Origin of the sequence: Cupriavidus necator (assembly GCF_013141915.1) — a bacterium.
Lineage (GTDB): Bacteria > Pseudomonadota > Gammaproteobacteria > Burkholderiales > Burkholderiaceae > Cupriavidus > Cupriavidus necator_B.
The window spans coordinates 114,484-172,154 of the sequence record NZ_SROX01000005.1 but is presented as its reverse complement, the minus strand read 5'-3'; the positions used below and the strand labels follow the sequence as shown (position 1 = coordinate 172,154).

At 66.4% G+C, this 57,671-nt stretch carries 47 protein-coding genes, 1 pseudogene and 2 riboswitches (1 of these 50 running past the window's edge); of the genes and pseudogenes, 29 read left to right on the top strand and 19 right to left on the bottom strand.

Going from position 1 to position 57,671, the window contains the following annotated elements:
• Positions 1-314 precede the first annotated feature (314 nt).
• Entirely contained in the window at positions 315-1,283 is a 969-nt protein-coding gene (locus E5S69_RS12400; protein WP_171514940.1) for an aliphatic sulfonate ABC transporter substrate-binding protein, read from the bottom strand.
• 155 nt (positions 1,284-1,438) lie between these two features.
• Here E5S69_RS12400 and E5S69_RS12395 point away from each other — a divergent pair, with 155 nt between their 5' ends.
• Positions 1,439-1,804 (top strand): glyoxalase superfamily protein, encoded by a 366-nt coding sequence (locus tag E5S69_RS12395; RefSeq protein WP_171514939.1) that lies wholly within the window; start codon positions 1,439-1,441, stop codon positions 1,802-1,804.
• 46 nt (positions 1,805-1,850) lie between these two features.
• Here E5S69_RS12395 and E5S69_RS12390 read toward each other — a convergent pair whose 3' ends face one another.
• From E5S69_RS12390 to E5S69_RS12380, 3 genes are all read right to left on the bottom strand, one after another.
• Positions 1,851-2,897, bottom strand: a complete 1,047-nt coding sequence (locus E5S69_RS12390) for a DUF1254 domain-containing protein (protein ID WP_171514938.1) — start codon at positions 2,895-2,897, stop codon at positions 1,851-1,853.
• A 39-nt stretch (positions 2,898-2,936) separates the two neighbouring features.
• A complete protein-coding gene (locus tag E5S69_RS12385) occupies positions 2,937-4,292 on the bottom strand; it encodes a DUF1214 domain-containing protein (RefSeq protein WP_171514937.1) in 1,356 nt (451 codons plus the stop codon).
• A 115-nt stretch (positions 4,293-4,407) separates the two neighbouring features.
• Complete coding sequence (locus E5S69_RS12380; protein WP_171514936.1) at positions 4,408-4,767, bottom strand: hypothetical protein; 360 nt, start codon at positions 4,765-4,767, stop codon at positions 4,408-4,410.
• Here E5S69_RS12380 and E5S69_RS12375 point away from each other — a divergent pair.
• From E5S69_RS12375 to E5S69_RS12330, 10 genes are all read left to right on the top strand, one after another.
• On the top strand, positions 4,727-5,824 hold the full coding sequence (locus E5S69_RS12375; RefSeq protein WP_216621320.1) for a substrate-binding domain-containing protein: 1,098 nt from the start codon (positions 4,727-4,729) through the stop codon (positions 5,822-5,824). The genes E5S69_RS12380 and E5S69_RS12375 overlap by 41 nt on opposite strands.
• Positions 5,825-5,872: 48 nt before the next feature.
• On the top strand, positions 5,873-6,895 hold the full coding sequence (locus tag E5S69_RS12370; RefSeq protein ID WP_171514934.1) for an ABC transporter substrate-binding protein: 1,023 nt from the start codon (positions 5,873-5,875) through the stop codon (positions 6,893-6,895).
• Between the two features lie 115 nt (positions 6,896-7,010).
• Positions 7,011-7,829, top strand: coding sequence for an ABC transporter permease (locus E5S69_RS12365; RefSeq protein WP_171514933.1), 819 nt, complete (start codon positions 7,011-7,013; stop codon positions 7,827-7,829).
• A gap of 9 nt (positions 7,830-7,838) precedes the next feature.
• Positions 7,839-8,714 carry an ABC transporter permease gene (locus tag E5S69_RS12360; RefSeq protein ID WP_171514932.1) on the top strand — a complete coding sequence of 292 codons (876 nt, stop codon included), beginning with the start codon at positions 7,839-7,841 and terminating at the stop codon, positions 8,712-8,714.
• Positions 8,707-9,765: an ABC transporter ATP-binding protein gene (locus E5S69_RS12355; protein ID WP_171514931.1), complete on the top strand. Its 1,059-nt coding sequence runs from the start codon at positions 8,707-8,709 to the stop codon at positions 9,763-9,765. Before E5S69_RS12360 ends, E5S69_RS12355 begins: the two co-directional genes overlap by 8 nt.
• The gene (locus E5S69_RS12350) at positions 9,762-10,616 is read left to right on the top strand and encodes a phosphodiesterase (protein ID WP_171514930.1); all 855 of its coding nucleotides are present in this window, start codon (positions 9,762-9,764) and stop codon (positions 10,614-10,616) included. Before E5S69_RS12355 ends, E5S69_RS12350 begins: the two co-directional genes overlap by 4 nt.
• A gap of 233 nt (positions 10,617-10,849) precedes the next feature.
• Positions 10,850-11,596 (top strand): DUF3348 domain-containing protein, encoded by a 747-nt coding sequence (locus E5S69_RS12345; protein ID WP_171514929.1) that lies wholly within the window; start codon positions 10,850-10,852, stop codon positions 11,594-11,596.
• 10 nt (positions 11,597-11,606) lie between these two features.
• The gene (locus tag E5S69_RS12340; protein ID WP_171514928.1) at positions 11,607-14,483 is read left to right on the top strand and encodes a DUF802 domain-containing protein; all 2,877 of its coding nucleotides are present in this window, start codon (positions 11,607-11,609) and stop codon (positions 14,481-14,483) included.
• Complete coding sequence (locus tag E5S69_RS12335; protein WP_171514927.1) at positions 14,480-15,127, top strand: OmpA family protein; 648 nt, start codon at positions 14,480-14,482, stop codon at positions 15,125-15,127. The genes E5S69_RS12340 and E5S69_RS12335 overlap by 4 nt, the downstream gene beginning before the upstream one ends.
• Positions 15,120-15,812, top strand: a complete 693-nt coding sequence (locus tag E5S69_RS12330) for a DUF2894 domain-containing protein (protein ID WP_171514926.1) — start codon at positions 15,120-15,122, stop codon at positions 15,810-15,812. The genes E5S69_RS12335 and E5S69_RS12330 overlap by 8 nt, the downstream gene beginning before the upstream one ends.
• 40 nt (positions 15,813-15,852) lie before the next feature.
• On the opposite strand, the gene E5S69_RS12325 is transcribed toward E5S69_RS12330, so the two are convergent.
• A complete protein-coding gene (locus E5S69_RS12325; RefSeq protein ID WP_236901301.1) occupies positions 15,853-16,689 on the bottom strand; it encodes an amidohydrolase family protein in 837 nt (278 codons plus the stop codon).
• A gap of 102 nt (positions 16,690-16,791) precedes the next feature.
• On the opposite strand from E5S69_RS12325, the gene E5S69_RS12320 reads away from it, so the two are divergent.
• From E5S69_RS12320 to E5S69_RS12310, 3 genes are all read left to right on the top strand, one after another.
• Positions 16,792-17,541 carry a GntR family transcriptional regulator gene (locus E5S69_RS12320; RefSeq protein ID WP_171514925.1) on the top strand — a complete coding sequence of 250 codons (750 nt, stop codon included), beginning with the start codon at positions 16,792-16,794 and terminating at the stop codon, positions 17,539-17,541.
• A gap of 26 nt (positions 17,542-17,567) precedes the next feature.
• On the top strand, positions 17,568-18,542 hold the full coding sequence (locus E5S69_RS12315; protein WP_171514924.1) for a tripartite tricarboxylate transporter substrate binding protein: 975 nt from the start codon (positions 17,568-17,570) through the stop codon (positions 18,540-18,542).
• Positions 18,543-18,610: 68 nt separating this feature from the next.
• Entirely contained in the window at positions 18,611-19,600 is a 990-nt protein-coding gene (locus E5S69_RS12310; protein WP_171514923.1) for a Bug family tripartite tricarboxylate transporter substrate binding protein, read from the top strand.
• 24 nt (positions 19,601-19,624) lie between these two features.
• Here E5S69_RS12310 and E5S69_RS12305 read toward each other — a convergent pair whose 3' ends face one another.
• Entirely contained in the window at positions 19,625-20,662 is a 1,038-nt protein-coding gene (locus E5S69_RS12305; protein ID WP_236901300.1) for an MBL fold metallo-hydrolase, read from the bottom strand.
• 33 nt (positions 20,663-20,695) lie between these two features.
• Entirely contained in the window at positions 20,696-21,787 is a 1,092-nt protein-coding gene (locus E5S69_RS12300; RefSeq protein ID WP_171514922.1) for a porin, read from the bottom strand.
• 319 nt (positions 21,788-22,106) lie between these two features.
• Between E5S69_RS12300 and E5S69_RS12295 the strand changes: the two genes are divergently transcribed.
• Positions 22,107-22,574 carry a DUF3597 domain-containing protein gene (locus tag E5S69_RS12295; protein ID WP_171514921.1) on the top strand — a complete coding sequence of 156 codons (468 nt, stop codon included), beginning with the start codon at positions 22,107-22,109 and terminating at the stop codon, positions 22,572-22,574.
• A 30-nt stretch (positions 22,575-22,604) separates the two neighbouring features.
• On the opposite strand, the gene E5S69_RS12290 is transcribed toward E5S69_RS12295, so the two are convergent.
• Genes E5S69_RS12290 through E5S69_RS12280 form a run of 3 tightly spaced genes read right to left on the bottom strand, consistent with a single transcriptional unit; the run spans position 22,605 to position 26,645 of the window.
• Positions 22,605-23,117, bottom strand: coding sequence for a TlpA family protein disulfide reductase (locus E5S69_RS12290; protein WP_171514920.1), 513 nt, complete (start codon positions 23,115-23,117; stop codon positions 22,605-22,607).
• Positions 23,114-24,364 (bottom strand): exo-alpha-sialidase, encoded by a 1,251-nt coding sequence (locus E5S69_RS12285; RefSeq protein WP_171514919.1) that lies wholly within the window; start codon positions 24,362-24,364, stop codon positions 23,114-23,116. Before E5S69_RS12285 ends, E5S69_RS12290 begins: the two co-directional genes overlap by 4 nt.
• Positions 24,365-24,368: 4 nt before the next feature.
• Positions 24,369-26,645: a TonB-dependent receptor domain-containing protein gene (locus E5S69_RS12280; protein ID WP_171514918.1), complete on the bottom strand. Its 2,277-nt coding sequence runs from the start codon at positions 26,643-26,645 to the stop codon at positions 24,369-24,371.
• A gap of 210 nt (positions 26,646-26,855) precedes the next feature.
• A riboswitch (glycine riboswitch) is annotated at positions 26,856-26,954 on the top strand.
• Positions 26,955-27,074: riboswitch (glycine riboswitch) on the top strand.
• Positions 27,075-27,131: 57 nt separating this feature from the next.
• Here E5S69_RS12280 and E5S69_RS12275 point away from each other — a divergent pair.
• Together E5S69_RS12275 and E5S69_RS12270 are read left to right on the top strand one after the other, a co-directional pair.
• Positions 27,132-28,400 carry a D-amino acid dehydrogenase gene (locus E5S69_RS12275; protein WP_171514917.1) on the top strand — a complete coding sequence of 423 codons (1,269 nt, stop codon included), beginning with the start codon at positions 27,132-27,134 and terminating at the stop codon, positions 28,398-28,400.
• A gap of 231 nt (positions 28,401-28,631) precedes the next feature.
• Positions 28,632-29,480, top strand: coding sequence for a class I SAM-dependent methyltransferase (locus E5S69_RS12270; RefSeq protein ID WP_171514916.1), 849 nt, complete (start codon positions 28,632-28,634; stop codon positions 29,478-29,480).
• A gap of 276 nt (positions 29,481-29,756) precedes the next feature.
• On the opposite strand, the gene E5S69_RS12265 is transcribed toward E5S69_RS12270, so the two are convergent.
• Genes E5S69_RS12265 through E5S69_RS12250 form a run of 4 tightly spaced genes read right to left on the bottom strand, consistent with a single transcriptional unit; the run spans position 29,757 to position 38,275 of the window.
• Entirely contained in the window at positions 29,757-30,785 is a 1,029-nt protein-coding gene (locus E5S69_RS12265; RefSeq protein WP_171514915.1) for a tripartite tricarboxylate transporter substrate binding protein, read from the bottom strand.
• A gap of 46 nt (positions 30,786-30,831) precedes the next feature.
• Positions 30,832-33,303 (bottom strand): CaiB/BaiF CoA transferase family protein, encoded by a 2,472-nt coding sequence (locus E5S69_RS12260; protein ID WP_171514914.1) that lies wholly within the window; start codon positions 33,301-33,303, stop codon positions 30,832-30,834.
• 43 nt (positions 33,304-33,346) lie between these two features.
• Entirely contained in the window at positions 33,347-36,664 is a 3,318-nt protein-coding gene (locus tag E5S69_RS12255) for an acetyl-CoA carboxylase family protein (RefSeq protein WP_171514913.1), read from the bottom strand.
• Between the two features lie 60 nt (positions 36,665-36,724).
• Entirely contained in the window at positions 36,725-38,275 is a 1,551-nt protein-coding gene (locus E5S69_RS12250) for a carboxyl transferase domain-containing protein (RefSeq protein ID WP_171514912.1), read from the bottom strand.
• Positions 38,276-38,460: 185 nt separating this feature from the next.
• Here E5S69_RS12250 and E5S69_RS12245 point away from each other — a divergent pair, with 185 nt between their 5' ends.
• Positions 38,461-40,215, top strand: coding sequence for a sigma-54 interaction domain-containing protein (locus tag E5S69_RS12245; RefSeq protein ID WP_171514911.1), 1,755 nt, complete (start codon positions 38,461-38,463; stop codon positions 40,213-40,215).
• 336 nt (positions 40,216-40,551) lie between these two features.
• On the top strand, positions 40,552-41,562 hold the full coding sequence (locus E5S69_RS12240; RefSeq protein WP_171514910.1) for a GlxA family transcriptional regulator: 1,011 nt from the start codon (positions 40,552-40,554) through the stop codon (positions 41,560-41,562).
• 449 nt (positions 41,563-42,011) lie between these two features.
• On the opposite strand, the gene E5S69_RS32625 is transcribed toward E5S69_RS12240, so the two are convergent.
• Complete coding sequence (locus tag E5S69_RS32625) at positions 42,012-42,140, bottom strand: hypothetical protein (protein WP_272871713.1); 129 nt, start codon at positions 42,138-42,140, stop codon at positions 42,012-42,014.
• A gap of 131 nt (positions 42,141-42,271) precedes the next feature.
• Here E5S69_RS32625 and E5S69_RS12235 point away from each other — a divergent pair, with 131 nt between their 5' ends.
• From E5S69_RS12235 to E5S69_RS12225, 3 genes are all read left to right on the top strand, one after another.
• Positions 42,272-43,645, top strand: coding sequence for an MFS transporter (locus tag E5S69_RS12235; RefSeq protein ID WP_171514909.1), 1,374 nt, complete (start codon positions 42,272-42,274; stop codon positions 43,643-43,645).
• 75 nt (positions 43,646-43,720) lie between these two features.
• Positions 43,721-45,193, top strand: a complete 1,473-nt coding sequence (locus E5S69_RS12230; RefSeq protein ID WP_171514908.1) for an amidase — start codon at positions 43,721-43,723, stop codon at positions 45,191-45,193.
• Positions 45,194-45,298: 105 nt separating this feature from the next.
• Positions 45,299-45,943: an HD domain-containing protein gene (locus E5S69_RS12225; protein ID WP_171514907.1), complete on the top strand. Its 645-nt coding sequence runs from the start codon at positions 45,299-45,301 to the stop codon at positions 45,941-45,943.
• Between the two features lie 9 nt (positions 45,944-45,952).
• Here the strand turns inward: E5S69_RS12225 and E5S69_RS32390 are convergent, their stop codons facing one another.
• Together E5S69_RS32390 and E5S69_RS12215 are read right to left on the bottom strand one after the other, a co-directional pair.
• Positions 45,953-46,093, bottom strand: coding sequence for a hypothetical protein (locus E5S69_RS32390; RefSeq protein WP_171514821.1), 141 nt, complete (start codon positions 46,091-46,093; stop codon positions 45,953-45,955).
• Between the two features lie 644 nt (positions 46,094-46,737).
• Complete coding sequence (locus E5S69_RS12215; RefSeq protein ID WP_171514906.1) at positions 46,738-47,544, bottom strand: LysR family transcriptional regulator; 807 nt, start codon at positions 47,542-47,544, stop codon at positions 46,738-46,740.
• 354 nt (positions 47,545-47,898) lie between these two features.
• Here E5S69_RS12215 and E5S69_RS12210 point away from each other — a divergent pair, with 354 nt between their 5' ends.
• Together E5S69_RS12210 and E5S69_RS12205 are read left to right on the top strand one after the other, a co-directional pair.
• Positions 47,899-48,924, top strand: a complete 1,026-nt coding sequence (locus E5S69_RS12210; RefSeq protein WP_236901299.1) for a tripartite tricarboxylate transporter substrate binding protein — start codon at positions 47,899-47,901, stop codon at positions 48,922-48,924.
• Between the two features lie 273 nt (positions 48,925-49,197).
• A pseudogene (locus E5S69_RS12205) lies at positions 49,198-50,103 on the top strand (isocitrate lyase/PEP mutase family protein).
• Positions 50,104-50,328: 225 nt separating this feature from the next.
• Here the strand turns inward: E5S69_RS12205 and E5S69_RS12200 are convergent.
• Positions 50,329-51,231, bottom strand: a complete 903-nt coding sequence (locus E5S69_RS12200; protein ID WP_236901298.1) for a LysR family transcriptional regulator — start codon at positions 51,229-51,231, stop codon at positions 50,329-50,331.
• Between the two features lie 159 nt (positions 51,232-51,390).
• On the opposite strand from E5S69_RS12200, the gene E5S69_RS12195 reads away from it, so the two are divergent.
• The 3 genes from E5S69_RS12195 (at position 51,391) to E5S69_RS12185 (ending at position 54,796) form a co-directional block, all read left to right on the top strand.
• Positions 51,391-52,821 carry an aldehyde dehydrogenase family protein gene (locus E5S69_RS12195; protein ID WP_171514904.1) on the top strand — a complete coding sequence of 477 codons (1,431 nt, stop codon included), beginning with the start codon at positions 51,391-51,393 and terminating at the stop codon, positions 52,819-52,821.
• Positions 52,822-53,618: 797 nt separating this feature from the next.
• Positions 53,619-53,810, top strand: coding sequence for a hypothetical protein (locus E5S69_RS12190; protein WP_018310244.1), 192 nt, complete (start codon positions 53,619-53,621; stop codon positions 53,808-53,810).
• A 557-nt stretch (positions 53,811-54,367) separates the two neighbouring features.
• Positions 54,368-54,796 (top strand): hypothetical protein, encoded by a 429-nt coding sequence (locus tag E5S69_RS12185; protein ID WP_171514903.1) that lies wholly within the window; start codon positions 54,368-54,370, stop codon positions 54,794-54,796.
• Positions 54,797-55,059: 263 nt separating this feature from the next.
• Here the strand turns inward: E5S69_RS12185 and E5S69_RS12180 are convergent, their stop codons facing one another.
• Positions 55,060-55,935: a LysR family transcriptional regulator gene (locus E5S69_RS12180; RefSeq protein WP_171514902.1), complete on the bottom strand. Its 876-nt coding sequence runs from the start codon at positions 55,933-55,935 to the stop codon at positions 55,060-55,062.
• Positions 55,936-56,062: 127 nt separating this feature from the next.
• Between E5S69_RS12180 and argH the strand changes: the two genes are divergently transcribed.
• Both argH and E5S69_RS12170 read left to right on the top strand, forming a co-directional pair.
• The gene (gene argH / locus E5S69_RS12175; RefSeq protein ID WP_171514901.1) at positions 56,063-57,568 is read left to right on the top strand and encodes an argininosuccinate lyase; all 1,506 of its coding nucleotides are present in this window, start codon (positions 56,063-56,065) and stop codon (positions 57,566-57,568) included.
• Between the two features lie 60 nt (positions 57,569-57,628).
• Positions 57,629-57,671: the 5' portion of a Bug family tripartite tricarboxylate transporter substrate binding protein gene (locus tag E5S69_RS12170; RefSeq protein ID WP_171514900.1), read on the top strand. 926 nt of this gene lie beyond the right edge of the window; the window shows 43 of its 969 coding nt (coding positions 1-43); it begins with the start codon at positions 57,629-57,631; its stop codon lies beyond the right edge, outside the window.

Here is a 57,671-nt window from a genome sequence, read left to right as displayed (position 1 = left end):
CATCGGCTTCGGGAGTTCCGAACAATACATCATGTTGTGATGTATTTTTGCGCCGGCAAGGGTTATTCCCTACGAATTGGACGCGGGTTCGCCATCGCGACTGGCTTGCCGCTGGCGCCGGCGATGGCGTGGCATGGAAACGGTGGGATGTGCCAGCACGAGGACGCCGTGGCCCGTCAGGAGAGCCGGCGGTGCGTGCGGCGATCCGGCCTGCGGCCGGAAGACGGGATGGAGTTCGGGACAGCTAACGGGGGCTCAAGCGGCACCACTGGACAGGCGGAGCCGACGGCCCGCCTGCGCTGGCACGCAAGGGCCTAGGCCTTGCGCCAGACCGGCGAGGCCGGCACCGCCACCTTGCGCGGCAGGATGCCCTGCGCGGCAAAGGCATCGGCAATGCGCTGCTGTTCCGCCAGCGCCGTCGCGTCGACGGTGCGCACGGCGTAGCTGCGCCGCGCGTTCGCGGCCTCGACCGTGGCGGCATCCAGGCCGATCAGCGGCGCATGCCAGCGCGCGGCCTCGGCGGGATTGCGCTTGACCCAGTCGCCCGCGTCGCGCAGCGCGTCAAACACCACCGCCAGCACCTCGGCATGGGTGCGCGCAAACGGCGTGGCCGCGAGGTAGAAGCGACGATAGCTCGACAGCCCTTCGCCGTCGCGCAGCACGCGCGCATTGGCCTGGCGCTGCACCGCGGCCAGGAACGGGTCCCAGATCACCCACGCCGCCACGCTGCCGCGCTCGAACGCCGCGCGCGCATCGGCCGGGCTCAGGTAGGCCGGCTCGATATCGCGGATCGACAGCCCCGCGCGCGCCAGCGCCTCGAGCACCAGGTAGTGCGCGCCGGCGCCCTTGGCAAACGCCACGCGCTGGCCCTTGAGCTGGGCCACCTCGCGGATCGGCGAATCGCCGCGCACCACGATCGCCTGCGCCTGCGGCGACGGTGTCTCGGTCGCGTAATACGTAAGCGCCGCGCCCGCGGCCAGCGCGAACGGGGGCACCGCATCGGCCACGTCGGCACTCAAATCGATATTGCCCAGGTTCAGCGCTTCCAGCAGCGGCAGGCCGGAGGTGAACTCATACCACTGCACCGCCACGCCCTTGGGCGCCAGGGCTTTTTCCAGCGTCTGCCGCGATTTCAGCAGGATCATCAGCGTGGAGGACTTCTGGTAGCCGATGCGCAGCGTAGCCTCCCCCTGTCCCCGGCTGACGCCCGGCAGCGCGGCGGCGGCGGCCGCGCCCGCTGCAGCCATGAGCAGGCGGCGACGGCGGTCATGGGTCGGGTTCATGGCGTTGCTCCAGGATGCAGGTCGGAGCGCCAGCTTAGTCAGGGCAACGGGCAAAGCCAACGAAGATTGTCGCGGATGCTTATGCAACCGCCGGCGGCTTGTTCAGTGGCGGCGCTATCATCGGGGAATCGAACCCAAATCCCCGAACGGAACCCATGGAACTGTCCGCCGGCATCCCCATCCTCCGCATCTTCTCGGTCGACAAGGCCAGGGAGTTCTACCTGGACTACCTCGACTTCACGCTCGAGTGGGAGCATCGCTTCGAAGACGGGTTGCCGCTATACGCGCAGGTCAGACGCGGCGGCCTGACGCTGCATCTCAGCGAACACCACGGCGACGCCACGCCGGGCTCGACCGTGTTCGTTCCGGTAACGGATATCGATGCGCTGCACCAGGAGCTGTCCGCCCGGAACTATCCGTATGCCCGGCCCGGTGTCGAAGATGTGGGCTGGGGCCGGATGCTGCAGGTGGCCGATCCGTTCGGGAACCGGCTGCGGTTTTGCCAGGTGACAGAGGATTAGGCCACGGCTTCCCGCTGTGTCGGGAAGCCGCTTCCGGCCGGTGCGCTCAGTTGACCGGCTGCGGCTGCGGGAAATTCCAGGCGCCGCTCAGGACCTCGGCGCGGGGCCGATAGAGCCGCACGGTGTAGTTCCAGCCCTCGACCACCGGCAGGCAGTTTGGTACCTGGCCGTCGCAGCCGCCGAACTGGATGGCGATGGCACCATCACCGCCCTTCCTTGCCGTCAGGTTGTTGACCGTGTAGGCATTGGCGGGATTTTTCTGGAAGTAGCCGGCGGCGTTGTAGACGCTGACCGACCAGAACGCATCGACGGGCACGTCCTTTACGTTGAGGCGATAGACCGTCTTGCCATCGTTCTTCGCGGGCGTGACGTTGAGGTAGACAGCGTCCTTGTCAGGATTGCCGCCCCAGGCCGCGGCAGTGCCGATCAGGCGCCGTACCGGGTCGACCGTCTCGCGGGTGCCGAACGCTTTCCTGAAGTCCGGCATGGTCGAGGACAACACCAGCAGCGCATCGCGGATCTTCTTCTGGCTGGCCGCATCCCACGCGGGCGTCTCGAACTTCCCCGGGGCCTGCTGGCTTACCTTGATCGCATCCTGCAACGCATGGACCTGCCGGATGTCATCCGCGCTGTTCGGATCCACCAGCGTGCGGATCGCCGTGGCTACATAGCGGGTGCCGACGTTCTCGCGCGTCAGCGTGTACGTGCCCTTGCCGTAGAACACGTTGGGCACATAGTGGTCTTCGTTGATGACCTGCAAGGCCATGAAGCGCTTGCCCGGGTCCGGCATGGTGATGGTCACCGGGCCGGCATCGAGGTCGAACACGCCGGACGAATAGAGCGTATCGCGGTTAAGGCGGATGACGGTCTGCTGGTCGATCGATGCCGGCTCGCGCCGATGCAGCAGCTTGCCGATGCCACCCTGCTTGACCAGCCCGCCCAGGAACATATCGGTCTCGGCGCGAATGAAGTTGTCGATGGTAACGGGAACGGCGGTGCCGGCCGGCGGCGTTGTGGCCGGCTGGGCGTTGACGGTGCCAAGCATGGCGAAGGCCATGCCCGTCGCGCAGGCCGCGGTCAGTTTGATCTTCATGCTGTATTCCATGTGTTGGGAAGGATTAGCGGGCGCCGCTCAGTTGCGCTTGACCAGCGGTGCGGGGAACCACTGTCCCGACAGGATCTGCTGGTCCGGCCCATACAAGCGGAAGGTCAGGTTGTAGTTCTGCCCCCGGGGCGTCGGCAGCCAGTTGCCATCCGGCACGCCGTCCGGCCGCGCAGGCGCGAAGTAAAGGGTCAGTGAACCGTCCTTGCCGTAGCTCAGCCTGGACTGCTTGTTGATCAGGAACCGGTTCTTCGCATTGGGGATCACGTGGAAGTTTTTGGAGTCCACTGCAATCACCGACCAGAAGTACTTGACGTGACGGGCGGGCAGTTCCGCCTTCGGGAAGGTGACGGTGTAGACGTTGCCGCCGTCCAGCTTCGCGCCTGTGCCATCGGTATCGGTCTTGAAATAGACCACCTCGTCAGTGCTGTTGGCCCAGATCCCGGCCAGGTTCACCAGGGTACGGGTCTGGTAGTCGCTGCCGTACTTGCCGATGGTCGCTGGCCGGTTCCAGCCGTTCTTGAAAGTCCCTGCCGTCGAGAACGACTTGAAGAACGCGGGCAGGGTCTGCTCGCGGATGACCTTGTCCACCCGCGCGCGTTCGGCGGGCCCGCTGGCCACCGCCGCACTGACGGCTCGCACCTTGGCCTGCAAGGCGTCCATGCCCGGATTGATGTCCGGCTCCGAGCCGAGCGCAAGGGCTGCCGAGTCAAAGGCTTCCGCGCCGGGCAGCTTGTCATTGCTGAAGGCGGGCGTGGCGGGCACCGGGGCGATCGTTGGCGTGCCCGTGGTCCGCATCGTGACCCGATGCTGCAGCGCGACCGCCTGCTTCTTGTTCGCGCCGATTTCCACGCGGGCCAGTACCCGTGCAGTCTTGCCCGGCAGGTCGATGCGCCGCGCCGTGCGCGGGAGTGCCACGCTGGCACCCTTCAGGCAGACCGCGAACTCGCCGCTCGGATGGTCCGGATAGTTGCGCTCGTTGATGTTGGCGACGGTCTCGCCCCAGCCGTTCAGGAACTGGATGGTGTAGTAGCGCCCCTTGATCGCCGGCACGCTGAAGATCGTGCAGCTCTTTTCATCGACCGCGCCCCAGGCTTCGCTGTAGGCAACGTCCAGGTTCGGATTGGCCCAGGACACCCCGCCGACATCGCGGTGGATGATCTGGTTCCAGCGGAAGCCTTCCTTCTGGAAGTCGGCCTGCTCCTGGCGCAGGACCAGCAGCCGGCCCAGCAGGTAGAGGTAGGCGTCATGGATGTCCTGTTCCGACACCGCGCCCGCCGCGGTGCCCGGGCCGGCGGCCTGCGGGGGACTGCTGCATCCGGACAGGCCTGCCAGCATGGAAACGGCCAGCACGGCCGCGCCAATGGCTCGGGTTGGGAAGTCCATAGGCTCCTCGTTCCAGTAAGGGGGGCTGCAAAAGCCAGACTGTCGCAGAGGGGTGGCAAAAAGTGAATTAAGTTTATTGCTCGGGTGATCTGAGCAAAATCATCCCTGCAGGCAATCAGTCCTGCTGCGCCCCCACCACCAGAAACACCGCACTGGAACTGGCCACCGGCTTGCCGCCAGCGCTGATCAGCGCCTTCGCGAACGCCAGCCGCGAGCCCGCCTTGATGACCTCCACCGGCGATTCGAGCCAGTCGCCCGACCTCGGCCGTGACGAACACCACGCGGCCAAGCTCCGGCGCACCCTCGATGTCATCTTCATGTCATCCAGGCCACCCAGAATGCCGTCCAGACAGGGCGCAGGCGCCCCTCTGCCAGCCGGCTTTTGCGGCAGCGCAGCGATGGAATGCCTTGACGCCCGCTTTTTTCCGTCTTCAATGAAAACGTTTTCATCCGGAGCCGCGAGCGTGAGTCGCAAAGATACAGCCGAAGGCAGATCCGATACAACAGGTGGCGCCACCCTGATCGACGTCGCGCAAGCCGCACGCGTGTCGCTCGCCACCGCATCGCGTGTGTTTGGCAGCCCGCATCTGGTGCGCGACAGCACGGCGCAGCGTGTGCACGAGGCCGCGCGCCGGCTGAGCTTTCGCCCCAACCTGCTGGGCAGCAAGCTGCGCGCCCAGCAGACCCGCATGATCGGCGTGATGCTGCCGACGCTGGAGAACGCCGTGTTCGCCGAATGCTGGCACGGCATCGAGGAAGCTGCGCTGGCGGGCGGGTATTCGCTGATGCTTGTCACCAGCGGCTACGATCCGGCCCGCGAACGCGAGCGTGTGGAGTACCTGCTGCGCCATCGCGTGGACGGCATGGTGCTGACCGTGGCCGACGCGGCGCGCAGCACGGTTCTGGATCAGCTCGACGGCGAGGGCGTGCCCTACGTGCTCGCGTACAACCAGGCCGGACCGCGCAGCCGGCGTCATTCGGTATCGGTGGACAACCGGGCCAGCGCCTGCGCAGGCGTGGAGGCGCTGATCGCCGCCGGGCATTGCCGCATCGCCGTGGTGTCGGGCGCTTTCGTCGCCTCGGACCGTGCGCGCCAGCGCTTCGCCGGCTATCAGGACGCCATGCGCGCGCATGGGCTGACGCCGGCCGCGCCAGTCTGCCTGCCATCGCACACCGCCAGCAATGCCGATCAGATCCGCGCGCTGGTCCGGGCGCACGATGCGCCCACCGCCCTCTTTTGCACCAATGACCTGCTGGCCATCGGCGTGATCTCCGACCTCAGGCGCCTCGGCCTGAGCGTGCCGCGCGACATCTCAGTGCTGGGCTATGACGGTACCGCGCTGGGGAACGTGGTCGAGCCGCCGTTGGCCACCGTCGTGCAGCCCAATTCGGAGATCGGCGCCAGCGCCGTCAGCCGGCTGCTGGCGCGGCTGAACGATGGCGGGAGAGCGTCGGTGGCGCTGCCGCGCGTCACGCTGCTGCCGCATGCCCTGCGCATCAACGGCACTGTGTCAGCTCGGCCGAAAACATAGCCGCTTATGCATGCTGCATTCCCCCTGTCCTTAATCAAGGAGCCTCTCATGCAACCTACCCCGTCCTGGCGCCGCCCGCTGCGCTGGATTGCCCTGGCGCTAGGCGCCGCCGCGTTCAGCCAGGGTGTGGGCGCCCAGACCGCGATCTGCTATAACTGCCCGCCCGAATGGGCCGACTGGGCGGCACAGATCCGCGCTATCAAGGAAAAGACCGGCGTTCACGTGCCGCTGGACAACAAGAACTCCGGCCAGTCCCTGGCGCAGCTGGTTGCCGAGAAAGCCAGCCCGGTGGCCGACGTGGTCTACTACGGCGTGACCTTCGGCATCCAGGCGAAAAAGGACGGCGTGACCGCCGCCTACAAGCCCGCCCATTGGAACGACATTCCCGAGGGCCTGAAGGACCCGCAGGGCAACTGGTTCGCCATCCATTCCGGCACGCTGGGCTTCATGGTCAATGTCGACGCGCTGCGCGGCAAGCCGGTGCCGCAGTCATGGGCCGACCTGCTCAAGCCCGAGTACAAGGGCCTGGTCGGCTATCTCGACCCGGCCAGCGCCTTCGTCGGCTACGTGGGCGCGGTGGCGGTCAACCAGGCCATGGGCGGCACGCTCGACAACTTCGGGCCGGCCTTCAAGTATTTCAAGGACCTGCAGAAGAACCAGCCGATCGTGCCCAAGCAGACGGCTTACGCGCGCGTGCTGTCCGGTGAAATTCCCATCCTGCTCGACTACGACTTCAATGCCTATCGCGCCCGCTACAAGGATCACGCCAACGTAGCCTTCGTGATTCCCAGGGAGGGTTCGGTGGTCGTTCCCTATGTGATGAGCCTGGTCAACAAGGCGCCGCATGAGGCCGAAGGCCGCAAGGTGCTCGACTTCGTGCTGTCCGACGCCGGCCAGGCGCTGTGGGCCAACGCCTACCTGCGCCCGGTGCGCGCCGGCGTGGTGCCCAAGGAAGTCCAGGCGCGCTTCCTGCCGGCCACCGAATACGCACGGGCCAAGGCGGTGGACTTCGGCAAGATGGCCGACGTGCAGAAGGCGTTCAGCGAGCAGTATCTGAAGGAGGTGCGCTGACCGGCCATGGTGTCTCCCGCCTGAAGGTTGTCTACCCGTAAACAGGGAGACAACCTGGGCGGCCTCACCAAGCCGTGCACACCATCGCCCACCGCCACATCACGCCGGCACTGCCATGACAAACCGATCTCCCTCCCTCTTCCTGTTCGCCTTGCCGGCACTGGTGGTCTTCCTGGCCTTCTTCTGCCTGCCGATGGCGCGGCTCCTGGCGGTCAGCATCAACGGCGAGCAAGGGGCGGCCGTGTACTGGACCGTGGTCTCCAGTCCGCGCTACCTGCACAGCCTGATGGTCACCGTGCTGCTGTCGGCCGCCGTGACACTGGCCACGCTCGTGATCGCCGGCATATCCGGCACCTTCCTGCAGCGCAACGCAGTGCCTGGCAAGTCCGTGCTGGTGGCCATGCTGACCTTTCCGCTGGCGTTTCCCGGCGTGGTGATCGGCTTCATGGTCATCATGCTCGGCGGCCGCAACGGCCTGCTGGCCATGGTCGGCGACAAGCTCGCCGGCGAGCGCTGGACTTTTGCCTACGGCCTGGCCGGGCTGTTCGTCGGCTATCTGTACTTTTCGATCCCCCGCGTGATCCTGACCGTGATGGCGGCCGTGGAGAAGCTCGATGCCTCGCTGGAAGAAGCCGCGCGCTCGCTGGGCGCCAGCCCCTGGCGCGTGACGCGCGACGTGATGCTGCCCGCGCTGATGCCGGCCATGATCTCCAGCGGCGCGATCTGCTTCGCCACCAGCATGGGGGCGTTCGGTACCGCCTTCACGCTGGCCACGCAGCTCGACGTGCTGCCGCTCACCATCTACAACGAGTTCACCAACTACGCCAACTTCGGCATGGCCGCGGCGCTATCCATCCTGCTGGGCACCGTCACCTGGGCCTTGCTGGCGGTCGCTCGCTGGTTCTCTGGCGACGCCGTGGCCGCAACCGCGTAGGAGCAACCCATGACCCCGATCCATCGCCGCGCCGGCTACTGGCTGCAACTGGCGCTCACGCTGGCGGTCTGCGCCTTCATGACCGTGCCGGTCGTGCTCTCCGTGCTGGCTGGCCTGACCAACAATATCTTCGTCGGCCTGGAAAGCGGCCTGACCACGCGCTGGCTCGCGGAAGTCTGGTCGCTCTATCGCAATACCATCTTCCTGTCGCTGCTGATCGCCCTGGCCTGCCTTGCCTGCACGCTGGTGCTGGGGGTGCCGGCCGCGTATTACATGGCGCTGCGGCGCAACCGCATCACCCGGCTGATCGAGGAACTGCTGATGCTGCCGGTGGCCGTTCCCGGCCTCGCGACCGCGCTTGGCCTGATCCTGCTCTACGGCACCTGGCAGGCCCTGCGTACGAGCTGGCTGTTTATCCTGATCGGCCACGTGCTGTTCACCCTGCCCTTCATGGTGCGCTCGGTACTAGCCATCCTTTCCGCCATCGATATTCGTACGCTCGAAGACGCCGCCGCCAGCCTTGGCGCCAGCCGCCTGCAGCGCTTTTTTACCGTGGTGCTGCCCAACTGCCGCCAGGGCATCCTGGCCGGCGCGCTCATGGTCGTCACGTTGTCGGTGGGCGAATTCAACCTGACATGGATGTTGCACACGCCCACCACGCAGACGTTGCCGGTGGGCCTGGCCGACAGCTATGCCTCGATGCGGCTGGAGATCGGTTCGGCCTACACCATCATCTTCTTCGTCATGATCATTCCGCTGCTGGTGCTGATGCAGGCGCTCAGCGCGCTGGGCGCGCGCTCCCGCAAGTACGTTGCCGAAGCAGCGCACGCGCCCGCCGTTGCCACCGCGCCGGCCAACCCTCATTCCGAGACCCGTCATGCATGAACCCACCACCATCACGCTGCGCCATTGCGGCAAGACGTTTGCCGACGGCACCCCGGCGCTGCAGCCGCTGGATCTCGACATCGGCGCCGCGGAAACCGTGGTGCTGCTTGGCCCGTCCGGCTGTGGCAAGACCACCACACTGCGCGTCATCGCCGGGCTGGAGTATCCCGATGCGGGCGGCGAGGTCTGGTTCGGCGATACCTGTGTGACCGCGCTGCCGATCGAGCAGCGCGGCGTGGGCATGGTATTCCAGAGTTACGCGCTGTTCCCCAACATGACCGTCTCCGAGAACATCGGCTACGGGCTGCGCGTGCGGCGCGTGGACGCCGCCACGCGCCGCCGGCGGGTCGACGACATGCTCGCGATGATGCATCTCGCCCCCTTCGCCGACCGCCGCGTGGACCAGCTCTCGGGCGGCCAGCGCCAGCGCGTGGCGCTCGCCCGCGCCATTGCCGTGCAGCCACGCGTGCTGCTGCTGGACGAGCCGCTGACCGCGCTCGACGCCAAGCTGCGCGACGCCCTGCGCGCCGACATCAACCAGTTGCTGCGCAGCCTGGGCATCACCGCCGTCTATGTCACGCATGACCAGGCCGAGGCCATGGCGCTGGGCGACCGCATTATCGTGATGGACAAGGGTCGCATCGCGCAGACGGGCACGCCGCAAGAAATCTACCGCGCGCCGGCCAATGCCTTCGTGGCGGATTTCATCGGCACCATGAACCGCCTGCCCGCCGCTGCAGCGGACGGCGCCTGGCGCGTGCCTGGCGGCGTCGTGCCGCGGGCGCAAGAGTCCGCGCCGGTGCCGCGCGCCGACCTGATGTTCCGCCCCGAGGATGTGGCGCTGGTGCCTGCGGACGACGCGCATCTGCACGGTAGCGTGGTCACCGCCCTTTTCCTTGGCAACTGCACGCGTCTGCTGGTGGAAGTCGGCGCATCCGCGCCGCTCATCGTCGACACCACGCGCCGCGACGACTGGCGCGCCGGAGACCGCGTCGGCCTGCGCATCGACACCGGCCATCTCATCACCCTTCCCGAAGCCGTGGCAGCATGAACAGCGCCCCTTGCCCGACCTACCTGGTCGCCCACATCACCGACCTCCACATCAAGGCTGGCGGCAGGCTGTCGTACCGGCTGGTCGACACCGCCGGCGCGCTGCACCGCTGCATCGACACCCTGCTGGCTGCCCCGCAACAACCCGACGCGGTGATCGTCACCGGCGACCTGGTCGACTTCGGCGCTGAGAGCGAATACCAGTTCCTGCGCCAGATCCTGCAGCGGCTGCCCATGCCCGTGCGGCTGCTGCCGGGAAACCACGACAGCCGCGGCGCGCTGCGCCGGGTCTTTGCCGATCACGATTACCTGTTCGCCACCGGCAGCGGCGAAGACCCTGTGCATTACAGCATCGAGGCGGGCCCGCTGCGGCTGGTGGCGTTCGACTGCACCGTGCCCGGCCAGCCCGGCGGGCGCGTCGATCCCGCCGCACTGCCCTGGCTGGAAGCCGCGCTGTCTGCCGACCCGGACCGCCCCGCCCTGCTGTTGCTGCACCATCCGCCGTTCTTTACCGGCATCGGCCACATGGACGCGCAGGGCCTGGCCAACGCCGACGCGCTTGAAGCCGTAGTGCGCCGCCACCCGCAAGTGGAACGCGTGCTGTGCGGCCATCTGCATCGGCACATCACGCGCCGCTTCGGCGGCACGGTCGCGATGACAGCGCCCGGTCCGGCGCACCAGGTGGCGCTGGACCTGGACCGGCATGCTCCCTCGCGATTTCGCATGGAGCCACCGGGCTACCTGCTGCACTGGTGGCATCCCGCGCACGGACTGGTGACACATGCGGCAGCAATCGGCGACTATGGGGCAGCGCATCCGTTCTTTGATGCGCAGGGCAAGCTGATCGACTAGCGGTAATTGTCTGGCTGGCCCTGGGTTCCCGGTGAAGCCGGCGGCCTGAAGCACTGAAGGGCTATGCCGCGCTGTTCATGCCCGTGGCAAGTTCAGGAATCGTGCAGAGCGGGATTGGCTGAACCGCACCGCTCCCCCGGCGGCGGCATCCGATGCCGGCGCTCGCGTGCTCCCGGATACTGCCGCCTCCCTCGCCGAGGCGTGTAAACTGCTGGCTTTTTAAACCCGGCGGTATGTCCCAAGAGCCCCGGCGCACAGGTTTCAGCGGTCCGGCGCTAGTCCGGCTGCTGGCGCGCCTGACCGACGCCGACGTCCCACCTCCTGTAATGTCGCTTTCCGGCCAGCTGAGCCAATGGCTGGGCTGGCCGGATGCCATCGCCCTGTCGGCCGCGTTGAAAGCCGGGCCGCCCGCGGTACCGGCAGTCGCACATGCCTCTGGCGCCACCGCTGAAGCGCAGGAATGCGCGCGCGTGCGGGCCCGGCTGGTCGGCGCCATTGCCGAAGACACGGCGCCAGGCGGCCGCAGGCGCGGCCCGTCGCGCCCGTCGGCGCTGCCCGACCCGGTCGATGCGCAGGTCGACTACGCGGTCCATCGCCAGCGTTACCTGACGCTGCAGCAGACCATGGAGGCCAGCATCGGCAGCCTGCGCGCAAGCTTGCGCGCCGCGCTGTCGGCGCGCACGCCGGCCATGGCCAAGCTGGCCATGGTCGACGCGGTGATGGAGCGCGTGCTCGGCACGCGCGAGCAAAGCTTGCTGGGGGCGGTGCCGAATCTCCTGGAGCCGCACTTCCAGCGCCTGCGCCAGGCCGAAGCCGCCGCGCTGGAGGACCAGGCACAGGCGGCAGGAACACCCGTGGCGGTCCGCCCCGGCGCATGGCTGGGCGTGTTCCGCAAGGATATGCAGAGCGTGCTGCTCGCCGAACTCGAAATCCGCTGGCAGCCTGTGGAAGGCTTGCTGGCGGCGCTGCAAGACAGCTAACCCAGACATCATGACCCGATACCTCACCCATATTGTTGCGTTTCTCGCGGGCCTGGCTGTCGTCTGCTGGATTGGCGCGGGCTATGCCGGCACCAATTTCCTCGCGCTGGTCGTCACCTTGCTGATCGGCGGCTTCTACCTCGCGGGCGCGCTGGAACTGCAGCGCTACCGCCAGGCCACCGCCACGCTGGCCCAGGCGCTGGCCAGCCTGGCCGAAGCGCCGGCCAGCCTCGGCGGCTGGCTGGAACGCCTGCATCCGAGCCTGCGCGACAGCGTGCGGCTGCGCATCGAAGGCGAGCGTGTCGGCCTGCCCGGCCCTGCGCTGACGCCCTACCTGGTCGGCTTGCTGGTGCTGCTGGGCATGCTGGGCACGTTCCTCGGCATGGTGGCCACCCTGCGTGGCACCGGCATCGCGCTGGAAGGCGCCACCGACCTGCAGGCGATCCGCGCTTCGCTGGCGGCGCCGGTCAAGGGACTGGGCTTTGCCTTTGGCACCTCGGTTGCGGGCGTGGCCACCTCGGCCATGCTGGGGCTGCTGTCCGCACTGTGCCGGCGCGAGCGTATCCAGGCCGCTCAGGCGCTCGATGGCCGCATCGCCACCACGCTGCGCAGCTATTCCCGCAGCCACCAGCGCGACGAAGCCCTGCGGCTGCTGCAGCGCCAGGCCGACGTGATGCCGGCGCTGGCCGAGCAGATGCAGGCCATGATGCAAGCCATGGCGCAACAGAACGCGGCCCTGGCGGAACGGCTGGCGGCCAGCCAGGACACCTTCCACGGCAAGACCGAGGCCGTCTATACGCGCCTGGCGTCATCGGTCGAGCAATCGCTGAAGGACAGCATCGCCGACAGCGCCCGCGCCGCCGGCGCCGCGATCCAGCCCGCGGTGGACGCCACCATGGCCGGCCTGGCACGCGAGACCACGGCCCTGCGCGACACCGTCACGCAGGCGGTGCAACAGCACCTGGAGGGCGTCTCGAGCCGGTTCGAAAACGCTACCGCCGGCGTCGCCGACAGCTGGAACCGCGCGCTCGCCGGCCACCAGCGCACCAGCGAAGCGCTGGCGGCGGACCTGCGCACATCGCTCGATGGCTTTAGCCAGACCTTCGAACAACGCTCGGCCAGCCTGCTGGACAATGTCGCCAGCCGCTTCGACGCCGTCGCGGCCAGCACCGCCGAAGCGTGGCGCGAGGCACTGTCGCACCAGCAGCAGGCCGGCGAAAAACTGGCCGGCGACAATCAGCAAGCGCTGGCTGGCGCTGCGGCCACGTTCGGCGAGCATGCCGCGGCGCTGGTACGCACGGTGGACGCTTCGCATGCCGGCCTGCAGGCGCAACTGGCCGCGCAGGACGCGCAGCGCCTGTCGGCCTGGGCCGACACGCTCGGCGGCATGACCGCCACGCTGCGCCAGCAGCTGGAACAACTGAACGCGCACACCGTCAGCCGCCACGACGAAATCAGCGCCGCGCTGGCGCAGAACGTGCGCGAGATCTCGGCGCAGACGCAGGCGCATGCCAGCCACACGCTGGCGGAGATCGACCGCCTGGTGCAGGCCGCAGCGGAAGCGCCGAAGGCCGCGGTCGCGCTGCAGGCCGAACTGGCGTCGCGCGATGCCGAGCGCTTTGCCGCGTGGGCCGACACGCTCGGCAGCATGACCGCTACGCTGCGCCAGGAATGGCAGCAACTGAACGCGCAGACGGTCGCCCGCCAGGACGAGATCAGCGCCGCGCTGGCGCAGAACGTGCGCGAGATCTCGGCGCAGACGCAGGCGCATGCGAGCCGCACCCTCGCCGAGATCGACCGCCTGGTGCAGGCTGCCTCCGAAGCACCGAAGGCCGCGGTGGCGCTGCAGGCGGAACTGGCTGAGCGCGATGAAGCGCGCTTTGCCGGCTGGACCGAAACCCTCGGCGGCATCGCCGCCACGCTGCGCCAGCAGTGGGAGCAGTCGAGCACGCACGCCGCCGCCCGCCAGCAGGAAGTCTGCGACGCCCTGGCACAGACCGCGCGCGTGATCGCGACCGAGACCCAGGCGCACGCCAGCACCACCCTTGCCGAGATCGACCGCCTGGTCCAGGCCGCGGCCGAGGCACCGAAGGCCGCCACCGCCTTGCAGGCGGAGCTGGTGGCGCAGGATGCGCAACGCCTGGCGGCCTGGACCGAAGCGCTGGGCGGCATGGCGGCGTCGCTGCGCCAGGAATGGGAGCAAGCCAGCACGCACGCCACCGCGCGCCAGCAGCAGATCTGCGAAACGCTGGCCGTGACCGCGCGCGACATGGCGGCCCAGGCCGAGACCCAGGCCACCGGCACCATTGCCGAGGTTTCCCGCCTGCTGCAGGCCGCGGGCGAAGCGCCGCGTGCCGCCGCCGAAGTCATTGCGGAACTGCGCGAGAAGCTGACCGAAGGCATGGCGCGCGACCATGCCATGCTGGAAGAACGCAGCCGCATGATGGAAACACTGGGCACGCTGCTTGACGCCGTGAACCATGCCTCCACCGAGCAGCGCACCGCGGTCGACACGCTGGTCGCCACCACCGCCGACCTGCTCGAGCGCGTCGGCACCCGCTTTACCGACAAGGTCGAGTCCGAGACCGGCAAGCTCACCGACATCGCCGCGCAGGTCACCGGCAGCGCGGTCGAGGTGGCCAGCCTGGGCGAGGCCTTCGGTGTGGCGGTGCAGCTGTTCAGCGAATCGAACGGCAAGCTGATCGACCACCTGCAGCGCATCGAGGCCGCGCTGGACAAGTCGATGACGCGCAGCGACGAACAACTGGCCTACTACGTGGCGCAGGCGCGCGAGGTGGTGGACCTGAGCATGCTGTCGCAGAAGCAGATCCTGGAAAACCTGCAGCTGCGCACATCTCCGCAGGCGCCCAGTGCAGAGGCGGCATGAGAGAAGAACTCGATGCCGGCGTTGAGCCCACCGTGCCGGCCTGGGCGGTCTTCGGCGACCTGATGTCGGTGCTGCTGGGCGCGTTCGTGCTGGTCCTGCTCGGGGTCATCGGCGTGCAGATGGAGCTGTCGGCGCGCCTCGAAGCCGAGGTGAAGCAGCGGCAAGAGGAAGCGCAGCGCCGCGAGACGCTGGAAAAGGCGCTGGCCGGGCCGCTGGCCGCGGGCCGCGTGACGCTGGTGAACGGGCGCATCGGCATCAGCGGCAGCGTGCTGTTCGCATTGAATTCCGCCGAGCTGCAGCCCGAGGGCCGCGACCTGCTCAAGAGCCTGGCGCAGCCGCTGTCGGCTTACCTCCGCAGCCGCGACGAGATCCTGATGGTCAGCGGCTTTACCGACGACCAGCAGGTGCGCGAGGGCAACCGGCGCTTTGCCGACAACTGGGAACTGTCGGCGCAGCGCGCGCTGACCGTGACCCGCACGCTGATCGATGCGGGCATCCCGCCCTCGTCGGTGTTCTCGGCCGCGTTCGGCTCGCAACAGCCCGTGACCCCGAATGCCGATGCCGCGGGCCGCGCGAAGAACCGGCGCGTGGAGATCTCGCCGGTGCCGCGCGTGACCACCGGCACGGTGAAGGCGCATGGCTGACCTCGACGCGGTGGCCACGGTCTTCGCGCAACTGGACGCCTGGCAGGCCAGCGGCATGGACTGCGCCGACCCCGTGCGCTTCCGCCTGATGCAGGCTCTGGCCCGCCGTGCGGCCGGACACGACGGCGCGGCACGCCGCCTGCTGGAGGCGCGCCTGCAGGGCCTGGTCGCCGCGTATGGCGCCCTGGTGCAGCGTAACCCGGACAGCCCTGGCGAAGCCGTGGGCCAGCACGCGCCGCCCGGGCCGGCGCCGGCGCAAACTGCCAGCGCTCTTGGCGCACTGGTGCATGACCTCGGCGCCCGCGCCAGGCCGGCCATCGCGGCGGCCCCGGACGCTGCGCGCCGGCTTTCGCCCGCACCGGCGCAAGCCGCGCCGCCGGCCACGCCGCTGGTCGAGACCCTCGCCGACTACTTCCGCGAAACCTGGGCCCGGGTCAGCGTCGAGCAACAGTTCCGCCAGTCGCAGCAACGCGTGCCGGAAAACGCCGGGCCGCTCAACACCGATCACCTCGTGCACCGCTCGCTGTCCCTAATGCGCGAGACCTCGCCGGAATACTTGCGGCATTTCCTGTCATATGTCGAGGGCATGGCGTGGCTGGAGCAGCTGGGCGCCGCGGCAGCGGCGCAGAAGGAAGCGTCCCGCGCCGCCGCCAGGAAAAGCCAGCGCGGCAAGGCCCGCAAATAGCACGATGGGCCGGGGCGCTCCAGCGCCGGCGCCCTTACGCCTAGGGTACTTCCACCGCAAACCCGTATAGCGCTGCGGCGTTGCGCCATCGCAGCGCCGCGGACAACGCCGCGTCATCCCGCGCTTGCCAGGCGGCAAGGCTGCGGCACTCATCTAGCCGAACCAGCCCCTCGTGATTGGTCCAGGGCCAGTCGCTGCCCCACAACAGCCGGTCGTCGCCGACGATTTCGCGCCATGCCTGCGCCATAGCGGGCCAGTGTTGCGGTGATGGTAGCCGGTATGGCCCACTGATCTTCACCCACACCGGGCGGCGCGCCCGCACGGCCGCGGCAACCCCGAAGATGGCATCGGCGATGCCGGCGCTGCCGGGGCGGCCAAAGTGATCCAGCACCACCGGCGTGCCGGCATCGCCAAGGGCCGCGTCGAGCCGCGCCAGCACCATGCCGCCGTCGCCATTCTGGGTATGGAGTTCGACATGCCAGCCCAGCGCGTCGATCCTGCGGAACAGCGCGCGCCACGGCGCGGTGGCAATGCGCTGCCAGTCCGGATCGCCGTACAGGTTGAGGCGGATCCCACGCACGCCGGCGGCCTGCAATGTTTCCAGCTCCGGGTCGGTCACCGAGGGGTCGACCACCGCCACGCCGCGCAGGCGCTCCGGCCGGGCCTGCAGCGCCGCCAGCAACGTCGAGTTGTCGGTGCCCAGAAAGCTGGTTTGCACCACCACCCCGTACAAATCTCCCAAGCCGCCCAGCCTGGCCCGCCAGTCATCCAGCCCGGCGGCATAAGCGGGCCGGTAGCGGGCCGAAGGCATGGCACCGCCGTTATCGAACACGTGGAAGTGGGTATCCACCAGCGGCAAAGCGTGCCGGCTCATCATCAGCCCTCCGTGGGGCGGGTATATCCGGATATGGCGTCCGGACCCGCGTCAGTATTCTAGTCCTCTAGAGGATATCGGCAATCAATTTAGCACGGCTTCGGCATGCCAGACAACGCGCTGCACCAGACTACTCCCGCCGCCGCGGGCCTGAGCCGCTACGGCCAGATTGCGGCGGCACTGCAAGCCCGGATCGTTTCCGGCGCCTGGACACCAGGCAGTGTGATCCCGGCCGAAGGCGCGCTGGCCAGGGAGTTCGGCATTGCGCTGGGCACCATCCGCCAGGCCATCGCCGTACTGGTCCAGCAAGGCCTGCTCGAGCGCGTGCAGGGCAAGGGCACCTTCGTGCGCAAGGGACTGAGCGGCGCCAGCCTGATGCGGTTTTTCCGCTTCGGCCGGTCCGATGGCGCGCCCGTGGTGCCGCGCTCCGAAATTTTGTCGTGCCGCACGGTCCGGCTGGACCAGGCCATGGCCGCGCGCTTCGGCCTGGCGGGCGGCGCGCGCGGGCTGGCGATCTCGCGCCGCCGCTGGCTGGGCGACACGCCGCGGCTGCTGGAATCGATCTGGCTGCCGCTGCCGCGCTGTGAAGCGCTGCAACAGCTGCCGCGGGCGCAATGGGGCGACCTGCTCTACCCGCTGCTGGGCAGCGCTTGCGGCGTCACGGTCCATCGCGCCGTCGACGAGGTGACCTTCCGCACGCTGGCGGCGGACGAGGCCGGATTGCTGGCGCTGCCCGATGCGCATCCGTGCGCGGTCGTGACCCGGCACGCCTTCGACCTGGCCGGCGACTGCATCGAATACCGGCTCACGCGCGGCGACGCCTTTGCCTTTCGCTATACCGCTGACGTCCGCTGACGGACCGTCCCCACGGAGACAGACTCATGCACGCACGCCACGCGATCGCTGCCACGGCCATGATCGCCACCCTCACGCCGGCGCAGGCCGCCGACCCCGCCACAACCTGGCCGGCACGTCCCCTCACCATCGTGGTGACGTACCCGCCGGGTGGCGGCGCGGACCTGATGGCACGGTTGATTGCGCCGGCTCTCGGGCGCGAGCTGGGGCAGACCGTGGTGGTCGAGAACCGGCCCGGCGCCGGCGGGCAGATCGGCGCCGCCTATGTCGCCAAGGCCGCGCCGGATGGCTACACGCTGATGATCGATGCTTCGTCGTATGCCGTGAACCCCAGCCTTTATCCGCGCCTGCCCTATGATCCGGACAAGGCCTTCCGGGCGATCGGCGTGCTGGCGCGCTATCCCAACGTGCTGGTGGCCACCGCCAGCTTTCCGGCGGGCAAGGTCAGCGACGTCGTCGCCATGGCCAAACAGAAGCCGGGCTCGATCGCCTTTGCGTCGTCGGGCAACGGCTCTGCGCAGCATCTGGCCGGCGTGCTGTTCGAGCAGCGCGCCGGCGTCGACCTGCTGCACGTGCCCTACAAGGGCGGTGGCCCCGCCATGACCGATGTCATCGCCGGCCAGGTGCCGCTGTTCTTCGCCAACGTGGCCTCGAGCCTGCAGCACATCCAGGCCGGCAAGCTCAAGCCGCTGGCGGTGACCAGCCGGGCCCGCACGCCGGCGTTGCCGGCCGTGCCGACCATGCAGGAAGCCGGCGTGGCCAGCTACGAGGTCTATGAATGGAACGCGGCCTTCGTTCCCGCCGCGACACCGGAGCCGATCGCCACGAAGCTTGCCGACGCGCTGCAGAAGATCATGACCAGCGCGCAGATCCGGCAACGGGTGGCCGAACTCGGCGGCGAAGTGGTGGCGGCACCCCCGGCGCAAGCGCGCCAGTTTATCGACGGGCAGGCGCGGCTCTGGGCCAAGGTCATCCGCGACGGCAACATCAAACCCGAGTAAGGCTCCCCGCTACCCACTATCGCCCGTGCCGCGCCACGGCCCGGCTACCGTAATTCCAGGAGACAAGCATGACCACAGCCAATCCCTTTCGCCGCCAACTGCTCAAGGCCGGCGCCGCGCTCGGCGCGTACGCACTGGCGCCCACCCTCGCCCGCGCCCAGGCCTGGCCCGCCAAGCCGATCCGGCTGGTGGTGCCGTTCGCGCCGGGCGGCAGTTCGGAGATCGTCGCGCGCTCGACCGCCGCGGAGCTGACCAAGCTGCTCGGCGTGTCGGTGTTCGTCGAAAACAAGCCCGGCGCCGCCGGCAATATCGCGATGGGCGAAGTCGCGCGCGCCGACGACAACCACACGCTGATCCTCGGCCATATCGGCACGCTGGCGGTCAATCCCTTCATCTTCGCGAAGCTGCCTTACGACCCCGTCAAGGACTTCCGCGCGATCTCGCTGCTGTCCAAGGTGCCGAGCCTGTACGTGGTGCATCCCGACGTGCCCGCGAAGAACCTGAAGGAATTCGTCGCGCTCGCCAAGAGCAAGCCCGGCAAGCTCAACTATGGTTCGGCCGGCAACGGCAGTGCCGGCCACCTCGCCTTTGAATACCTGAAGGCCGCTACCGGCACCTTCATCACCCACGTGCCGTACCGCGGCAGCGGCCCGCAGATCACCGACCTGCTGTCCGGCCGGCTCGACGCCGCCGCGGTCGGCGCGCCTGCGATCCTGCAGTTCATCAAGGCCGGCAAGGTGCGCTGCATCGCCACCGGCACCACCCAGCGCATCGCCCAGCTGCCTGACGTCCCCACGGTGGCGGAGCAAGGCTATCCCGGCTTCGAGATGACGCAGTGGTACGGCCTGCTGGCGCCGGCATCGCTGCCGCAGGCGGCCGCCGACAAGCTGGCGGACGCCGCCATGAAGGCGGTGAAAAGCCAGAGCTCGGTCGAGCGCCTGAGCGCGGACGCGGCCATCGTGGTGGGCGGCACGCCGGCGGAGTTCTCGCGCTTCATCGCACAGGAGCAGCAGCGCTGGAGGCCGATCATTGCGCGGGCCGGGATCAAGCCGGACTGATCGTATCGGCGCGCCGCCCGTGGCTCAGGGCTTCTCCTGCCACACCGCGATGCCGCCCGAGCTCCCCGCACGGCCATCCAGGCTGATTTCCACGCGGGTCAGGTCTTCGCCAACCAGCAGTTCACCGGCGTAGGTCTTGCGGACCCGCTCGACGATCTGCCCCACGGTGGCATCGCCGTTCAGGCCGATGTGGCTGAACACCGCCAGCCTGGGCGCAGCGGCCTGGAACACCCGCGCGGCATCCTCGGGCGAAGACAGATGGTCGTAGATGGCGCGGTACGCCGGGTTGGACGCCAGCAGCGCATCCGGGATCAGCGTGACGCAATGCACCAGCACATCCGCGTTCCGGGCTTGCGCCACCACGGCGGGACTGAAGCGGGTATCGCCCGACAGCACCACCGAACGACCACGATAGTCGATGCGGTAGCCGTACGACGGGCGGATGTTGTCGCCGTGGTCGTTCTCGAACGCGGTCACGCGCACCCCGTCCTTTTCATAGACGACGCCGGGCGCCACGTCGTGGGCATCGATGGTGATGCCGGTGAGCGCGCTGCCCTCGTCCTTGTGCCGGATCGCGATATCGGTGGCAAAGGCCTGGCGCAGGCCCTCCGCCAGCGCGCGCGTGCCCGCCGGGCCATATAGCGCCATGGGCCGGTCGCGGCGGCCATAGGGCGGCCGCAGCCAGCCGGTCAGCCACAGGTCCGGCAGCCCCACCAGGTGGTCGGAATGGAAGTGCGTAAGGAAATGCGCATCGATGCTGCCCAGCGGAATCCGCAACTCCCACAGGCGCACCGATACGTTGCGGCCGAAATCGAACACCAGCTTCTGGCCACCGGCTTCCACCAGCGTGCTGTAGCCGGCGCGGGTTGGCGACGGCACCGGCGTGCCGGTGCCCAGCAGCGTCACGCGGAAAGCGTCGGCGCGATCGGCACCGGCGGCGCGGGCCGGCGCGGCCGAGGGCGTGACGGCCACCGGCGCCGCGGCGGGCGCGGCGGCCGAGAGCGCTGACGCGAAAATCAGGGCGATGCCGCTCAGCATCGACAGCAAGCGGGATGGTTTCATCGTTCTACCTCTTGAAAGAATGGCCGCAACGGCTCAGAAGATCTGCTTGATGCCAAGCATGACGCCGGCCTGGTTGACGCCGGGCGCGGGATTGCCGCCCGGGCTGCCACCGCTGACCGACAGCGCCGACTGGCCGCGATTGTCGATATAGCCGGCGGTGGCATAGACCGAGGTGCGTTTCGAGAACGCATAGGTGCCGCGGATCGCGCCTAGCCAGGCCCGGTTCGCGCTGTGCCGGTACCACAGGTAATAGAGTTCGCCGGCAAGGTTGAACGCGGGCGTGAGGTCATGCGAGGCGCCCGCGAACCACAGATCGCTGCGCGGCGTGGCGCTCGCCTGGTTGTTGCGCGACAGCAGGCCGAGGCCAAGCTTGGTCCGCTGCAGCAGCATGTAGCCGCCCAGCGAGAAGCGATCGTCCGTCAGGCTGCTGCGGGTCAGGCCGCCAAACGCGCCCGGGCCGCCGCGCAGCGAATCGTAGGCCGCGCTCACGCCCCACCAGGCGGTCTCGTACATCAGCATGGCGGACCACTCGCGGCAGGCCCTGGCGTCCGCCGGGTTCTCGCCCGCGCAGTTGGTGCCGGCCGGTCCGGGGCCGGCATTGACGGCATCGCGGCCCAGGCTGTACGTCGCGCCGACGGTGACCCCGCCGAACTTGCCCTTGTACGACACCGCGTTGTCGGCGCGCGTGTTGGGGATATAGCTGTCGATCGAGCCGACGCCATAGACGTTGGAGGTCAGGATGTCGGTATCCAGTCTGGCCCAGAACAGCATGGTGTACTGGCGCCCGAACCCCACCTGCCCCCAGGGGCCGCTCACCCCGACGAAGGCCTGGCGCCCGAACAGGCGCGCGCCCTGGTTCGAAACACCCGAGTCAGGGGCAAACCCCGATTCGAGCACGAACACGCTCTTGAGCCCGTTGCCGAGATCCTCACTGCCGCGCAAGCCCCAGCGTGACGGCACGGTCGCCGCCAGCGACGGCTGGCGCACCAGGGTTTGGCCCGCCGCGCCGACGTGGTTCAGGTATTCCACCCCCGTATCGATGACGCCGTAGACGGTCACCGACTGCGCGGCCGCCGCCAATGGCAGCGCCGCGGCGAGTGCGGACGCAACGATGCGGAATTTCACGATATCTCTCCTTGCCCGGCCACGACAGGCCTCCCGCCTTGCGTTCATATTTGAACAACTGTTTCTGTATTGAACCAACAGGTGCGCATCATATCGCCGTGGGCGATGCCGGCAGAGTGGGGAAACTACCAATCCGGGAACAAGGGCGGGCGAAGACAAGGACGGCACGCGCCAATACCGCCTCCCCAGCGTGGAAGCCGGTGCCGATACACGCACCATTTACAAACGGCCCGTGCTACCCGCGCGGCGGCAACGCGCCGCAACGGTGGCCCGGAACCTGCAAGGGCTTGCTGCCCGATCCACCTTTCAGGAGCCCGCCATGAGCATCTTCAAGGACATCCTCAACAAGCTGCTGGGCAAGCACAAGCCTGCTGCCACCACCACCGCCAGCACCCCCGCCGCTGGCTCGCCGACTTCCGCCGGGGCGCCGGCCGGTACCGCGCCAACCTCCGGCACCGGCACTGCGCCGGCGGGCGGCAACGTCCAGGGCACCACGGGTGCGGCCCCCGGAGCGCAAACCGCCCCGCTGTCCGGCGTCGATGTCGAGGCCATCATGGACCGGCTGGTGCAGGAGAGTGGGCAGACGCTGAACTGGCGCACGTCCATCGTCGATACGATGAAGGCGCTTGGGATCGACAGCAGCCTGGAACACCGCAAGGAACTGGCGCGCGAGCTCCACTACAGCGGCGACATGAACGATTCCGCCGCGATGAACGTCTGGCTGCACAAGCGCCTGATGCAGGAACTCGCCGCCAACGGCGGCAAGCTGCCCAAGGAACTGTCCTGAGATGCGGCGCCGGGCTGGCGGCGCGGCGGTTCAGCCCGCGATGCCGGCCCAGCGCAGATGCCGGTCCCAGTCGCTTGCGCTGATCACGCCGGACACGCCCTGCCGCTGGCCATCGGCACGATAGAAGTAGGTGCGCGGCATCTCGCCCATCCAGTCGGGGTCGACCGCGTAGCGCAGCCGCTCCTGCGGCTCATGTCCGAACACCCACGCATGGCGCGTGAGGCTGACGCGCTGGAGTACCTGCCGCAACTGCGGCAAGGCCTCGGCGCTGTCCGTCGACAGCGTGACCACGCGCAACCCCGGATGGCGCGCACGCAGCTTGCCGAGGGCGTCGAAGTTGTGCTTGCAATAGACGCAATCCAGCGACCACACCACCAGCACGAAGGGCTTGCCGTCTTGGCTGGCCGCGATGCGCACGGCATTGGCGGAATCGAACACTGCGACGCGGTCGTCGGCCTGGGCGGCGGCATTGGCCGTGCCGGCCAGCAGCGCCAATGCCGAAAATGCAGCGGCGACGAGCAGTTGGCGGCGCGATCGCATCATGCGCCCTCCTGCGCGAGCGCGAATACCTGGAAGCCCTCGGCCTCGGTGCGCCATAGCACGTAGGCGCGGCCGGCGTGCTGCAGCAGGTGCGGCTGGTCGGAGTCACGCTCCGTACCGGCCAGCTTGCGCGTCTGCCAGCTGTTGCCGCCGTCGTGCGACAGCATGGCGGCGAGCCGCGTTTGCTGGCCGTCGAACGATTTCCACACCACCGCGATGTCTTTGTCGTTCAGCGCGACGATATCGGCATGCTGCGCGCGCGCATCCTCCACCGGACGTTGCGATTGCAGCTTGCCGTCGCGCCAGCGCCCCACCGACACCGTCGGCTTGCCGGCGCGCACGCTGAACCACACCATGTGCACGGTGCCGTCGGGCGCCACCGCGGCACCGGGGCCGTGGTGCGGGCACGCGTCGATGCGCCAGTCGTCGAAGGTGGCGCGCTGCATCGGCGTGGCCTTGCCGTCGGCGCCCAGCAGCGCCAGTGCGTGGTCGCGCACGTTGGGCGGGAACACATGGCGCCACAGCGCCAGCATGCGGCCATCCGGCGTGGGCGACAGCGCGATGCGGCAGCATTCGCACGACTGGTCGGCAATCTTGTAGTCGCCCTGGAAGGTCTTGCCGTGGTCGGCCGACACGGCGTAGTAGATCGCGGCGCCGGCATATGGCTGCTTGCGCGCCTCGGCGGCAGCCACGTCGCGCTTGTCGATCCAGCTGACAAAGACGCGGCCGGCCGGGTCCACCGCGATGGCGTCGAAGCGATGCGCGATCTGGTCACGGTTGGCGTGCACGGTCAGCGGTTCGGCAAAGGTATTGCCGCCGTCGGTGGAGCGCGCGAAGCGGATAAAGCCGGTCCACGGCGTGGGCAGCGGCTGGGTCCAGGTGACGTAGATCTCGCCATCGCGCCCGGTGGCCACCTTGGGGCGGCTTTCATGATCGGCGGCGACCGGCTCCGGCGTGCCGTTGACATGCCGCGCCGGACCGAAGCTGCGGCCATAGTCCGTCGACGACCGCACCGCGACATGGGGACCGTCCTTGTAGGCAATCCACAGCTTGCCGTCGCGGTCGAAGGCGGCGCCGGTGCCCAGTTCGCTCATCTTCGCGGCCCCGGCCTGGCCACCATGGCCGGCATGGCCGGCGTGTGTCTGCGCAGTTGCGCTGGCGGCCGCCAGCGCGGCGCAGGCCACCAGCCCGGCAAGGATGACGCGGACGGCGGGACGGACGCGTGGCGGGGTTGGAGTCAGCGTGTTCACAGGCTCAGAACGAAAGTTTTGCCTCGGCGTAGAACGTCCGGCCCGGGTACGGGTGGTAGACGTAATAGCGCTGGTCGGTGAGGTTGTCGATGCCAAGCCCGAGCCGCACATTGCGCGCTGGCTTGTAGGTCACCTTGACGTCGAAGGTCAGGAAGCTACTGGTGCCGCCGAAGGTGTCGGGATGGACGTCAGAATTGTCGAGCGTATTGTACTGCCGGCCCGAATAGGTCATGGCCAGCGTGCCGGCCCACGCCGGCGTGAAGCGATAGGTGCCGGCCAGGTTGGCGCGCCACTTCGGGATCCGGTAGAAATACTTGCCCACCGAGGCCGGGTTGTTGGCGTTCTCGAGCGTCTTCGAATGGTTGTAGGCGCCGCTGGCCGACAGGTCGAAGCCGCTCAACAGCACGTCGCGCCCGTCATAGGCCAGCTCGATGCCGCGCGTGCGCACGCGGTCCACGTTCTGGAAGCTGGTGACGGTGGGGAATACCGTGGTGTTGGCCTGGCTGACCAGTGCATCGCGGATATCGTCCTCGTACAGCGAGACCCGGAAATTCGAGGCCTCCACGGTGCGCTCGAAGGTCAGGTCCTTCGAGAACGATCGTTCCGGCCGCAGGTTGGGGTCGTTGTTGATCAGCGCCGTGCCGGTGATGCGGCCTTGGAACAGCTCGCTGACGGTCGGGTAGCGATAGGCCTGGCCCAGCGACAGCCGGCCCAGCCAGTCCTGCCCGAACGCCTTCTCCAGCGCCAGCTTGGGCGACCAGTTGGATTCGCTGCGCACCGGATAGCCGATCGCCACGCCGGACTGGCTGCGGCTGCCGTCATAGGCGCGCCAGTGCTCGTAGCGCACGCCGGGAATCAGCTTCCAGTCCTCGGCAAAGTACCAGGCGTCCTGCGCATAGAGCGCCTGGGTCTCGGTCTTGCCGGCGAAGGCGTTGTTGAACGCGGTGATGGTGGCCGCGCGCCAGTCCGAGGTGTCGTAGGTGGTGTTGCTCAGCCGGTAGTTGTCATAGTGGTAGCCGAACGTGACCCAGTGCCCGCCCTGCAAGCGCTGCGGGCGGTAGTCGGCCTTCAGGTCGAGCGTGCGCCAGCCGGTGCCATCGCCATAGGTCACCGTGCCCGGGCCATTGCCGACGGTGCCGGCGCTGCGGCTCACGTCCTTGCTGACATCGAACAGCGATGCCGCCCCGGAGAAGTTCCAGCCGGTCTGGTTGCGCGTGCGCAGCGACAGCCCGTAGAGCCAGCGCGCGTCTTCGCCATTGCCCGGCGCGAAGGCGTTGGCCGGAATCACATACTGGTAGCCGCCGATATTCACCGGCCCGCCCGAGACCACGTTGCCGCTGGCATCGCGCAGGTAGCTGCCGGTGGTATTGGAGCGGTCCTGCTGCCAGTAGGCGGCGGTGAACTGGGCCTGCAGCGTGCTGGTGATGTCGTAGCCGAGCTTGAGCTTGAGCTGGTCCTGCACCGTGTGCGTGATGCCTTCGCTGTTTACGCCCATCACGACGCGATCACGGCCGCTCTGGTCCCGGTCGAAATAGGCGCCCGAGACCGGTGTGTCCGCGGCACCCGCGGGCCGCGTCGAGCGCGACGCGGTATAGAAGCTCAGTGGCTGGCTCTTGCTGTCCTGCCGGTCCACGCTGACCAGCCACGAGAACGCGCCGACACGGTCGCCCACATAGGCGTTGGCATGCACGCCGTTGAAATTGTCATGGGTGCCATAGAGGCCGAAGCGCTGCGTAAACAGCTGCACGCTGGCATCGCCCTCGAACTTCTCCGGCGTACGCGTGGTGATCAGCACCGTCGCGCCCAGCGAGTTGCCGGGATACAGCGCCGAATACGGGCCGTACAGCACGTCCATGCGCTCGATCTCGGCGCTGTTGACCAGCGACCAGCGCGGCGGGAAGCTGAAGTCCGAGCCCAGCAGGTTCGACAACAGCAGGCCGTCCGCATAGACCAGTCCGCGTGCCGACTGGCGCGAACTGGTGCTGCGCACCGAGATGATCGAATTCATATCGCCGATAAAGCGCTTGCGCACGGCGAGGTTGGGCGCGTACTTGAGCGCGTCTTCCGTATTGACCACGTTGAAGTCGGCCATGCGGGTACTGCGGATGCCGTAGGCCGGCGACGGCGTGTTGGGCGGGATCGCCGGCGTATCGCCACGTTCGGGGCTGGCCGATACCACCACCTCCTGTAGCGGCGCGGGCGCCTCCAGCGCCTGGGCGGCGGCCACGGGGGGGCCCATCAGCACTGCCGAGACCGCCAGCGCAATGCGATTCTTCTTCACTGGATACCTTGTTGTCTTCTTCTTGGCTCGCTGTCCTGCGCAGCATCAGGCGCCTCCCGCGCCTCGCCGATAGCGAGCGCTGACATTTTATGGGACCGGGGGGATCCGCGCCGATGCGACATAGCGACGCGGGCCGCCGGCAATCTAAGTGTTAACCCGCATACCCAATGTACGGCCTTGTCACTACATTGCCCCGACTGGCATCCCGCCAGCGTGATGCAGGGAGAGACTGTCGCGGCGCCCGCCGCGCACGGCGCCGAAGGAGCAACCGCCCCGGAAACTCTCAGGCAAAAGGACCGGCATCACCCGTCAGTGCACTCTGAAGAATGCCGGACGCCATCGTCCGCCCGGCATACCGAAGGAGCAAGCGCGCCCGGCCCTCGCGGCCAGGCGTCGTGAATCTCTCAGGTCCAGAACAGAGGGGGCGTCCTTCACGCATGTTGCGTGCGGACTCCTACCCTCAGACGTTCCCGGATCCTGCAGATCATGAAGACAATCGCTGTCATCGGCGGTGGCATCACCGGCGTCACCACGGCCTACGCGCTGGCCCGGCGCGGATTCTCCGTCACGCTGTTCGAACGGCACCGCTATGCCGCCATGGAGACCTCGTTCGCCAACGGCGGGCAACTCTCCGCCTCCAACGCCGAGGTCTGGACCCACTGGTCCACCCTCGTCAAGGGCATCAAATGGATGCTGCGCAATGATGCGCCGCTGCTGGTCAATCCCCGGCCCAGCTGGCACAAGCTGTCGTGGTTCGCCGAGTTCATCGCGTCGATTCCCCACTACCGCCGCAACACCATCGAGACCGCGCGCCTGGCCATCGCCGCGCGCGAGCACCTGTTTGCGTGGGCGGCGCAGGAAGGCATCGACTTCGACCTGAAGCGCGCCGGCATCCTCCATATCTACCGCGACCGGGCCGGGTTCGAGCATGCCGGCCGGGTCTCCGCGCTGCTGGCGCAAGGCGGCCTGGAGCGGCGCGCGGTGACGCCGCAGGAGATACGCGCGATCGAGCCCACCCTGGCCGGCACCTACTACGGCGGCTACTTCACCGAAAGCGATTCCACCGGCGACATCCACAAGTTCACCAGCGGCCTGGCCGCCGCCATTGCGCGCCTGGGCGTGCGCTGCCTGTACGGCCAGGACGTGCGCGCGGTGAAAACGGACGGACGGCATGCCACCGTTACCGTGCAGGACGGCGACGACACCGCCAGTTCCGCCTTCGACGGCGCCGTGATCTGCGCCGGCACCGCCAGCCGCGCGCTGGCCGCCGGGCTGGGCGATCGCGTCAACATCTATCCGGTCAAGGGCTATTCGATCACCGTCAACCTGACCGATGACGCCAGCCGCGCCGCGGCACCGACGGTCAGCCTGCTAGACGACGAAACCAAGCTGGTCACCAGCCGCCTGGGCGACGACCGCTTCCGCGTCGCCGGCACCGCCGAATTCAACGGCACCAACCGCGATATCCGCGCCAACCGCATCCGCCCGCTGGTGGACTGGGTGCAGCAGTGCTTTCCCGGCGTCAGCACGCGCAGCGTGGTGCCGTGGGCCGGGCTGCGGCCGATGATGCCCGACATGCTGCCGCGCGTGGGGCGCGGTCGCGCAGCCTGCATCTTCTACAACACCGGCCATGGGCACCTGGGGTGGACCTTGTCGGCGGTGACGGCGGACATGGTCGCGGGCGTTGTGGACCAGGCACTGGGAACGGCGCCAGCGGTAATGCCGGGCGCTGCCCTGGCTGCGGGCGGGATCTGATGATGCGAAGGTAGAGGGTCAGGGCAAGACCGGAGCCGAACAAATCGCCACTCAGCCGTTGGATTCGTTCAGGAAGGCGGTCACTCACCCGCGCAGCCTCCAATTGTGCGCAGAATGAAAGCCTTCTGCGTGGAGGCCAACTTACTGGCGCTGCACAACAGGGCCCACACGATCGCTTGCGCAATACAATGCTCCTGTACAAACGGCGGTGGGTCCTGAGGGAGCATACAGATGACCGACAGCAGAGTGAAATCCAGCCTTCGCAATACGTGGGAATCCGCAGCACCCGGGTGGGCGAAGTGGGAGCATGTGTTCGCCACCAATCTTTCGGGCGCCACGGACACGCTCATGGATATGGCCGGTATCCGGCCGGGTATGCGCGTTCTCGATCTCGCTTGCGGCGCCGGGAGCCAGAGCATCCAGGCAGCGATGCGAGTGGGTGCCGACGGCGAAGTGGTTGCCTGTGACCTATCGGGCACCATGCTCGAGCATGTCCGCCGAAATGCAGCGCGTGCCGGTCTTCAGAATATCGAAACACTGGAATGCGCCGCAGACGAATTGGACGAGACATTGGCGCCGTTCGACGCGGCGATGTGCCGATTGGGATTGATGCTTTTTCCGTCACCTGGTGAGGCATTGATCGCTGTCCAACGCGCACTCAAGCCTGGCGCGCGTTTCGCGGCGCTGGTCTTCACGACGCCGGCCAACAATCCCTTCATGGCTCAGCCGATGGCGATCCTTCTACGCCACGCGGGCAAGTCTCCTCCCGCGCCCGGACAACCTGGAATCTTCGCACTGGGAGGCGATGGCGTGCTGGAACGCCTGATGAACGACAGCGGTCTTGGCGATGTGAAAACACAACACGTTCGAGCGCAACTCGTCTTGCCGAGCGCGTCCGATGCTGTGCAACTGATGCAGGAAGCCGCCGGGGCATACCGGGCTGTGATAGCGGACCTCGACGTCGCCGCGAGATTGAAGGCCTGGAACGATGTTTATGAATGCCTAAAGCAGTTCGACACCGGTGAAGGCTTCAAGACCGAGCTTGAACTCATCATCGGGTCGGGCGCCAGGCCAGGATAGTTTGAACAGGCCGATGCAGATCGGGAGAAAGTTTGAGTCCTGTCCGCGCTACCGACCTTGCAGGTGTGAGCGAATGACGCCTCAACAACGATGGACGGCCGTTCCAGACACAAAGACTTGATTGACGGCGAAGGGTCGGTCGTTCCACGGCGGTAAATTCACCAGCCAGCGCCAGGCCAGTCCGCTGCATACTGACCGCCCGGCGCTATCAATCAACCTCCGCCAACGTGCACATTCCCCACAGACTTCGCGACCCCCGCCGCGAAGTCTGCCGGCTCAATCAAGCGTGATCGCTTCGCGCTGGATCACTGCCGTCCAATTGCCCTCCTCCCTGGCCACGCGCTTCGCGAAATTGGCCGGATCGATCATCACGACATCGCCTTGCTGACCCAGCGCTGTCTTCGCCTTGCTGTCCTCGAGCAGCCCCTGCGCGACCGAATGAAGCTTCTGGACGATCTGCGGCGGCGTGCCAGCCGGTACCAGCATGCCGATCCAGAAGGTCACGTCGAAGGGCGAGATGCCAAGCTCCTCCAGCGTTGGCACATCCGGCAACTGCGCCATGCGCTTCGACGCGCTGACGGCGAGCGGCTTCAGCTTGCCCGCCTTGATCTGCGGCAGCGCGGTCCAGGTGTCGAAGGCGGTATCCAGCTCACCGCTGATCACGGCCAGTTGCGCCTGGGCCGCGGACTTGTAGGGAATGTGTGTGGTCTTGATCTTGGTCCGGTTGTTCAGCATGGCAAAACTGAGATGCGCGATATTGCCCGGCCCGGCGGATCCATAGCTGACCTTGCCGGGATGCTGCGTCGCGTAGCGCACCAGTTCCGGCACCGAACCGACCGCGTTTTTCTGCGACCATTCAGGATTGGTGACGAGGATGAAGGGCGCCTCCAGAACCAGCGTGACCGGCGTGAAGTCCTTTGGCGAGTAGGTGCCCTTCTTGTAGATCTGCGGGTTGATGGTGATGCTGCTGGAGTTGGTGACCAGCAAGGTATAACCGTCGGGCGCCGCTTTGGCGACCTCGCCCACGCCGATCAGTCCGTTCGCGCCAGCCTTGTTTTCCACCACCACAGGCTGGCCGAGAGACTTGGTCAGGCGCTCCGAAAGCACCCGGGCCACGGTATCCGTGAACGATCCCGCCGGAAAGGGAACAATCATCCGGATCGGTTTGTTGGGCCAACCGGTATTCTGGGCGGCGGCAGGCGCGGCCATCGTCGTGGCCACGACGCCAAGCGCGGCCGCCACCATGCTGAGTTTGCCGGCCTTTGCGCCGGCCTGGCAACGCTGGATCCATGTCGATTTGTTCATGTCGTCTCCGTATCGTAATAATGGTGTTTCTGAATACTTGCAGGGCTTATGGCATTTGCCTTGCCTGCTTTGGTTTCGCCACGGCGCCGGTGATGCCCTGTTGTTCCAGGCTTGCGATCTGGTCCGCGCTGAGCCCAAGCACGCGGCGCAGCACCGCTTCGGTGTGTTCGCCCAGCGTCGGCGCGACATGGCGGATGGGCACGTGGTCCGGCCCGGTCCTGAACCATGCGGTGCTGGATGTGTAGGTGCCGACGTGGGCGCGCTCCACCTGGCGCCAGAACCCGCGCGCGCGCAGGTGGGGATCCCGCAGCACCTGCGACATGGGCCGCACCACGCCGGCGGCGATCCCGGCCTGTTGCAGCTGCTGCATTGCCGCTTCGGCGTCGCGGGCCACGCACCAGGACTTGATCGCCTGTTCGATCCTGGCCTCCTCGGCGCGCCGTCCCGACGCCTGCGCCAGCCGGGGATCCGCCGCGAGGTCCGCCCGGCCGATCGCCCGGCACAGCGCGGGCCAATCCGCGTCGGTCACCGTCAGCACGATCCACGCATCGTCGCCGACGCAACGGAAGCAGCCATGCGGGCAATGCATCGGGTGGCGATTGCCCTGCCGCGGCGACACGCCGCCGGTGACGGATTGCTCCAGCATGAACGGTGCGGCCATCGGCAACATGGCTTCTACCTGCGACAAGTTGATGTGCCGCCCCTGCCCGGTCGCTTGTTGGGCAAACAACGCAAGCAGGATCGCCGCGCCGCCGTTCAGGCCGCCGATCGGATCGCCATAGGCGTACGACGTCATGGCCGGCGGTCCATCCGGATGCCCGGTGTATAGCGGCAGCCCGCTGGCTTGCTCGAGCGTGCCGCCGTACGCGCGGGTATTGCTCCACGCGTTGCCGAGCCCGAAGGCCGGCATCGACAGCATCACCAGCCGTTCGTTCCTGGCACGCAGGGCCTGGTAGTCCAGCCCGAGCTTGGGCAGGACCTCGGCGGAATAATTCTCGATGACCGCGTCGGCACCTTCGACCAGCTGCAGCAGCAACTGCTTGCCTTCGGGCCGTGTCAGGTCCAGCGTGATGCCCAGCTTGTTGCGGTTCATCAGGTTGAAGTTCGTGTTCTTCTCGTACAACCTGTCCCGATAGAACGCCTCGGTGAAATTGGCGCCGCGCCACCAGTCGGGATAGCCGGTGCTCTCGACCTTGATGATCTCCGCGCCAAAGTCGGCCAGCGTCCGCGCCGCCAGCGGCCCCGCCCAACCCATCGTCAGGTCGACGACGCGAATGCCCTGGAGCGGCAGGTGCTCGCCGGCCGTCCGCATCAGCGTCAGGCGCGGGCGATGATCCAGTCCCGCGGTGCGGTAGTGCAGGTCATGCGCGCCCTTTTCGGGCGCCTTGCCGCCGGGCAGGGGCCCCGCCGCATCGAGGCGCAGCGGCACCACCGGGCCTTCAAACGTAGCGCCGCCCACGCTGACCGGCACGAAGGCACCGCGCTGGCGGTGCACTTCCTGGCCAAGCAGGGTTTCCATGGTCGGCACGATCACGGCCGGATGCTTCTTGTCGCCCAGGATCTCGAACCACTGGCGGGCCGTGCGCGTCAGGAACGCAGGCATCAGCAGCGCGTCGATCTCGTCCGCATGTTCCATCCGTTCCGGGCCGCTTGCGTAGCGTGGATCGCTGCCCAGGTCCGGACGACCGATGGCCTCGCACAGGCCCTTCCACTGCGGCAAGGTGTGCGTAAAGATGCCGATCCACCCTTCGGCAGTCTGGTAGATCCCGGCCGGATGCGTGCCGCAGAACCGGTTGACGCCAAGGCGCTGCAGCGGATGGCGCTGGTCCTGCACCATGCCCGCTTCCATCTCGACCACGCCGAAGACCGCTTCGTGGGCGCTCAGCACATAGCGGCGGCTGCCCTGCCCACTTCCAATGAGCGCCGCGACGGCGGCCGAGAATGCGCTCAGCCCGACCACGATCGCCGACTGCACGTCGTGCGGCATGTGCGGCGGCCCATCCGCGGGGCCGCTGCCGTGCACGGCGCCGGCAAGCCCGCGACACACGGCTTCGGCGCCGGCGTAATGGCTGTACGGCCCGCTTTCGCCGAACCAGGTGAGTGCCACCTCGATCGGCTCGTGCCGTGGCGTGTGATCGGCCGCCCGCCGCCAGACCGGCGTGCCGAGAATGCCCGGGCCTTCAGCCAGCGCACGGGCGTCCAGCACCACGTCGCACGTCAGCGCCAGCTGCGCCAGCCACGCGCCGTCCTCGGCGTTTCGGTCATCGGCGGTAACGCTGCGCTTGTTGGTGTTCAGCCACGCGAACAGCGCGCTTTCCGGCGGCGCGGCGCCCGCTGCGCTGACCAGCGGCGGCATCCGCCGCCAAGCGTCGCCCGCCGGGCTCTCCACCTTGATGACTTCGGCGCCAAAGTCGGAGAACAGCTTGCCCGCGTACGCCAGCGCGGGGCCGCTGCCGACCTCCAGCACGCGCAAGCCGCCCAGCGCCAGCTGCGCCGGGTCAAACCCATGCTTCATCATGGAAACCTCTTGGCTTTGTGTAGGGATTCGCCGGGCACGGCGCTTACCAGGCATCGATGAATCCGCGGCGCGCCCTGCGGCCGCGCAAGTCCGCCGAGGCGATGCCCTGTGCGATCCACTTCCGCGTCTGCGCGGGGTCGATCACCGCATCGATCTCGACGGCGGCCGCGGTGTTGATCGCGTGGCCGCGCTCGTAGGACTGGGCGACCAGCGTGTCGAACAGCGCCTTGCGCTCGGGGCCGTCCGGCACGGCCTCGAGCTCCTTCTTGAAGCCCAGCCGGACCGCGCCCTCGAGACCCATCGGCCCGAATTCGCCGGTCGGCCACGACACGGTGAAGCTGGCCGAGCGGAAGCCACCGCCCGCCATGGCCATCGCACCCAGGCCGTAGCCCTTGCGCAGCGTCACCGCCAGCAACGCGACCCGCAGCTTGGCCGCCGTCAGGAACATGCGCGACACGTGCCGCACCTGCGCCCGGGCCTCGCATTCCGGACCCACCATGAATCCCGGGGTATCGATCAGCGAGATGATCGGCAGGCCGTGCGCATCGCACAGCTGCATGAAGCGCGACGCCTTGTCCGCGGCGTCCGCATCGATGGCGCCGCCAAGGTGATACGGGTTGTTGGCCATGATGCCGACGGGCTGGCCTTCCACACGCGCCAGCGCGGTGTGGATGCCCACGCCGAAGCCGGCGCGCAGCATCAGCACGCTGCCGGCGTCGGCGATGCCCTCGATGGCCTTGCGGGTGTCGTACACGCGCAGCCGGTTCTCGGGCACGACATGGCGCAGCGCCAGCGCTTCCGGCGCGCTCCAGTGCGCCACGCGCCCCTGGAACATGGACAGGTAGTGCTTCGCCGCCTGCACGGCCTCGGCCTCGTTGTCGACCAGGATATCGACCACGCCGTTGGCCACCTGCACCGCCGCGGGACCGACGTCTTCCGGGCGGAAGATGCCGAGGCCGCCGCCTTCGATCATGGCCGGCCCCGCCATGCCGATATTGGCTGACTTGTCGGCAATGATGACGTCGCAGCAGCCGACGAAGGCCGCGTTGCCTGCAAAGCAGCGTCCCGAAACAATGCCCACCACCGGCACATTGCCGCTCAGCTCGGCAAAGGCGGCGAACGACGGCTGGTACAGCCCGGACACCGACGGGAAATCCACGTCCCCGGGCCGGCCGCCACCGCCTTCACCGAACAGCACCAGCGGCAGCTCGTCGCGCAGCGCCACCTCGACGATGCGGTCGGTCTTGATGTGGTTGCGCTTGCCCTGCGTGCCGGCCATCACCGTGGCGTCGTAGGCCATCACCGCGCTGCGTGCGCGCGCCTTGCCCACCAGTTCGCCGTTGATATTGCCGATGCCGGTGATCAGGCCATCGGCCGGGGTGTTGGCGATCAGGTCCTGCTGGCTGCGGCGCGACGACTGTGCGGCGAGCGCCAGCCCGCCGTACTCCACGAAGGTATCCGGATCGCACAGGTCGGCGACGTTTTCGCGCGCGGTGCGCTGGCCGCGCGAGCGGCGCCTGGCGACGGCATCGGGTCGCGCGGCGTCATCCAGGTAGGCATGCCGGTCCAGCACGCGCTGCAGGTCGGCCCGGATCGCATCGGGGTCGGCCTGCTGCGCGACGGCCACGGCGACGCCATCGGCCTCGAGCTGCTCCAGCACGATCAGCACCTGGTTTTCCGCAGCCAGCGCGCCCGGCTCCAGTCTCAGGTCGACCACGCGCCCGCCGCATTCGGCGACGATGGCGTGCTCCATCTTCATGGCGTCGAGCACCGCAACCGTCTGGCCGGGCTTGACGATCTGGTCCAGCGCGACACCCATCTCCACCACCCTGCCCGTCAGCGGCGCACGGACAGCCACCAGGCCCTCGCTGATTTCCTCTTCCGGATCGACGTGGCGCGGCGCGGGCGCCTGCGAAGGACGCGTCGCGCCGCCCAGCAAGGCCTCGTGCGCGCGTCCGGCCTGCGCAATGGCCTCCGCCGCTGCCGCCAGCTCCGGCAAGATCGCCTCGAAGTGCCGGGTATGGACGTCCTGCGCGAGGAAATCGTCGCGCTGCACCAGCGCGCGCAGCAGGTCAAGGTTGGTCGGGACGCCGGCGATGCGGAACTCCGCCAGGCTGCGCTGCAAGCGCCGAACGGCCGCGTCGAACTTCGGCGCTGCGCTGGTGACGATCAGCTTGGCCAGCAGGGTGTCGAAATTGGGCGACGGTTCATAGCCGGTGTAGCCATGGGAATCGACGCGAACGTCCGGGCCCGAAGGCGGATCGAAGCGCTCCAGGCGGCCGCGTGCGGGACGCGCCAGGCCTTGCGCATCGGTCATCTCGGCGTTGATGCGCACCTGGATGGCATAGCCCCGGGCTTGCGGCGGCGCGGCGGGATCCAGGCCGAGATCGGCGAGCGTCTGCCCGGCGGCGATCCCGATCTGCAGCGCGACCAGGTCGACCCCGGTGACCTGCTCGGTGATGGTGTGCTCGACCTGCAAGCGCGGGTTGGCCTCGATAAAGACAAAGTCCCTCTGCTCGCCGGATTCGGTTTCCTCGACCAGGAACTCGAAGGTGCCCAGGCTCTGGTAGTTGACGCGGCGCGCCAGCCTGAGCGCCGCCTTGATGATCTGCTCGCGCAGATGTGGCTTCAGTACCGGGCTGGGAGCGATCTCGACCAGCTTCTGGAAGCGGCGCTGCAGGGTGCAGTCACGCTCGCCAAGGGCAATCACGTGCGCGCCGTCGCCGGCGATCTGCACTTCGATATGGCGCGCGCGGGCAACCAGCCGCTCGGCGTAGACGGCATCGATGCCAAACGCCGAGCTCGCCTCGGAACGGCAGCGGGCATACGCTTCGGCCAGGTCTTCGCGCCGTCGTACCACGCGCATGCCGCGGCCGCCGCCACCGCCGACCGCCTTGATCACCACGCCCGCGCCGCCTTGCTGGTCGAAGAAACTGGCGATTTCCTCCAGCGACGCCGCGCCGCGCGTCGCCGGCATGACCGGCACGTCGCTGTCGGCCGCCAGTTCAAGCGCCCGTCCCTTGTCGCCGAACAGCGCGAGCTGCTCGACGGCAGGGCCGATAAAGCGGATGCCGGCGTCGTGGCAGGACTGGGCAAAGTCGGCCCGTTCGCTGAGGAAGCCATAGCCCGGATGGATCGCATCGCAGCCGGATGCCTTCGCCGCGGCGATGATGCCTGCCATGTCGAGGTATGCGGCCGGCCCGGCGCCGTCGAGGGCAATGGCCTCGTCGGCCAGGATCCGGTGCAGCGCGCCCTGGTCGTCTTGCGAATAGACCGAGACGGTCCCGATCTCGAGATCGCGTGCCGCGCGCAGCACGCGCAGCGCGATCTCCCCTCGATTGGCGATCAACAGCTTCTTCAATGCAGTCTCCTCTCTGTAATTCAATGTCAGTGCCGTGCCCGTGATGCCTGGCCTGGCCGCTCAGGGCCGGATGCCAAAGCGGCTGATGCCCGCCTCGCGCAGTGGCGCCGCCAGGTTGGCGAACTCGCACAGCAGCGTGCGGGTATCGCGCGGGTCGATGATGTCCTCGATGACGAAGGCTTCCGCGCTGCGGAACGGCGACGTCAGGCTGCGCACGCGCAGCTCGATCTCGGCGCGCTTCTGCACCGGATCGTCGGCGCCTTCGATCTCGGCCTTGTAGGCGACCTCGAGGCCGCCTTCGATCGGCAATGCGCCCCAGCTGGCGGAGGGCCAGGCATAGCGGAAATTGAAGCGCCCCATATGCTGGTGGCCGGCCGCCGACACGCCGTAGGCGCGGCGCAGGATCACCGAGCACCACGGCACCGTGGCCTGGTAGAGCGCTGACAGCGCGCGCACGCCGTAGCGCATGATCCCTGCCCTTTCGGCCTCCAGGCCGACCTGGAACCCGGCCGTATCGACCAGGTTGACCACCGGCAGGTGGAAGGCCTGGGCCATGTCGACGAAGCGCGTGAATTTCTCGGCGCTGTCGCTGTCCCAGCTGCCGCCATGGAAGGACGGGTCGCTGGCGATCACCGCCACCGGCCAGCCATCCAGGCGGGCCAGCGCGGTGATGACGGCGCAGCCCCAGTGCCTGCCGATCTCGAAGCAGGAATCGGCATCCACCAGCGCCTGCAGGATCGGCCGGATCTTGTAATCCGCCCGGCTGTCACGCGGAATCGCCGACAGCAGCCATTCGTCGCGGCGCGCGGCGTCGTCCGTGGGCTCGGCGCGCGGCGGCAGTTCAAATGCGGAAGGCGGCAGATAAGACAGGAACTGGCGCGCGCGCGCGAAGGCCTCCTGCTCGGTGCCGACCTCATCGTCGACCACGCCGTTGCGAGTGTGGATCTGGCTGCCGCCCAGCTCGTTCTTGCTCAGCGCCTCGCCCACGCGGGCCACGACCGACGGCGGGCCCTCGCTGAACAGTTGCGAGGTTTCGCTGACCATCACCGAATAGTGGCTGGCGGCCACGCGCGCCGCGCCCATGCCCGCCACCGAGCCCAATGCCAGCGACACCACCGGCACTACCGACATGTTCTCCACCACGTGTTGCCAGACCTTCATGGTGGGAATCAGGGTATGGCCCTTGATCTCGATATTGCGCACCGAACCGCCGCCGCCGGTGCCGTCGACCAGCCGGATCATTGGCAGCCGCAGGTCGTGCGCCATCTTCTCGGCGTGGATCAGCTTGTCGCCCACTGCGCCCTCGTTGGCACCGCCGCGCACGGTGAAATCGTCTCCCACCAGCACCACTGGCCGGCCACCGACCTGCGCCCGGCCCATCACCAGGTTCGACGGAACCAGGTCCACCAGCCGCCCGTTGCTGTCGTAGCGGCCGCTGCCGGTCAGGCCCCCGACCTCACGGAACGAGCCGGGATCCGCCAGGGCGTCGATCCGCTCGCGCACCGTCAGCTTGCCGGCCGCCTTGTGGCGCTCCACCTTGCCTTCGCCGCCCATCCGGGCGGCGAGCCGTCGACGGTGGGCCAGTTCATCGATTTCAGGCTGCCAGCTCACTGTCCTCTCCTGTGTCTTTGCGCGATACATGTGTTGCCAACTTCTCGCAGGAGACGTGCCAGCCGCTGAGGCTCTGCTTAGGCATTGAATTTATTGAATAATTTCTCGACCGCCATTAGAATGTCTCCACCAACTACACAATGTGTCCGCACAGCAGGCACGCACGGAGACACAATGTGTCCTCAATGAAGGCACAAGATACAACCAACTTCGCGCTCGGCGTGCTCGTCTGTTCTCGCGACGGAACACGCGAGGCAGCGCTCGGTGCCTGTACTGACCCCGCCATCGCCGACGCCGCGTTCGCTGCATGCGCCCGCGCTGGCGCGCCGGGTTCGGGACGCAGGCTATTTTCCGTTGAGGCAGCCCACCGGCGCTTCATCGGCCTGTCGCTGGAAGACGGCGAGCGCCAACTGATCGTTCTGCATCACGCCGATAGCCAGGCCGTGCTGCTCGACTTCCTGGGCACGGTGCCCTTCGCCGGCGCGATCCTGGATTACTTCCTGAACGACCCGTACCAGGCCATCACCGTGGTCGACAAGGCGGGACGGGTGCGCTTCATCAGTCCCGTCCACGAGAAATTCCTGGGCCTGGAGACCGGCGGCGGCATCGGCCGTCCGGCGGCCGAGGTCATCCCCAATTCGCGGCTGCCGCAGGTGGTGGCCAGCGGGAAGGCCGAGATCGGGCAGTTGCAGCAACTTGACGGCGCCACTCGCGTCGTCAACCGCATGCCGATCCGCCAGGACGGGGAAGTGGTGGGCGCCATCGGGCAAGTCATGTTCAAGGGGCCAGAGGCGCTTGTCCGGATGCACAAGGAACTGGTTGAATTGCGCTCCGAGGTGGCGCGCTACCAGCGCGAGGTCGATGGGCTTCGCCACGGCTTGCACGAACGGCAACCGACGTTTGGCCTGATCGGCGAAAGCGCGCCGATGCAGCGCCTGCGCCGTGAAATCCAGACCGTGGCCCGGCTTGACGTGCCGGTGCTGATCCTGGGTGAGAGCGGCACGGGCAAGGAGCTGGTGGCCCGCGCCATCCACAGCGCCGGGTCCGAGCCGGCCAGCGCGCGGCCACTGGTCAGCCTGAACCTGGCTGCCCTGCCCGCCACGCTGATCGAGTCCGAGCTGTTCGGCCACGCGCCTGGCGCCTTTACCGGGAGCCAGCGCCAGGGACAGGCGGGCAAGCTCGAACTGGCGGCGGGCGGCACGGTCTTTCTCGACGAGGTCGCCGACATCCCAATGGAAATGCAGGTCAAGCTGTTGCGCGTGCTGGAAGACCACATGGTGGAACGCCTGGGCAGCCGCCGCGCGCAGCGGGTCGACTTCCGCCTGGTCACGGCCACCAACCGCGACATTCCCGAACTGATCGACGCCGGGCGCTTTCGCCTTGACCTGTACTACCGGCTCAGCGGTGTGGTGCTGCGCATCCCCGCGCTGCGCCAGCGGCGCGAGGACATTCCGGCGCTGCTGCAGCATTTTGTCGACGCCTTCTGCACGCGCAACGCCATGCCGGCGCCCGGCATCGACCATGAAGTGGCGCGTTACCTCGCCGGCCAGCCATGGCCCGGCAATGTGCGCCAACTGCGCCAGCGCATCGAGGAGGCACTGGTCTTCTGCGACGGCCGGACGCTGCGCGTGGCGGATTTTGCGCGCGGCGAATCGGCGCGCGGGCTGTCGGGTCAACAAAGCCAGCCCGCGGTGCATGCGCCCGCAGAGGCGTATCCGAACCAGACTGCCGCGACGGACGGCCTGCCATCGCCAACTCCCGCACATCGCTCACCTGCCGAGCCCGCCGCGGGCATGCGCGAGCTGGCCTATGCCGCGGTGATGGACGCCGTCGCTCGCCACGGCGGCAACAAGAAACGCGCGGCCGAGCAATTGGGAATCTCACGCTCGCATCTGTACAAAATCCTGGAGCGCGGGCCGCACACGTCGCGATCGAAATAGGGGCGGCGCGCCGCGCTGGCTGCCGCGACTACTGGTTCATCAGGCGCCCTGTCGGGACCTCGGCCGATGTCGCTTGGCACCTTAACCGCCGCTGCGGTCCAGCTTGGGGTCAGCAAGAGGACGGTGAGCCTTTGCATTGCGGAGCCGGAGCGAGCCGCGGGCGTGGCGCACGGGACAGGGCCGGGGCAAAAGAAGTGCCGTTCCAGGCCGCCATCTCGCCCTCCGCTACGCCAAGGCAGCGCCGCGCTTCGGGAAACCGGGCCTCCGCCCTTCCGATATCATACCGATGCCCCGTTTCAGAGGCTTGCATGGCTAGGTGAGAACTCCTTTTCGACAATGACGAAGATTACTGTCGGCATACTGCTGTTTCCCGGCTTTCAACTGCTGGATGTTGCAGGTCCACGGGATGCATTTGCTGAGGCCGAGGCGCTCAGTCGCCGAGTGCACCAGTACGGCATCATGACGGTTGGAACGACGCGGGGCAGCATTACTTCGTCGAGCGGCATGACCGTGGTGCCGGATCGCACGATCTTCGATCCCTGCCCCGATTTCGACACTGTTCTGATCCCAGGCGGCGTGGGAATCTTCGATGCGATGCAGGACGTGGGTCTTTGCGAGTGGGTGGTGGCCCGGAGCCGGACTTGTCGCCGCCTTGCGGCAATCTGCAACGGGGCGTTCCTGCTGGGTGCGGCGGGATTGCTCGACGGGCGCACGGCAACGACCCACTGGATCGACGCCGGCAATCTTGCCCGGCAGTTTCCGCGCGCCATCGTCGAGCCGGATCGCATCTACGTCAAGGACAAGGGCATCTACACGACTGCGGGCGTGACCGCAGGCATCGATCTCAGCCTGGCATTGATCGAGGAGGATTGCGGCAGGGTACTTGCCCTCGATGTGGCCAAGTACCTGATCGTCTATTTGCGTCGCGCAGGCGGCCAGTCGCAGTTCAGCCCCTTGCTGGATGTCCAGGGGACGGCAAACTCGGAGGTCGAGCGGCTGCAGCACTATCTGCAGGAAAACCTGCGGCAGCAGCACACTCTGGACTCGATTGCAAAGCAGGCACACATGAGCGCCCGCAATCTTTCGCGCCTGTTCGCGCGGGATTGCGGCATCAGTCCCATGGCATTCCTCAACGACGCCCGCATCGATGCGGCAAGGCGCATGCTGGAAGAGACCGATTGCTCGATGAAGGAAATCGCCGCGAAATGTGGGTTCGACAGTCCGACCGGGCTGCGCCGGGCATTCCAGCGCAGGCTTGAGCTGACGCCGCTGGAGTACAAGCATCGCTTCCGTTCCCTGCACTCGGAGAAACAGAAGACCGGTACGAGCCCGCGCAAGCCTGAATAAATACGTGGCGGCAAATATGGCTGCGGGCGTTTGAGGAACTGCGGGCCGTTTCGTCGAATCTCTCTGTGCCAGGCAACGCTCGCCGCGGCCAGGATGGCGCGAGGGTGCGCGGCGGACTCGCCCCATCGGTCCGATTGGTCGGGAGAATCTTGCGCCGGCCGACACCGTCTGCCTACCGAAAACGCACATCCCACAGGTTGTCCAGATCCGTTCACATGGACACTTCTGGCCAGCTTGGCGCACCAACTCCGCCAACCTGATAACAGTGCTGGACACTCGGCGCGCGGGGCGGAAGAACGCCCGAAATCCGCCCTAGAATCCGTTCACGACCCGCTTTTCTGAACCGCCCGGAAAGGTCAATCGATGGAAGACGGGTCGTTTCTCCAGCGCTTGGTTAATTGAATGAACGCGATTTTCCGAGCTCCGCACAAGGCATCATCAGGACGGATTCAGTGGATATCTTCATGCTTATCGCCATGGCTCTCGGCGCGGTGGCCGTCGGTGTATCGGCGACCGTAATCATCGGGATCCTGGTTTCGGATCGGCTGGCTCTCGCGGCACAGCAGCACGGGCGCCATGCGGGCTCGGGCAGCAGAACCCTCTCGCAATACGCCAGAGCCAGGACACGCAAATGGCCTTTGCGGCGTTGACGCGCCGCGCCCCGACTTGCAGTGAAGGCCCGCATTAAAAGACGGGCCGGAGGAGAACCATGCGTAATATCGACATATTCAAGCTCGCAGAGCATTCGCGTTTCACGTCATTGCATGGCGTGGTGCTTGCGTGGTGTGCCCTGGTCATTATCTTCGATGGGTATGACCTGGCAGTCGCGGGCATTGCCTTGCCCTACATCATGAAGGATCTGAATGTGGAATCCGCGCATGCCGGCATCATGGTCAGCGCGGCGTTGTTTGGCGCGATGTGCGGGGCGGTGTTGCTCGGAACCCTGGCGGACAGGATCGGCCGGCGCCGCGCCATCGCGCTCTGTGTGGGGCTGTTCAGTGTGTTCACCGCCGCGGCGGGGCTGGCGCGCGACCCCGTAACCTTTGGTGTGCTCCGCTTCATGGCGGGCCTGGGCATTGGCGGCGTGATGCCGGCTGTGGTGGCGCAGATGACCGAGTTTTCGCCCCATAAGCTGCGCGGGACACTGGTTACCCTGATGTTCAGCGGCTACTCCGTGGGCGGCATGATTGCGGCGCTGCTCGGCAAGGGCCTGATCGAACATTATGGCTGGCAGGCGGTGTTCTTCGCCGCAGCCGCGCCGCTGGCGATCGTCCCGTTCCTGCTCAGGTCAATGCCGGAATCGATTCCCTACCTGATCCGGCAGCGCAGGAACGCGGAACTCACGGCCGTTGCCGTTCGACTGAGCCCCGACTACGCGCCTGAACCGGGCGACCGGTTCGTGATTCCCAACGAGCCGACCCCAGGGTCCACGCCGATCCGGACCCTGTTTGCGAACGGGCGCGGCATGAGTACGTGCATGTTCTGGCTTACGTTCTTCATGTGCCTGTTCATGGTCTACGCGCTGAGTTCCTGGCTGACCAAGATCATGGCCAATGCGGGCTACAGCCTGGGATCCGCCCTCACCTTCGTATTGATCCTCAATCTCGGCGGCATGATCGGCGCAATCGGCGGCGGCATGCTGGCCGACCGCTACAGCATCAAGCGTGTGCTGCTCTGCATGTTCGCACTGGCTGGCATCTCGATTACCTTGCTCGGCTACAAGCCGCCGACCACGGCGCTGTACCTGCTGCTGTGCGTGGCCGGCGCCGCGACCATCGGTACCCAGATCGTGGTCTACGCCTATGCCGGTCAGTACTATCCCCTGTCGAGCCGGGCCACGGGCATCGGCTGGGCATCCGGCGTCGGCCGCCTTGGCGCGATTTCGGCACCCGTGATGCTGGGCTTCGTTGTCGCGATGAACTTGCCGCTGCAGCTCAACTTCCTGCTGATGGCCGTTCCCGCTGCCATCGCGTTCATGGCGGTATTGCTGATCAATCGAAAACCCCGCAACCGGGGCGCTTGCGCGTCCCATGGCAACCTCTCACATAGTCCGGCCACTGCCGCCGCCCTCAGCGAGCACTAGACGCGAGGCATCGGCGCCCGATACCGCATGGCAGGTAGCGGGCGCCCACGCGCTCCCCGCAGCACAGATATTTCCATGATCCACTCAGGCAAAACTGCCACCCCCGCCAAGCGCGTTGCGCGCCCCAGTCATCTTCCCGCCTCCGGCGAACCATGGCGTTGGCGCGCCACGGAAATCAGTGCCGCAGTACGCGCGGGCCACGTCTCCAGCGTCGAGGTTGTGGAAAGCGTCTATGCACGGATCGAGAGCGTGAATCCGTCCCTCAACGCCATCGTCCATATGGACCGCGACCATGCGCTCGCCAGTGCCGCCGCGATAGACGAGCAACGCAGGCAGGGCAAGGCGATGGGGCCACTGGCCGGCGTGCCAGTCTCCATCAAGCTGAATGTGGATGTACGAGGCCAGGCCACCACCAATGGCACCACCCTCTGGAAGGCGCGGATCGCACCGGACGATAGCGCGGTGGTAACCAACCTGCGCCGCGCCGGGGCCATTGTCATCGGCCGGACGAATACACCGCCCCACTCCTTCCGCTGGTTCACGGAGAACCCGATCCATGGTCGCACCACCAATCCATGGACGTCGGCGGTGACGTCCGGCGGATCCAGCGGTGGCGCCGGCGTCTCCGTCGCCGCGGGGATGTGCCCGATTGCCCACGGCACCGACATCGCCGGCTCCATTCGTTATCCCGCATACGTTAACGGCGTGGTGGGCCTGCGGGCGACGCCGGGGCGGATTCCCGCCTACCACCCCACAACGCAGCAACGCTTCTTCGGGCTGCAGTCCATGTCCGCCCAGGGGCCGTTGACGCACACCATCGCCGATGCGCGGCTGGGCCTGGAAGCCATGGCCGATGGTGGCGGCATGGACCCGCTGTGGGTGGATGCACGAATGCACTTCGACGACGATTGCCTTCCGGTGCGCGTGGCCCTGGTGGACGAGATCGATGGTGTCGAGCTGGAGCCGCCGGTTCTGGACGCACTGCGGAAAGCGGCGGGTGCGCTCGCCACCGCCGGCTACCGGGTGGAACGAGTGCGCATGCCTAACCTGGAGCGCGGCGTGAGAATCTGGGAGCAAATCGTCATGACCGAGTGCGGATTCGGAATGATCGCCGCAGTGGATGCCATCGGCGATCCGGACATAAGCACTGCAGTCCACAACATGGCACGGTGCTCACCCGGGGTCGACCTGGCGGGCTATGCGCGGGCGATCGCGGATCGGGACAACCTGCGCCGCGAATGGTGCGAACAGTTCGCCAAGTATCCGCTCGCGCTGATGCCTACCTCGTGTCACATGCCCCTGCCCTGGGGCGCCGACCTCGGCACCGTAGCGGACATGAAGGCCTTGATGGCAGTGCAAAGCCCGCTCATCGCCGTGGCGGCCAGCGGATTGCCTGGTCTCCATGTGCCGACCGGTGTTGCCGATGATCGGCCGGTAGGCGTCCAATTGGTCGCCGGCAGCTTTCGCGAAATGCGCCTGCTCCACGCGGGCGAGATCATCGAGGCGGAATGCGGCATTCTCAACGAGTTGCGCTGGGAACGCGAATAGCATGAGGAGCGGCAAGCTTTATGTCATCGCCGCGACCACTGATAGCCAGCGTCGCCCGGCTCTCGATACAAATTGATAGCGTTACAACGTAAGGAAGACAAAGCCATGTCAACGAGCCGCGTGCTTAGCGCCATGATCCCCGACAGCAAGCTGGCAAGAGAGGTCACGCAACTCATTCGCGACACCGAAAGTGAATTGCTGTTCAGCCACTCCACTCGCGTCTATTTGTGGGGGGCGTTGCTTGGGAAACAACAGGGCCTGGCCTTCGATCCGGAGCTGCTTTACGTCGCAGCGATGTTCCATGATATCGGCCTCACATCGAAATATCGCGAGAGCCAGCTCCGCTTCGAGGTGGATGGCGCGAACGCCGCGCGCGATTTCCTGCGAAGCCATAATCTGTCCGAGGATGACGTGGACAAGGTCTGGACAGCTGTTGCGCTCCATACGACTCCGGGAATTCCGGAACACATGCACGGGGAAATCGCGTTAGTGCAGGCCGGGGCGGGAATGGACGTGGCTGGACGTGGCTTTGAGGACTTCACGGACGAACAGCGCGACGCGGTGATTGCTGCATATCCCCGCGACCCTGATTTCGCCGCCAAGATGATCGATGCCTTCTATCACGGTATGAAGCATCGGCCCGGTAGTACGTTTGGCACTTTCAACGATGATTTCCTTGCCTACAAGGATCCAAGCTTCGAGCGGGTGAACTTGTGCAGCATTATTCTGAACTCAAGCTGGAAGCGGTGACCGTTTAGATCAGCGTCTCGTCCGCCGCACATCGTTCGCCGGCCGGGTCTGGTCAAGGGGATCCGGCTCCTCGACGCCGAACTGGAGCGCGCCGGCCAGTTCCGCATCGGTCTTGCCCGGGCCGCTGAAGATCAGCGGCACCCTCAGCAATGGGTTCTCAACCAGGCCAGTTCGCCGCCGGAAGAAGCAATACGAATGGAGTCACACCAGGCAAGCTGTCGCTACCATCCGCTACAGAGACGCCACTGGCCATGCCTGGGACGGCACTGGCGAACTCCCCGGCTGGCTGCGTCCGCTTTCAGGAAACACGGAAGGCCGCTCCGGATCGTCTACGGAAGCTCGCGGACCCACTCTGCGTCGGTGCCTGAGGGCGACCGCCTTCGGCCAGCAAGGGACGGAAGACGTCGCCCGGACCGAGCCATTCAGACGACCGCTTCTCCCAGAATGCGGTCACTCCGCGCCTCTTGTCATGCGGAGTACCCCCCGACGCTTGCCGGCGTCGCGCTCGGGCTGATGACGCCGGTGGTGGTGTACAGGCGTACCCTTCGATGGTGCTGACTTTCCAAGCCATGTGGCCGAGAGAAACGGTACCGAAGGCGGCGGTCGAGCGCAGCAGTCATGCTCATGCGCTGTCAATGTCTGGGCTACGGTTCGTCTCACCGGCTGGACCGGCCTGATTGAACAATCCCCCGACTGCTCATTGTGCAGACGCCCGGCTTCGCAAGTGGTCAATTAGCTGTCGCGTCGCCATTGATTGCCCATGGGCCTTTCGCGTGATGATGACATACTGCCTTTTAGCCCAGTCGTCGGACAATGGCACGAACACCAGGGAACGTTTCCTTGCTGTGTCCCAATGCGCCCTCTCGGGGCAACACTGCCGTGCCCAGTCCCGCCGCCACGAAACGCATGGCGACGTCCAGACTGGAAACCTCCATGCGGTACGACAACGTGCGCGAAAGGCGGGTCGCTTCCCGCCTAAGCATCGTGTCCAACATCCCGCCAGGGGCAACGACGATGCTTAATTGATCGATCACCTCTTCAAATCGAACCGTCTCTCTGCGTGCCAACGCATGTTCGGGACGCAGAGAAAGGCACAGGTGGTCACGTCGGTAAGGCTCGACCTCGAAGTTGCTCAAGTCAACCGCGCCCCACAGGATGCCAACCTCGGCGGCGCCTTCGCGCACTGCTTGCACCACTTCCGGACTGGTCCGTTCGTCCGTCGATATACCGACGCTGGGCGACGCCTCAAGGAAGGCGCCGAGGTCTTCTGCCAAGTTGCCAGCGATCACGGCGGGCGCCGCAACCACGCGAACATGACTGCGCACGCCGCTGCCGAAGTCGCTCAACTCCGCGCTCAAGCGATCCATGGCCCTAAGCACCTCACGAGCCTGCCTCAGCATTGTCTCGCCCGCTGCAGTTGGCTTGATACCCCGCCGGCCCCGGACAAGAAGGGCCGTTCCAACGTCTTCCTCGACGGCGGCGATGCGCCGACTGACCGCCGATGCGACGATGGCCTCGCGATCGGCTGCACGAGCGATGTTGCCCTCCTCGCATACAGCGATAAAGAGCCGCAAGGTAACAATGTCGATGTGGTGTGCCATGCCGTATGGACACGCAACGCGTGTCGAAATAGTGCTTCAAGCCGCGGTTCGGCACGGATAGAGTAGCGCTGAACAGTTCTTACAGGAAGTGCTGGAGTGTGGCTCGCACCCACACAAACAGCCGAGCCGATATTGCCTTGCCGCGCGCTGAGCGCACGAGCGTCGTACGACAAGCCTGGGACGAACCTGTCATCCGGGCCGACGTAGCGCGTTAGTGAAATACGCAAACATACCGAGTGAGATCCAAGCGCTGATTTGCGCCGGCGAGTCCCGTCTGGACTGATCCGTTCGTTCTTCACCTATCGATAACCAGGCCAAGTCATAGCCTGCCGACAATCAGTCTTGGAGACAAAGATGACAGCGACAGCAAATACTCCCCATCTGGCGGTCCAATCGACGCGACGCAAGGCGTTGGCTACTCTGCTCTGCGTGGCTTTGATGATCACATTGAGTTCTATCTCGGGCGGACGCGCTTGGGCGCAAGCGCCTGCCGCCAAGTACCCGTCCAAGACGGTCACGCTCATCGTGCCCTATTCTGCTGGTGGCGGAACCGACGTCGTCGGCCGATTGATGGCACATCGGTTGTCGGAGCTTTGGGGCCAGTCGGTGGTGGTGGAGAACCGCAGCGGGGCTAACGGCGTGATCGGCTCCAACTACGTCGCGCGTGCGCCCGCGGATGGCCACACGCTGCTGCTGGTCGTCGGCTCGCATGTTGTCAACCCGGTGCTGATGAAGAACCTGCCCTACGACACGGACAAGGCCTTTACACCCATCACGAATATCGCGAGTTCACCGTCGGTGCTGGTGGTACAGGCCAAGGGTCCTTACAAGACGTTGTCCGACGTGCTCTCGGCCGCCCGCAACAAGCAATTGGGTGTCGGCTACTCCGAAGGCCAGACGCGCCTGACGGGCGAGATGATCAAGCAGGCGGGCAAGCTGCAGATCGTCGGCGTACCGTACAAGGGCGGCGCACCGATGATGGTCGACATTATCGGAGGCCACCTGCCAATGGGCGTGACCAGCGTGGTTACTGCCTTGCCCCATGTACGCTCGGGCGCCTTGCGCGTTGTCGGTGTGGCCGACACCAAGCGCATGACGTTGTTCCCCGACGCGATGACGTTCAAGGAGGCCGGACTCGATGGTGTCCAGTCGCTCAACTGGTACGGGCTCTTAGGTCCGGCCGGACTACCAAGGCCGATTGTTGAGCAGATCAACAAGGACCTGACGAAGGTCGCGGCCGACCCGGCCGTGATGAAGCAGATCGAGAACCAAGGCGCACACATGGTTTTGACACCGCCCGGCGAATTCCGCGACTTCCTGGACTCGGAACTCAAGAAGTGGATGCTCGTAGCGCAACGCGGCGGCATTACGGCCGAGTAGTAACGTTGGCCTATCTCGTCCGGCCGCCAAATGCTGAAGTTCGGGAGTTCATCGCGGTCTCCGCCCTGCAGGACATAATCGCCGCAGCCCGAGAAGGTCGGCTTCGACGTCGTTTATGGCTCGGCTGTGCGGTTTTCAGCCTTGTACCGCAGGCTGTCTGAGGCATGCAATCCTACCTGTACCCGGACAGCGCCTGCGGCAGACCACTGCATTCCAGTTAGACGGACCCTGATCAGCTTCTGCCATTCAGTTACTTTTCTCAAGGAGAGTTTGATGTCCATATTTGCCCAGAAGAGAGCGCGGTTAGCTGCGCGCTTTCGCCAGAACGAGCTTTTCGTAGCGCCTGGCATATTCGAAATGATCTCGGCAAAAATCGCCGACCGGCTTGGCTTCGACTGCCTGTACATGACGGGCTACGGCGTCGTGGCTTCCTATCTCGGACTCCCCGACGCCGGCCTCGCGACCTACAGCGACATGGTGGGCCGCGTCGCTCAGTTCGCGCAGGTAACGGAAACGCCGTTTATCGCGGACGGGGATACCGGCTACGGTGGGCTCCTGAATGTGCAGCACACGGTCCGGGGCTACGAGGCCGCGGGCGCATGCGCTATCCAGATCGAGGATCAGGAGTTCCCCAAGAAGTGCGGACACATGCTGGGCCGCCGCGTCATTCCGGCCGAAGACATGGTTGCGAAACTCCGTGTCGCCGCAGAAAGCCGCACTGATCCAAACTTCCTCATCGTCGCGCGCACCGACGCGCGGACGACGAACGGCCTTGATGACGCGCTACGCCGGGGCTAGGCTTACCTGAAGGCCGGCGCCGATGTGCTCTTCATCGAGTCACCAGAAACCGTTGAGGAAATGGAGCGGATCGGTGCCGCGTTTCGCGGCGTGCCGCTCCTTGCCAACATGGTGGAAGGCGGACGAACGCCGGTTCTCGACGCGCCTACGCTGCAGGCGATCGGCTACCGCATCGCAATTTATCCTGCCCTGGCGTTCCTTGCCGCTGCGGCCGCCTGCGAGCGGGCTTACGCGACATTGAAAACGAGCGGGTCGAGCTCCGCGCTGACTGTTCCGTTGTACGACTTCAACAAGATGAGCGCGCTCATGGGTTTCGACTGGGTGGGGGAGTTCGATCTCAAGCACCGCCGGATCGACGACACAGCACAGGGCATTCAGTAAGCAAAGCGATGCCTTGCGGTGCCGGCGCCAGAGGGGTCCTTGCTCTGCCATTCGAATGTCGCTTTTGCTTTGGAAGCTGTCATTGAAGCACGGCAGCACTGAGTGGCAGTTCCGGGTCGGCAAGCGCCTTTCCCGGAAATTGGCGAAGCTCTAGAAAGAAAGCTGCGCCGCAGATGGCGTGCGGATGGGTGCATCGGTACCAGAATTTAACTCTCACTATCCCGCTTAATTGCCTGCCAGGCGACCTTCGCCAAGACGTAGTTCATGGATCAGTTCGACCAAAGCGCGTAGCCGCACCGTCACGAACCTGTGGCCAGAGTAGTAAAGCCTGAGGCCGCCAAACGGCTGGCACCAGGGAACGAGCACAGGGACCAGGGCGCCGGATTTCAATTCTTCATCAATGAACCATTCCGAGATGAAGCCGATGCCGAGTCCGAGCAGCACCGCCTGCTTGATGGCGGGCATCTCGGAGAGGACCATGCGCACCGGCAGATCCATTTGCAGCTTCTGGCTCTTGTGCTTCAGTTCCCATTGATAGATGCCGCCGTGGGACATGCGCATGCCGATGCTCTGGTGCTTGAGCAGATCGCGCGGATGCCTGGGCGTACCGTTGCGCTTCAGGTACTCGGGCGTTGCCACGACGAGCATGCGGAGGTTGCGGGACAGCGGCACGGCGATCATATCTTGCGGCACGGATTCGGCAAGACGGATGCCCGCATCGAAGCCTTCGGCGACAACGTCGATCAGGCGCGACTCGCTCACGATGTCGATGCATACCTGGGGATAGCGCTGCGCGTACTGATGGAAAAGCGGTTCCAGCAGCAAGAGGGCTACCCCCTGCGGTGCATTGATGCGCAAGGTGCCGCTGGGCGCGTCAGACTCGGTTGCCGCCTCTTCGTTGGCCCGTTGGATTTCGGCGAGCGCTGGCGCTATGCGCTCCACATAGCGCTGACCCGCATCGGTCAGGGCCACGCTGCGCGTCGAGCGGTTGAACAGGCGCACTTTCAGCCGCGCCTCGAGGCCGGAAACGGCGCTGCTCACCGCCGTGGTCGACATGCCAAGCTCTAGCGCCGCGCCACGAAAACTGCTGCGGCGTGCGACGGCCAGAACCACCTCAAGCTCGGTCATTCCTGTGCGGTGCATAGATTGTCCTGATTTTCGGGATGCGTCATCTGCCATAGGACGGCTTATCAAAACAATAACGTATTCCTAGACTTGAATGCACGCCGGACGTGTGGAGTTCTCCCCTTCCTTCCATACGCCGCCAGTCATTCCAAAGGAAACGACATGCAATGCATTGATCACATTTACATTAATGGCGAGTTCGTGACGCCGCACGGCCAGGAATGGTTCGATCTGCACAACCCGAGCACGGAAGAGATCATTGGCCAGGTTCGGCTTGGCGACGAGAAGGACGCGCAACGCGCAATTGCTGCGGCGCAGGCAGCATTCCCCACCTGGTCACGCACCACGCGCGAGGAACGCATTGCAGCGCTGCGGCGCATGCACCGGGCCATCGCTGAGCGCGAGGAGGAACTGCTGCAGGCCATCGTGACCGAATATGGTGCGCCGTCGGTGCGCTCGCGCTGGATGGCGGAGTATCCGGCCCAGACCGTTGCACAAGCTATCGACGCGCTGGAATCGTTTGAGTTTGAGGAGCGCGCTGGCGCCGCACGTGTTGTGATGACGCCGGTTGGCGTCGCGGGCCTGATCACGCCCTGGAACAGCAACGCCGGGTTTATCTGCAACAAGCTGGCAACGGCGCTGGCCGCTGGATGCACAGCCGTCATCAAGCCCAGTGAGATGAGCGCAATGCAGACGCAGATCGTGGCCGAGGCCCTGCACGCGGCCGGCCTCCCGCCCGGCGTGTTCAACATCGTCAATGGCCGCGGCGACGTGGTTGGCGAAGAGATCGTGCGCAACCCCGGCATCGCCAAGATCTCGTTCACCGGCTCTTCCGCCGTCGGTCAGCGGCTGGTGAGCGCGGGGGCCGTCACCATGAAGCGTGTGACGCTGGAGCTGGGCGGCAAGTCGCCCACGGTGGTGCTCGATGACGCAGACTTCGCCGAGATCATGCCGCTCGTGCTCCAGGCTGGCTTCCTCAACAGCGGCCAGGCCTGCATTGCCGGGACCCGCATTCTGGTGCCGCGCCATCGGCTTGCGGAGTTCGAGCAGATCGCAAGGGAAGCGGTTTCACACGTCAAATCCGGCGATCCGCGCCAAGCTGACACCGAGATCGGCCCAATGGTGAGCGCCAGGCAATGGGAACGGGTGCAGAACTACATCCGCATTGGCATGGATGAAGGCGCAGCGTTGCTGGCCGGTGGCGAAGGACGACCCGACGGATTGCACAGGGGCTGGTTCGTCAAGCCCACACTCTTCACGAACGCGAGCAACCAGATGCGCATTGCGCGCGAGGAGATCTTTGGGCCTGTCCTCACCATCATCCCTTACACCGACGATGCCGAAGCTGTCTCCATCGCCAATGACACTAGCTACGGCCTGAGCGCGATCGTGCTTGGCAAGGACATCGAGCGCTGCGAACGCATGGCCCGGCAGATCGATGCGGGCCGCGTGCTCGTCAACACGCTCTTCCATGAGCCGCGCGCGCCGTTTGGCGGCTTCAAGCATTCCGGACTGGGTCGCGAGATGGGGAAATGGGGCATCAGTGCGTACCTGGAGCCCAAGACCTTGATGATGGAGTCGGCGCAGGCTTAATGATTGTTGGCAACGGCTGGTGAATCGGCTCGATCTGTAGGCGATGCACGCCAGCCTCTCCGCACATGACAACGATTCAGCGGTGAGCCACCCGAGGCCGCACGCTAAGTAAATGCGTCTTACCAGGAAAAGTCATCGAGAAGACATGGGTCGTCTTCTGCCCTGCGCGAACCGGTCCAAGGAGGAGCGCTAAGTTGTACTCGGCGTCGGGCCGCACCCGGCCATTAGCAGAATTCGGCAACGGCATGAAAATTGTCGACAGTCCCGCACGTACGGCCTGACGTAGGTGTCCTTCCAAGGAACCGATTGCGAAAATGATGAGTTCGACGACGTCTGGCAGTGCAGACCCTTCCACCGCGCATCGGCTTGTGATCGTCGAGGGCATTATGGGTTCAGGCAAGTCCACGACGATGCGCCTCATTGCGAAACATCTGCAAGAGGCGGGGCAGCCAGCGTTGCCGGTCCACGAGAGGACCTTGCGCACGGCACTCCGGACCACGGTTATGGACTAGGTGAAGGCGCTGAAGGCCGGCGTCGTGATTCACGATGTCGCCCACCAGAATCTCACTCCATCGGAACCGTCTGGTACGGCCCAACGTAGAGACAGCGTCTGTTGGTTTCCCACCCACATCACGGTAGTCGAATCGTCACCTATCGCTCCCAGTGGGCCCAATCCGTGGCGACGTACGCACACCAAGACACTGGCACGCAACATGCGATAAGACTAGTGAGCAAGGGACACGGCAACTCGCTACATCCAATGCTCACTAACTCGACCTGAGCAAAGGAGCTTCATCATGGCTACCCAAACCAACGAACGCGCGACCATTGTCATTCATGACCTGCCGGCCATCGAAGTCCTGGATTGCGTCGAAATGTCCGCCATCAAGGGTGGCCAGATCGACCAGCGCCTCGCAGACTACATCCAGAACGTCTATCAGTACACGCATGACTGGGCAGGTGGCGCTCGCCCAGTCCCGAAGTACTGACCGCAGCGCCTTGCCCGCCGACTTCTTGCCATCGTGCGTTGGTCGGCCGGCGTCCATTGGCGATGTCGGCGCCGGCAGCGCCTATCAGCAGATGTGCATCAGCCCGACGGGGTGATGCCGCCGTAGCCCATGCGCGTTCGGCGGCTACTCCGTAGCTTTTTGTTGTTAAGTCGCGCCTAGCGACCGGCCTGGCTTCTGGCGGCTCCTATCCTGTCAACGGACATTAATCTCGGCGCGGTCAAAGAAGGGTCGTAAGGCGCCGGTCGGCTCCTCTCAATTTGGTTTGTCATGACGTTTGGACGCAAACAGCCGGTTGCGCCCCCAACGGCTGATCTTGCACAACAGCCTGAATCCGGCCCTACCAGCTACCCCGCTTCAGCCGAAGCCAGGAGAGGTCAATCTTCCGCTGTCAGGGACCTTCACCGTTTGCCCTCTTGCTGGTCAGCCTGCGATTACTGTATATTTATACAGTGGTCGTCGCAGCCCGGAAAAGTTTGCTCCTGAAGTCGAGCCCGTGCGGCGCCTGCGCTTTCTCTCCTTCACCTCGAAAGGTAATTATGTTCGTGGACCGCACCGAAATCATCAACGCCGCCAAGGCATTGCGCGCTAGCCAGGAAGAGACCAGGTACAGCAGACTCGTCGCGCTCGCGAACAAGCAACTCAAGGCAATGCAAACGGCAATCCAGAGGGGCAAGGAAGAATTCGAGACCAGACTGGTACTCGACATCAATGAAGACAATCCGCAAGCCGCGCTAGAAACGCGCGCGCAAAGGCTGGCCAACGACCTTAGAGCCCAGGGCTACACCGCAACGGTGACCACGTTTGCCGAAGTCAGCACCGACCGCAAGAACTGGACGCCGAATATCACGGTCGTCATCGGCCTGGGCAACATGGTTTCCGAAGACGATAACGCGATAGCCGAAAACGCGGTGACCGACGACACGGAAGTCGCGCTGGCTGGCGAAGCTGCCAGTGAAATGGCGTAACAGCAGGCGGGCAATCCGAGATAAGGACCGGCATCACAAGGCTTCGCGCACCGTCGCGTACGTGATGGCTTTTCCTACAAGGGAAATCTGCCCGCGATCGTGGCGTATAAGGACGCAATAGCCTGCGCCTTGATTGAACCAGGACTGTCACCACGCATGACGGATCTCACTCGGAGAACCACGGCTGGCGCCGTGAGCGTGTGCACGTACGCGCCCAAGCGCAATCTCTACAGGAGCCGATCCGCAAATTAGATCCAGAAGCCTTATCTGGTGACCTTCCGCAGGCATTCCAGAAACCATTGCGCCAGCGCCGGGACCGGCCGCTGAGGATTGAACAGGATGTGGCTCTCGAAAGCGACGACCGGCTCGAACCGAATCGCCTTGACACCCGACGGCTTCAGGCTGCGCACCACCAGCGGGTTGACCACGCTGATCCCCAACCCCATACCCACCATTGTGCAGATGGTCGCCGCGTAAGGCGTCTCCAGTGTCAGCACGCGCCGATCCTCCGGCACGAACACGGCGTCAACCGCTGTGCGAGTTCCATCGCCATGGGTCAGTGAGATAAAGCGCTCGCCATCGAGGTCGCTGGCGTGGATGCGGCGCTTGTGCGACAGCCGGTGCGTCGCCGGCACGATGCACACGCCGTCCTCGCGGCGCAGCAGCTTGCTGCGGATGCCGGTAGTCTCGGCCATGTACGACACCAGCCCGATATCGCAGAAGCGCGCCGCGGTCCATTTGGCCACCGTGGGCGAATCGTTCGTATGCACGGCGATCGGCACGTCCGGATAGCGCTCCCGGAAGGCCAGGATGGCCTGCGGCATCACGCTCATCGCGATCGACGGCACGGTGCCGATGCGCAGGGTGCCCACGCCGGATTCACGGATCGAACGGGCCGACGCGCGCAGGCTGTCAAGGCCGACAAAGGAGCGCTCCACATCGAGAAACAAGGCCTCGGCTTCGTCCGTCGGCGCGAGCCGGTTGCCGACGCGCTCGAACAGCCGGAAGCCCGCCTCGCGTTCCAGTTGCCCGATTACGCGGCTGATGTTGGGCTGCGAGGTATGGAGCTGGGCGGCGGCTTCGGTCATCGAGCGCGTCAGCATGACGGCCCGGAACGCTTCGATCTGCTTGTAGTTCATGGCGACGGTTGGGGTCAGCGGCTTGCATGCAGCATATCAAATCCGTATGGGATGGACCAAAATACTGATTTGACGATATATACAGCGGATTTCCATACTGGCTCCATTGTTTCGGAGATCACACAGCATGGAATCCAAAGTCAGCCGACGCCTGACCCAGGCGACCGCCGCCGAGGTATGCGAGCACATCTACCTGCCCCGCCTGATGCGCGAGTTCGGCAGCGGCTTTCGCTACCTGACCGATATCAACCAGGCCCACCTCTTGATGCTGCATGGCACCGGGCTGGTCCCGTCGGACGTGGCCGCGGTGCTGGCGCAGTCACTGCTGCGCATCGAAGCCGAGGGTCCTGCCGCCGTGCCGTTGGATCCCGCGCGCGAGGACGCCTACTTCAACTATGAAGCGCACCTGATGCAGATGGCCGGGGCCGACGCTGGCGGCAGGTTGCATGTCGCGCGCAGCCGCAACGACATCCTGGCCACGCATGACCGGCTGCGTGCACGCGACCTGGCGCTGGACCTCCTGGAAGCGATGCTGGCGGTGCGAACGGTCGCGCTGGAGCAGGCAGACGCGCATGCCGAGGTGGTGATGCCTGGCTATACGCACCTGCAGGCCGCCCAGCCGATCACTTATGGCTACTACCTCGCCGGCTTTGCCGAGTCGCTCGGCCGCGATATCGCGCGCATGGAGCAGGCGCTGGCGCGTCTGGATGCCTGCCCGCTTGGCGCCGGCGCGCTCGCCGGCACCGCGTTCGCGATCGACCGCGCGGCAACGGCGCACTGGCTGGGCTTTTCCACTTATGCGCCGAACTCGCTGGACGCCGTAGCCTCGCGCGACTTTGCCTGGGAGCTGCAGGCGGCGATGACCATCGGCGCGGTGAGCTGGGGCCGCGTGGCGCAGGACCTGTACGTCTGGGCCACGCCCGAGTTCGGCCTGATCGACTTCCCCGACAGCGTCGCGGGCACCTCCAGCATCATGCCGCAGAAGAAGAACCCGGTCGTCCTGGAATACCTGAAGGGCAAGGGCGGGCACATGATCGGCCTGTTGACCGGCGCGCTGGCGGCGCTCAAGGGCAGCCATTTCACACACTCGGGCGACGGCAACCGCGAGAGCATGCGCGGCTTCTGGGAGGCCGGCGACGAATGCCTGCGCTGCCTGTCTCTGCTGCGTCTGGTCATCGCCAACGCCACACCTCAACGCGCCGGCATGCTGGCGCGCGCGCGCCGCGATTTCTCCACCGCGACCGACCTGGCCGATGCGCTGGTACGCGAGGCCGACATGTCCTTTCGCCAGGCGCACCACATCGTCGGTGCCGTGGTGCGCGACGCGCTCGACCAGCACTTGCCCGCCGACGCGATCAGCGCCGACATGGTCGATGCCGCCGCGGTGCGCGTGGCCGGCCGCGAGGCCGGTCTGGATGCTACCGCGGTTGCTCGCTGCCTCGATCCCGAACAAGGCGTCGCCGCGCGCATGGCCGCCGGCGGCCCCGCGCCGGTACTGGTCCGCGACAACGTCGCCGCGCAGCGCGCCGCCACGCGCCACGCGCGCGAACACCTCGACGCCATCCGGACCCGCCTCGACGCCGCGCGCGCGGCGCTGAAGCGCTCGGTCGGCCACCTCGCATCGCAAAGCTGAAACGCACCGCACCTCGCAGCCGGCGTTGCCCTTATCCTTGTCCCACGGAGACCCGCCCCCATGAAAACCATTGCCCATGCCCTGGCTGCCACATGTCTGACGC

What these genes read in the sequence shown, in the direction of transcription:
- E5S69_RS12400 (WP_171514940.1), bottom strand. Translation starts at nt 1,283, where the DNA reads ATGAACCCGACCCATGACCGCCGTCGCCGCCTGCTCATGGCTGCAGCG.
- E5S69_RS12395 (WP_171514939.1), top strand. Translation starts at nt 1,439, where the DNA reads ATGGAACTGTCCGCCGGCATCCCCATCCTCCGCATCTTCTCGGTCGAC.
- E5S69_RS12390 (WP_171514938.1), bottom strand. Translation starts at nt 2,897, where the DNA reads ATGAAGATCAAACTGACCGCGGCCTGCGCGACGGGCATGGCCTTCGCC.
- E5S69_RS12385 (WP_171514937.1), bottom strand. Translation starts at nt 4,292, where the DNA reads ATGGACTTCCCAACCCGAGCCATTGGCGCGGCCGTGCTGGCCGTTTCC.
- E5S69_RS12375 (WP_216621320.1), top strand. Translation starts at nt 4,727, where the DNA reads ATGAAAACGTTTTCATCCGGAGCCGCGAGCGTGAGTCGCAAAGATACA.
- E5S69_RS12370 (WP_171514934.1), top strand. Translation starts at nt 5,873, where the DNA reads ATGCAACCTACCCCGTCCTGGCGCCGCCCGCTGCGCTGGATTGCCCTG.
- E5S69_RS12365 (WP_171514933.1), top strand. Translation starts at nt 7,011, where the DNA reads ATGACAAACCGATCTCCCTCCCTCTTCCTGTTCGCCTTGCCGGCACTG.
- E5S69_RS12360 (WP_171514932.1), top strand. Translation starts at nt 7,839, where the DNA reads ATGACCCCGATCCATCGCCGCGCCGGCTACTGGCTGCAACTGGCGCTC.
- E5S69_RS12355 (WP_171514931.1), top strand. Translation starts at nt 8,707, where the DNA reads ATGCATGAACCCACCACCATCACGCTGCGCCATTGCGGCAAGACGTTT.
- E5S69_RS12350 (WP_171514930.1), top strand. Translation starts at nt 9,762, where the DNA reads ATGAACAGCGCCCCTTGCCCGACCTACCTGGTCGCCCACATCACCGAC.
- E5S69_RS12345 (WP_171514929.1), top strand. Translation starts at nt 10,850, where the DNA reads ATGTCCCAAGAGCCCCGGCGCACAGGTTTCAGCGGTCCGGCGCTAGTC.
- E5S69_RS12340 (WP_171514928.1), top strand. Translation starts at nt 11,607, where the DNA reads ATGACCCGATACCTCACCCATATTGTTGCGTTTCTCGCGGGCCTGGCT.
- E5S69_RS12335 (WP_171514927.1), top strand. Translation starts at nt 14,480, where the DNA reads ATGAGAGAAGAACTCGATGCCGGCGTTGAGCCCACCGTGCCGGCCTGG.
- E5S69_RS12330 (WP_171514926.1), top strand. Translation starts at nt 15,120, where the DNA reads ATGGCTGACCTCGACGCGGTGGCCACGGTCTTCGCGCAACTGGACGCC.
- E5S69_RS12325 (WP_236901301.1), bottom strand. Translation starts at nt 16,689, where the DNA reads ATGATGAGCCGGCACGCTTTGCCGCTGGTGGATACCCACTTCCACGTG.
- E5S69_RS12320 (WP_171514925.1), top strand. Translation starts at nt 16,792, where the DNA reads ATGCCAGACAACGCGCTGCACCAGACTACTCCCGCCGCCGCGGGCCTG.
- E5S69_RS12315 (WP_171514924.1), top strand. Translation starts at nt 17,568, where the DNA reads ATGCACGCACGCCACGCGATCGCTGCCACGGCCATGATCGCCACCCTC.
- E5S69_RS12310 (WP_171514923.1), top strand. Translation starts at nt 18,611, where the DNA reads ATGACCACAGCCAATCCCTTTCGCCGCCAACTGCTCAAGGCCGGCGCC.
- E5S69_RS12305 (WP_236901300.1), bottom strand. Translation starts at nt 20,662, where the DNA reads ATGAAACCATCCCGCTTGCTGTCGATGCTGAGCGGCATCGCCCTGATT.
- E5S69_RS12295 (WP_171514921.1), top strand. Translation starts at nt 22,107, where the DNA reads ATGAGCATCTTCAAGGACATCCTCAACAAGCTGCTGGGCAAGCACAAG.
- E5S69_RS12290 (WP_171514920.1), bottom strand. Translation starts at nt 23,117, where the DNA reads ATGATGCGATCGCGCCGCCAACTGCTCGTCGCCGCTGCATTTTCGGCA.
- E5S69_RS12275 (WP_171514917.1), top strand. Translation starts at nt 27,132, where the DNA reads ATGAAGACAATCGCTGTCATCGGCGGTGGCATCACCGGCGTCACCACG.
- E5S69_RS12270 (WP_171514916.1), top strand. Translation starts at nt 28,632, where the DNA reads ATGACCGACAGCAGAGTGAAATCCAGCCTTCGCAATACGTGGGAATCC.
- E5S69_RS12265 (WP_171514915.1), bottom strand. Translation starts at nt 30,785, where the DNA reads ATGAACAAATCGACATGGATCCAGCGTTGCCAGGCCGGCGCAAAGGCC.
- E5S69_RS12260 (WP_171514914.1), bottom strand. Translation starts at nt 33,303, where the DNA reads ATGATGAAGCATGGGTTTGACCCGGCGCAGCTGGCGCTGGGCGGCTTG.
- E5S69_RS12245 (WP_171514911.1), top strand. Translation starts at nt 38,461, where the DNA reads ATGAAGGCACAAGATACAACCAACTTCGCGCTCGGCGTGCTCGTCTGT.
- E5S69_RS12240 (WP_171514910.1), top strand. Translation starts at nt 40,552, where the DNA reads ATGACGAAGATTACTGTCGGCATACTGCTGTTTCCCGGCTTTCAACTG.
- E5S69_RS32625 (WP_272871713.1), bottom strand. Translation starts at nt 42,140, where the DNA reads ATGGCGCCCGTGCTGCTGTGCCGCGAGAGCCAGCCGATCCGAAACCAG.
- E5S69_RS12235 (WP_171514909.1), top strand. Translation starts at nt 42,272, where the DNA reads ATGCGTAATATCGACATATTCAAGCTCGCAGAGCATTCGCGTTTCACG.
- E5S69_RS12230 (WP_171514908.1), top strand. Translation starts at nt 43,721, where the DNA reads ATGATCCACTCAGGCAAAACTGCCACCCCCGCCAAGCGCGTTGCGCGC.
- E5S69_RS12225 (WP_171514907.1), top strand. Translation starts at nt 45,299, where the DNA reads ATGTCAACGAGCCGCGTGCTTAGCGCCATGATCCCCGACAGCAAGCTG.
- E5S69_RS12215 (WP_171514906.1), bottom strand. Translation starts at nt 47,544, where the DNA reads ATGGCACACCACATCGACATTGTTACCTTGCGGCTCTTTATCGCTGTA.
- E5S69_RS12210 (WP_236901299.1), top strand. Translation starts at nt 47,899, where the DNA reads ATGACAGCGACAGCAAATACTCCCCATCTGGCGGTCCAATCGACGCGA.
- E5S69_RS12200 (WP_236901298.1), bottom strand. Translation starts at nt 51,231, where the DNA reads ATGACCGAGCTTGAGGTGGTTCTGGCCGTCGCACGCCGCAGCAGTTTT.
- E5S69_RS12195 (WP_171514904.1), top strand. Translation starts at nt 51,391, where the DNA reads ATGCAATGCATTGATCACATTTACATTAATGGCGAGTTCGTGACGCCG.
- E5S69_RS12190 (WP_018310244.1), top strand. Translation starts at nt 53,619, where the DNA reads ATGGCTACCCAAACCAACGAACGCGCGACCATTGTCATTCATGACCTG.
- E5S69_RS12185 (WP_171514903.1), top strand. Translation starts at nt 54,368, where the DNA reads ATGTTCGTGGACCGCACCGAAATCATCAACGCCGCCAAGGCATTGCGC.
- E5S69_RS12180 (WP_171514902.1), bottom strand. Translation starts at nt 55,935, where the DNA reads ATGAACTACAAGCAGATCGAAGCGTTCCGGGCCGTCATGCTGACGCGC.
- argH (WP_171514901.1), top strand. Translation starts at nt 56,063, where the DNA reads ATGGAATCCAAAGTCAGCCGACGCCTGACCCAGGCGACCGCCGCCGAG.